The sequence below is a fragment of the Anaerococcus tetradius ATCC 35098 genome (assembly GCF_000159095.1).
Classification (GTDB): Bacteria; Bacillota; Clostridia; order Tissierellales; family Peptoniphilaceae; genus Anaerococcus; species Anaerococcus tetradius.
Map to the genome: position 1 here is coordinate 21,058 of NZ_GG666299.1, position 41,663 is coordinate 62,720.

Annotated in this window: 38 protein-coding genes; 31 read left to right on the forward strand and 7 right to left on the reverse strand. The window is 36.3% G+C overall.

Annotated elements, in window-relative coordinates:
* The 7 genes from HMPREF0077_RS10790 to HMPREF0077_RS07090 form a co-directional block, all read left to right on the forward strand.
* A partial coding sequence (locus HMPREF0077_RS10790; protein WP_004837326.1) for a hypothetical protein occupies nt 1-431 on the forward strand: 431 nt, incomplete at its 5' end.
* A gap of 1,134 nt (nt 432-1,565) precedes the next feature.
* Nucleotides 1,566-2,000: an Hsp20/alpha crystallin family protein gene (locus HMPREF0077_RS07065; protein ID WP_004837327.1), complete on the forward strand. Its 435-nt coding sequence runs from the start codon at nt 1,566-1,568 to the stop codon at nt 1,998-2,000.
* A 200-nt stretch (nt 2,001-2,200) separates the two neighbouring features.
* The gene (gene uppS, locus HMPREF0077_RS07070; RefSeq protein ID WP_004837328.1) at nt 2,201-2,899 is read left to right on the forward strand and encodes an undecaprenyl pyrophosphate synthase; all 699 of its coding nucleotides are present in this window, start codon (nt 2,201-2,203) and stop codon (nt 2,897-2,899) included.
* A complete protein-coding gene (locus HMPREF0077_RS07075; RefSeq protein ID WP_004837329.1) occupies nt 2,896-3,672 on the forward strand; it encodes a phosphatidate cytidylyltransferase in 777 nt (258 codons plus the stop codon). Before uppS ends, HMPREF0077_RS07075 begins: the two co-directional genes overlap by 4 nt.
* 9 nt (nt 3,673-3,681) lie before the next feature.
* On the forward strand, nt 3,682-4,701 hold the full coding sequence (locus HMPREF0077_RS07080; protein ID WP_004837330.1) for a M50 family metallopeptidase: 1,020 nt from the start codon (nt 3,682-3,684) through the stop codon (nt 4,699-4,701).
* Between the two features lie 9 nt (nt 4,702-4,710).
* A complete protein-coding gene (ispG, locus tag HMPREF0077_RS07085) occupies nt 4,711-5,772 on the forward strand; it encodes a flavodoxin-dependent (E)-4-hydroxy-3-methylbut-2-enyl-diphosphate synthase (protein WP_004837331.1) in 1,062 nt (353 codons plus the stop codon).
* Nucleotides 5,762-9,838, forward strand: coding sequence for a PolC-type DNA polymerase III (locus HMPREF0077_RS07090; protein WP_004837332.1), 4,077 nt, complete (start codon nt 5,762-5,764; stop codon nt 9,836-9,838). The genes ispG and HMPREF0077_RS07090 overlap by 11 nt, the downstream gene beginning before the upstream one ends.
* A 50-nt stretch (nt 9,839-9,888) precedes the next feature.
* Here the strand turns inward: HMPREF0077_RS07090 and HMPREF0077_RS07095 are convergent, their stop codons facing one another.
* From HMPREF0077_RS07095 to HMPREF0077_RS07120, 6 genes are all read right to left on the reverse strand, one after another.
* Nucleotides 9,889-12,126: an FtsX-like permease family protein gene (locus HMPREF0077_RS07095; protein WP_004837333.1), complete on the reverse strand. Its 2,238-nt coding sequence runs from the start codon at nt 12,124-12,126 to the stop codon at nt 9,889-9,891.
* A complete protein-coding gene (locus HMPREF0077_RS07100; RefSeq protein ID WP_004837334.1) occupies nt 12,126-12,821 on the reverse strand; it encodes an ABC transporter ATP-binding protein in 696 nt (231 codons plus the stop codon). The genes HMPREF0077_RS07095 and HMPREF0077_RS07100 overlap by 1 nt, the downstream gene beginning before the upstream one ends.
* A gap of 175 nt (nt 12,822-12,996) precedes the next feature.
* Complete coding sequence (locus HMPREF0077_RS07105; RefSeq protein ID WP_004837335.1) at nt 12,997-14,676, reverse strand: hypothetical protein; 1,680 nt, start codon at nt 14,674-14,676, stop codon at nt 12,997-12,999.
* Between the two features lie 3 nt (nt 14,677-14,679).
* Nucleotides 14,680-15,558 carry an ATP-binding protein gene (locus HMPREF0077_RS07110; protein WP_155811744.1) on the reverse strand — a complete coding sequence of 293 codons (879 nt, stop codon included), beginning with the start codon at nt 15,556-15,558 and terminating at the stop codon, nt 14,680-14,682.
* 1 nt (nt 15,559) lies between these two features.
* Nucleotides 15,560-15,871 carry a hypothetical protein gene (locus HMPREF0077_RS07115; protein ID WP_040349584.1) on the reverse strand — a complete coding sequence of 104 codons (312 nt, stop codon included), beginning with the start codon at nt 15,869-15,871 and terminating at the stop codon, nt 15,560-15,562.
* Between the two features lie 54 nt (nt 15,872-15,925).
* A complete protein-coding gene (locus tag HMPREF0077_RS07120; protein ID WP_004837338.1) occupies nt 15,926-17,380 on the reverse strand; it encodes a carbon starvation CstA family protein in 1,455 nt (484 codons plus the stop codon).
* A gap of 242 nt (nt 17,381-17,622) precedes the next feature.
* Between HMPREF0077_RS07120 and HMPREF0077_RS07125 the strand changes: the two genes are divergently transcribed.
* From HMPREF0077_RS07125 to recA, 13 genes are all read left to right on the forward strand, one after another.
* Nucleotides 17,623-18,066: a ribosome maturation factor RimP gene (locus HMPREF0077_RS07125; protein ID WP_004837339.1), complete on the forward strand. Its 444-nt coding sequence runs from the start codon at nt 17,623-17,625 to the stop codon at nt 18,064-18,066.
* Nucleotides 18,067-18,075: 9 nt separating this feature from the next.
* Nucleotides 18,076-19,299, forward strand: a complete 1,224-nt coding sequence (nusA, locus tag HMPREF0077_RS07130) for a transcription termination factor NusA (protein ID WP_004837340.1) — start codon at nt 18,076-18,078, stop codon at nt 19,297-19,299.
* 3 nt (nt 19,300-19,302) lie between these two features.
* Nucleotides 19,303-19,569, forward strand: coding sequence for an RNase P modulator RnpM (rnpM, locus tag HMPREF0077_RS07135; protein WP_004837341.1), 267 nt, complete (start codon nt 19,303-19,305; stop codon nt 19,567-19,569).
* A 10-nt stretch (nt 19,570-19,579) separates the two neighbouring features.
* Nucleotides 19,580-21,706 carry a translation initiation factor IF-2 gene (gene infB / locus HMPREF0077_RS07140; RefSeq protein ID WP_004837342.1) on the forward strand — a complete coding sequence of 709 codons (2,127 nt, stop codon included), beginning with the start codon at nt 19,580-19,582 and terminating at the stop codon, nt 21,704-21,706.
* Entirely contained in the window at nt 21,706-22,083 is a 378-nt protein-coding gene (gene rbfA / locus HMPREF0077_RS07145; protein ID WP_004837343.1) for a 30S ribosome-binding factor RbfA, read from the forward strand. The genes infB and rbfA overlap by 1 nt, the downstream gene beginning before the upstream one ends.
* A complete protein-coding gene (locus HMPREF0077_RS07150) occupies nt 22,070-23,044 on the forward strand; it encodes a DHH family phosphoesterase (RefSeq protein ID WP_004837344.1) in 975 nt (324 codons plus the stop codon). The genes rbfA and HMPREF0077_RS07150 overlap by 14 nt, the downstream gene beginning before the upstream one ends.
* Nucleotides 23,037-23,933, forward strand: a complete 897-nt coding sequence (gene truB / locus HMPREF0077_RS07155) for a tRNA pseudouridine(55) synthase TruB (protein ID WP_004837345.1) — start codon at nt 23,037-23,039, stop codon at nt 23,931-23,933. Before HMPREF0077_RS07150 ends, truB begins: the two co-directional genes overlap by 8 nt.
* Entirely contained in the window at nt 23,908-24,846 is a 939-nt protein-coding gene (locus HMPREF0077_RS07160; protein WP_004837346.1) for a bifunctional riboflavin kinase/FAD synthetase, read from the forward strand. Before truB ends, HMPREF0077_RS07160 begins: the two co-directional genes overlap by 26 nt.
* Nucleotides 24,847-24,958: 112 nt before the next feature.
* Nucleotides 24,959-25,225, forward strand: a complete 267-nt coding sequence (gene rpsO / locus HMPREF0077_RS07165; protein ID WP_004837347.1) for a 30S ribosomal protein S15 — start codon at nt 24,959-24,961, stop codon at nt 25,223-25,225.
* Nucleotides 25,226-25,283: 58 nt separating this feature from the next.
* Nucleotides 25,284-27,422 (forward strand): polyribonucleotide nucleotidyltransferase, encoded by a 2,139-nt coding sequence (locus tag HMPREF0077_RS07170; protein WP_004837348.1) that lies wholly within the window; start codon nt 25,284-25,286, stop codon nt 27,420-27,422.
* A gap of 170 nt (nt 27,423-27,592) precedes the next feature.
* Nucleotides 27,593-29,887, forward strand: a complete 2,295-nt coding sequence (locus HMPREF0077_RS07175; protein WP_004837349.1) for a DNA translocase FtsK — start codon at nt 27,593-27,595, stop codon at nt 29,885-29,887.
* Nucleotides 29,871-30,401: a CDP-diacylglycerol--glycerol-3-phosphate 3-phosphatidyltransferase gene (gene pgsA / locus HMPREF0077_RS07180; protein ID WP_004837350.1), complete on the forward strand. Its 531-nt coding sequence runs from the start codon at nt 29,871-29,873 to the stop codon at nt 30,399-30,401. Before HMPREF0077_RS07175 ends, pgsA begins: the two co-directional genes overlap by 17 nt.
* A 120-nt stretch (nt 30,402-30,521) precedes the next feature.
* The gene (gene recA / locus HMPREF0077_RS07185) at nt 30,522-31,559 is read left to right on the forward strand and encodes a recombinase RecA (protein ID WP_004837351.1); all 1,038 of its coding nucleotides are present in this window, start codon (nt 30,522-30,524) and stop codon (nt 31,557-31,559) included.
* A 58-nt stretch (nt 31,560-31,617) separates the two neighbouring features.
* Here recA and HMPREF0077_RS07190 read toward each other — a convergent pair whose 3' ends face one another.
* Nucleotides 31,618-32,652 carry a DNA polymerase IV gene (locus tag HMPREF0077_RS07190; protein ID WP_004837352.1) on the reverse strand — a complete coding sequence of 345 codons (1,035 nt, stop codon included), beginning with the start codon at nt 32,650-32,652 and terminating at the stop codon, nt 31,618-31,620.
* Nucleotides 32,653-32,739: 87 nt separating this feature from the next.
* Between HMPREF0077_RS07190 and HMPREF0077_RS07195 the strand changes: the two genes are divergently transcribed.
* The 11 genes from HMPREF0077_RS07195 (at nt 32,740) to HMPREF0077_RS07245 (ending at nt 41,663) form a co-directional block, all read left to right on the forward strand.
* Entirely contained in the window at nt 32,740-32,985 is a 246-nt protein-coding gene (locus HMPREF0077_RS07195) for an RNA-binding S4 domain-containing protein (RefSeq protein WP_004837353.1), read from the forward strand.
* Nucleotides 32,978-33,295 (forward strand): FtsB family cell division protein, encoded by a 318-nt coding sequence (locus tag HMPREF0077_RS07200; RefSeq protein ID WP_004837354.1) that lies wholly within the window; start codon nt 32,978-32,980, stop codon nt 33,293-33,295. The genes HMPREF0077_RS07195 and HMPREF0077_RS07200 overlap by 8 nt, the downstream gene beginning before the upstream one ends.
* Nucleotides 33,279-34,649, forward strand: a complete 1,371-nt coding sequence (tilS, locus tag HMPREF0077_RS07205; RefSeq protein ID WP_004837355.1) for a tRNA lysidine(34) synthetase TilS — start codon at nt 33,279-33,281, stop codon at nt 34,647-34,649. The genes HMPREF0077_RS07200 and tilS overlap by 17 nt, the downstream gene beginning before the upstream one ends.
* The gene (gene hpt, locus HMPREF0077_RS07210; RefSeq protein WP_004837356.1) at nt 34,639-35,208 is read left to right on the forward strand and encodes a hypoxanthine phosphoribosyltransferase; all 570 of its coding nucleotides are present in this window, start codon (nt 34,639-34,641) and stop codon (nt 35,206-35,208) included. The genes tilS and hpt overlap by 11 nt, the downstream gene beginning before the upstream one ends.
* Nucleotides 35,209-35,241: 33 nt before the next feature.
* Nucleotides 35,242-35,736, forward strand: a complete 495-nt coding sequence (locus HMPREF0077_RS07215; RefSeq protein WP_004837357.1) for a DUF5673 domain-containing protein — start codon at nt 35,242-35,244, stop codon at nt 35,734-35,736.
* Between the two features lie 64 nt (nt 35,737-35,800).
* Nucleotides 35,801-36,592: a type III pantothenate kinase gene (locus HMPREF0077_RS07220; protein WP_004837358.1), complete on the forward strand. Its 792-nt coding sequence runs from the start codon at nt 35,801-35,803 to the stop codon at nt 36,590-36,592.
* Nucleotides 36,570-37,550: a tRNA dihydrouridine synthase DusB gene (dusB, locus tag HMPREF0077_RS07225; protein ID WP_004837359.1), complete on the forward strand. Its 981-nt coding sequence runs from the start codon at nt 36,570-36,572 to the stop codon at nt 37,548-37,550. Before HMPREF0077_RS07220 ends, dusB begins: the two co-directional genes overlap by 23 nt.
* Nucleotides 37,537-38,010 carry a transcription elongation factor GreA gene (gene greA / locus HMPREF0077_RS07230; RefSeq protein WP_004837360.1) on the forward strand — a complete coding sequence of 158 codons (474 nt, stop codon included), beginning with the start codon at nt 37,537-37,539 and terminating at the stop codon, nt 38,008-38,010. Before dusB ends, greA begins: the two co-directional genes overlap by 14 nt.
* A gap of 9 nt (nt 38,011-38,019) precedes the next feature.
* Nucleotides 38,020-39,918 (forward strand): lysine--tRNA ligase, encoded by a 1,899-nt coding sequence (lysS, locus tag HMPREF0077_RS07235; protein WP_004837361.1) that lies wholly within the window; start codon nt 38,020-38,022, stop codon nt 39,916-39,918.
* Nucleotides 39,919-40,308: 390 nt separating this feature from the next.
* Nucleotides 40,309-40,446, forward strand: a complete 138-nt coding sequence (locus HMPREF0077_RS11175; protein WP_004837363.1) for a helix-turn-helix domain-containing protein — start codon at nt 40,309-40,311, stop codon at nt 40,444-40,446.
* Nucleotides 40,440-41,663 (forward strand): ABC transporter transmembrane domain-containing protein, encoded by a 1,224-nt coding sequence (locus tag HMPREF0077_RS07245; RefSeq protein ID WP_004837364.1) that lies wholly within the window; start codon nt 40,440-40,442, stop codon nt 41,661-41,663. Before HMPREF0077_RS11175 ends, HMPREF0077_RS07245 begins: the two co-directional genes overlap by 7 nt.

Genomic DNA, 41,663 nt, shown 5'->3' on the forward strand with positions numbered 1-41,663 from the left:
TCTGGAAAGACAAAAAACCAGACAACCCACCAGCTCCACAACCAAATCCAGAACAACCAGGAGGAAGTGGAACAAGTCCATGTCCAAGTCCAAGTCCACAAGCAGGAGAAGTTGGAACAAATCCAGGCACAGAGAATCCAGGAAAACCAGGTGAAAAGCCAGGTGAACCAGGAAAATCTTCAGAAGAAAAACCTTCTAAGGAAAATCCAAGTCCTGAAAAGAAAAAAGAAGGCAAGAAGCAAGAAGCTGAACCTAGCAAAAAGATTCCTGTTCCACAAGAAAAAGAAAACAAAGAACAAGCAGAAAATAAAGCTAAGAATACCAACCCTAATGTAAAGACAGGTGTTGAATCATTGAACTTAGTAACAGCAAGCTTAGTTTCAGCAGCAAGTGCTTTGTTTATGACATTCAAGAAAAAGAAAAATGATTAATCTATAAGATTTGTAGATGAGAAAGCTCGGGGAAGCCCGAGTTTTCTTTTGCAAAAAATCCTATAATAAAGTCCCTTATTCCTAATTATCTTCCTCGTAATGATGCATTATTCTGTCATTCCTAATGGTTCTGGCCACAATGAACGCAAGTGAATTGATGGAAGACCTTAATCAAGGTTTTCGAGATGATCCGCTAAGGAGAATCCGAAAACCACTGTCGACAGAGAAATCGTAGATTTCGACGAGGAATATCACTAGTAAAACTAAGAGCCGGGGAGAAAAAAGATGACAAAAAAAGAGATCCCTCCTCGAAAGCAAGCTTTCTCGTTCGGGATGACATTGGGTGACGCATTGCTCACTGTTACAACAGCATTAAGAATGACAGGGTTGTATGTCATTTCGACAGAGCTTCCACGGGGAAGCGACGAGAAATCCTATTAGTAAGTCTACAAGCCAAGCAAACATAAGACGACAAAAAAAGAGATCCCTCCTCGCAAGCTTGCTTTCTCGTTCGGGATGACATTGGGTGACGCATTGCTCATAGTGACAATTCAATTAGGATGACATGGGTTGCCGCATTGCTCGCTGTGACACTTCCATTAAGGATGACAGGGTTGTATGTCATTTCGACAGAGCTTCCACGGGGAAGCGACGAGAAATCCTATCAGTAAGTCTACAAGTCAAGCAAACATAAGACGACAAAAAAAGAGATTCCTCCTCGCAAGCTTGCTTGCTCGTTCGGGATGACATTGGGTGACGCATTGCTCATAGTGACAATTCAATTAGGATGACATGGGTTGCCGCATTGCTCACTGTGATACTTCCATTAAGGATGACAGTCCAGCCATCTGTCATTTCGAACGAACGAAGTGAGGAGAATCTAACTAGTAAGTCTAGGGACCAAGCAAACAAAAGATGTCAAAGGAAAAGATCCCTACGTCGCTTCGCTCCTCTGGATGACATGTGGAAGATCCTCACGTTGCGACTCTCCTCTTATAAAAGTTATAAAAATTTTCAAAAATAATTTGACTAACTCTGACCTTCCTAGTATATTATGAGTGTAAGAAGTTAGCAGTCGAGTGTAACGAGTGCTAAGACTTATAATAAACGTATCACTATGAAAGGAAGTATATTATGACAAATTTAATGAGAAGAAATAATGGATTAAGAAATTACGAAGATTTTTATGATATGGTAGATGCGTTTTTTGGAAATGATCTAGATAAACGCGATGTATTTAAGTCTACTTTTAAGGTAGATGTTTCAGAGGATGATGATAAGTATTTAGTAGAGGCAGAGCTTGCTGGTATCAAGAAGGAAGATGTTGATATTAATCTCGACAAGGGTCAACTTACTTTGACAGTTAATAAAACTAGCTCAAAGGACGATAGTAACAAGGAAAAAAATTATATCCACAAGGAAAGAACTAGTGAGAGAATGACAAGGTCAATGTATTTTCCAAATATTGATGAAGCAAATGTAGCTGCAAAATTAGAAGATGGTATTTTGGAAATCGAGATTCCAAAGTTAAAGGAAAAAGATACTCAAAAGAAGATAGAGATTAAATAGATTTATAGGCTCCTCAGCTTGCTGGGGAGTTTTTGTATGTGTTTTTTTCTAGAAGGTTTTTTATATTTAAGTTTTTGTCTTTGCTTTCTTATTTTTCTTGGCTCTTCTTTAAGGGAGAAGCTTTTTTGATCCTTATTATTAATAGAAAAAGCCAGTCATTTTGAGTATAATGAGTTAAGATTAAAGATAAAGGAAGTTTTATGGATAAGATTAATATTCCAACTCATGTTGCCATTGTTTTGGATGGCAATGGGAGATGGGCTAAGAAGAGATTTATGCCTAGGACTTATGGCCACAAGAATGGGGCTGATAGGGTCGTAGACATTTGCTTATATGCTAAGGAATGTGGGGTTAAGTATCTTAGTCTTTATGCTTTTTCTACTGAGAATTGGAAAAGGCCTGATGATGAAGTCAACTACCTCATGAAGCTTGTAATTAAGTTTATTAATAGCAAGCTTGATATTTTGATGAGAGAGAATTGTAAGCTTAATTTTATTGGTGATTTGGACAAGCTTCCACCTGAGACTAAGGCGATTTGCCTAAAGGCCATGGAGGATACTAGGGATAATGATGCTATTACTTTAAATATAGCCCTCAATTATGGGGGTCGTGATGAATTGGTTCACGCTTTTAGACAAATGCTTGATGAGGGAGTAGCTAGTAAAGATTTGACAGAAGAGATGATTTCTTCTCATCTTTATACAAAAGATCAGCCTGATCCAGATCTTTTGATTAGGCCAGGTGGCGAGCTAAGGCTTTCCAATTTCCTAATTTACCAGCTTGCCTATGCGGAGCTTTATTTTACGGATACCTTGTGGCCAGATTTTGATAGGGCTTGTTTTGATGAGGCCTTGGCAGATTTTGCTAAGAGGAATAGAAGATATGGGGCCTTGTCATGAATTTGTTTAATAGGGCAATAGGTGGGGCTGTTATCCTTTTTCTTTTGGTCCTTATTACTTATTTGGGTAGGATTCCCTTGGCTGTTGGGGTGATGGTTTTTTCTTTTGTGGGCCTTCACGAGATTAAGGAGGCTTTAGCAAGGATTGATATCAAGTTACCTATTAAGCTTTTGTATCTTATAAACACCCTAATTATGCTTGCAGCTTTTGTGAATAATTCTGATCTTTATATAATTAGTCTCGTGCTTTCAGTTTTGTGCATGATGATTTATATAATTTTTAGACCTAAATATAGCTTGTATGATGGTTTTGCGACTTCTTTTGTCCTTCTTTATGTGTCATTTTTGATGAGTCATATTTTGAGGATAAAGGATATTAATTATGTTTGGCTACTTTATATAACAGCTTGGGGGTCTGATACTTTTGCTTATCTAGTTGGTTCGACTATGGGAAGGCATAAGTTTGAATCTATCAAGCATATTAGCCCAAACAAGACTATCGAAGGCTCTTTGGGAGGGATTGTCGGGGCGATTTTTCTTAATGTGATTTTTGTTAGGGAGTTTGGTCTCGGTGTTAAGCTTTACGAGCTTATTATTTTTACTATTATTGCAGCTATTTTGTCGCAAATTGGCGATTTGATAGCTTCATATATTAAGAGAAAGACTGGAGTTAAAGATTTTGGCCATATTATTCCAGGCCATGGGGGAATCCTCGACAGGTTCGATTCTATGTTATTTATTGCTCCAGTTTTGTATTTATTTTCAGTTTTATAAGGAGATTTGATGACTAAAATTATTATAGCTATAATCATGTTCCTATTTTTGATTTTGATTCATGAATTTGGACATTTTATTATTGCAAAGGCCTCAGGCATTAAGGTAAACGAGTTTGCTGTTGGCATGGGCCCTGCTATTTTGAAGAAGGTAAAGGGGGAAACCCTATATACTTTAAGGCTTATTCCTATTGGTGGTTATTGTGCCATGGAAGGGGAAGATGAGGAAAGTAGCGACCCTAGAAGTTATGACATGGCAGATGCCAAGAGCAAGTTTTTTACAATTCTTGCAGGGCCTATGATGAACCTTATTCTTGCAGTCGTGATTTTTTTCATAGTGAGCCTTAATACAGGTGTGGCTACTAATGTTATAGGAAATTTTACGGATGATTCTAGTGCAAGGATGGCAGGTCTTGAAGTTGGTGATGAGATTTTAAGTCTGGGTGGGGAAAAGATTGAGAAATTCTCCGATATTTCCCAAGTTCTTAATGCTTATTACAAGGATAAGGACATTACAAAAACAATCGAGCTTGAAGTGTATAGGGAAAGCTCAAAGGAAAAGCTTAATTTCGACCTTTCTCCTAAGAAGGAAAAGGGTGGAGTTTATCTTGGTATTGAAGCTAAGCTAAGAGGGGTAGGTTTTTTTGAAGCGATCAAGCTTGGTTTTGTTGAGACCTACAAGAATATAGCCCTAATTTTTATTATCCTAGGCAAGCTTTTTACAGGAAAAATTGCCTTCTCAGCCCTTTCCGGCCCAGTTGGTGTTGTAAAGGAGCTTGGTAACCAAGCCCAAAATGGTCTTATGAGCCTATTGTATTTTCTAGGCTATATCAGTGTCAACCTCGGAGTTTTTAACCTTCTTCCTATACCAGCCCTAGATGGGTCAAAGATTGTAAGTGCTCTATATGAGTTATTTACAGGAAAGAAGGTCAACAAGAAGTTTGAAGAAAAAATTACCCTAGCAGGTTTTGTAGTTTTAATAAGTTTGATAATATTAATTTCTATTAAAGATATAATAAATTTATTCTAAGGAGAGAAAATGAGAAAATTAACTAGAAAGATTTATGTAGGAGATGTTGCAGTTGGAGGTGACTCTCCTATTTCTGTCCAATCAATGACGACAGCAAAGACAAGTGATGTGGATGCGGTAGTCGCACAAATCAACGCCCTAGAAAAGGCGGGCTGTGATATAGCGAGGTCTGCTATTAATTCTATCGAAGATGCCGAGGCTATTTCTGAAATCAAAAAGAGGACTAATCTTCCCCTAGTAGCAGACATCCAATTTGATTATAAGTTAGCCCTTGCCGCAGTTGAAAATGGATGTGATTGTCTAAGGTACAATCCAGGAAATATTGGTGGGTCTGATAAGGTGAAGCAACTTGTAGAAAAGTGCAAGGAAAAAAAGATTCCTATTAGAATAGGTGTTAATTCCGGATCAATATCAAGAAAAATTGTCGACAAATTCGGTGGGGTCAATGCTAATTCCCTTGTAGCTTCTGCTCTAGAAGAAGTTAAAATCCTAGAAGAGCTTGATTTTCACGATATCAAAATTTCTGTTAAATCGTCAGATGTTAATACAATGATAGATGCTTATAGGAAGTTATCAGCATCTTGCGATTATCCCCTCCACCTAGGGGTTACGGAAGCTGGTCCTCTCTATCAAGCCCTTGTTAAATCATCAATAGGTATTGGCTCTTTGCTAAAGGATGGGATTGGCGATACTATAAGAGTTTCAATTACTGGAGATATCCTAGAAGAAGTCAAGGCAGGAAAGGCAATCCTAAAGGCCCTTAATCTAAGACGTGAAGGAGTCGATATTGTGTCATGTCCAACTTGTTCAAGGACTACAGTCGATCTTCCTAACATAGTAAGGGAAGTTGAGGAGAAAACAGGTGGACTTGATATATCTTCTAAGGTTGCTATTATGGGTTGTCCTGTCAATGGCCCTGGCGAGAGCAAGGAGGCAGATTATGGAATTTCTGCTGCTAATGGTATGGGCTTTCTTTTCAAAAATGGAAAGACAATCAAGAAGGTAAAAGAAGAAGAAATTGTCGATACCTTGATAGAAGTTCTACAAGAAAGTAAAGAAAATGAAAATTGACCTTGCTGATTTCTTAGATGTAGAAAGTGGTTTGTTTTTTGTAATGGAGGCCATTTTCTATGAAAAAACTCAAATCCTAAGCCTTGATATAGAAGGGGAGGCTCTTAGCGAAGAGGATAGGAAAAAAATCTACGATTATTTTTCCTTTGTAAAGCTTGAACTTAATCTTAGGAAAAAAATTGAAGAGAAAGAGGGACTGGCCCTAGCTGAGGATATCGAAGATGAAGGGCAGGCTGATTTTTCTTCTGATAAGAAGGGGGAAGATAAGCTTACTGAAACAGAAATTCTCCTAAGGCAAAGGGAAGCCAAGGTCCAGTCTGCCATTGATACGACTATACAAAATAGGAATGAAGAAAAGGCAGTCGAAGTCCACGTCGAAGAGATTAATTTCGGCAAGAAGATTAAGTCCGATCCAATTGATATCAAGGACATCTACGAAAGAAAGGGCACTCTTTCAGCACTCGTTGGAAAAGTTTATGGCATAAGCGAAAAGGAAACGAAAAATGGCTATTATATATATACTTTCGACCTCGAAGATAAGACGGATGCCATTTCTTGTAAGCTTTTTGCTAATGATAAGAACAAATTTAAGCTTGAACCCCTTAGAGAAGGCTCTGAGGTAATGGTTGAAGGCCTACTGAATTACGACAATTTTTCTAGGGAAGATGTCTTTACTATAAGCTCTATGGTTGATCATATCTTGGCTAAGAGAACTGATACTGCTCTTGATAGGAGAATCGAGCTTGAAATTCATACCAAGATGACCAACCTTGATGGCTTTGTCGATAACAAGGATTTGCTAAGAACTTTAAAGGCATGGAAGATGGGAGCTGTTGGAATTACTGATACTGAAACTCTCCAAGCTCTGCCAGATCTTTATGATAGTCTTAGTAAGGAAGGCATAAGGATGCTTCCGGGAGCTGAGCTTCTCCTTGTAGATGACGAGCTAAGGGTCTTGACCAATCTTTCTGATGAGGAAGTCCCTCCTATAAAGAAAATCGAGGAAGGCTCCTTTGTAGTCTTCGACCTTGAGACAACGGGACTTTCTCGCTATAGGGATAGGATTACTGAAATAGGAGCTTGTAAGGTGATTGATGGCAAGATTTGCGAAATATACAACGAGCTTGTCAATCCAGAAATGCTTATTCCAGAAAAAATCACAGAGATAACTGGCATTACTAATCAAATGGTGGAGTCCTGTCCAAAAATCGAGGAAGTCTTGCCGGGATTTTTGGAATTTTGCCAAGGTTCTATCCTAGTTGGTCAAAATACCGACTTCGATGTGGGTTTTGTTAGGGAAAATTGCACAAGGCTCGGTCTTGATTTTAATCCTCTATATCTTGATACCTTGCCAATGGCAAGAGCCTTATTTGCCGATATGAAGAAATTCTCCCTAGATAAGATAGCAAGAAAGCTAGAAATTCCTGCCTTTAACCACCACAGGGCAAGCGATGATGCGAGAGCTACTGCCCAAATATTTATTAAGATGTTTAAAATGATAATGAAAGAAGATGGGATTGACCTAAGCTCAATAAATAAACTTAAAAGCTATTGGCCAAAGGCTAAGCATGAATATTTTTCTGCTACAGTTTTTGCCAAAAACAAGATAGGTCTAAAGAATTTATACAAGCTTATCTCAGAATCGAGGATGAAATATTTCAATGATGAGGCAAAAACCCCCCTATCAGTCCTTGAAAAGTACAGGGAAGGTCTTCTATTAGGGTCTGGTTCTGATGAGAGCATGCTCTTTTCCTACTTGCAAAATAAGAGAAATAAGAAGGATATAGACAAAATTCGTGGGCTTTTTGATTTTTATCAAATGGCACCCCTAGGAGTATTTAACGATAGGGTAAATAAGGGTAAGCTTCGTGATTTCAACCAAGTAAGGGAAATAAACGAAAAGATTTTAGCTTTTGCTAAAGAAGACAATAAGCTTGCTGTGGCGACAGGGGCTGTTAGGTATTTGCAAAAGGATGAGTATATCCTAAGAAATATTCTCCACAAGGGTCAATTTTTCAAATACCACGAGAATGAAGCCCTCTATTATCTAAGGACGACTAAGGAGATGATGGATGACTTCTCTTATCTAAGTCCTATAGATGCGGAAGATGTGGTTATAAGAAATCCTAAAAAGATAGTCGATTTTATAGAAGATATTAGACCGATTCCTAAGGGAACTTTCCCACCAAAAATAGAAGGCTCTGATACTGAGCTTAGGGAAACTTGCTTTGCCAAGGCCCACTCAATTTATGGAGATCCTCTACCAAAAATCGTAGAAGATAGGCTAAACCGTGAGCTTAATTCTATTATTTCTAATGGTTATGCCGTTCTTTATATCATAGCCAAAAAACTTGTAGGAAAGTCCAACCAAGATGGCTACTTGGTAGGATCCCGTGGGTCTGTTGGTTCATCCTTTGCTGCTACTATGGCTGATATTACAGAAGTAAACCCACTATCACCTCATTATGTTTGTCCAAAGTGTAAACATTCAGAGTTTTTTGAAGATGACCTCTTGGGAGCAGGAATCGACTATCCAGACAAGACCTGCCCAGAGTGTGGAACTATGATGAAAAAAGATGGTCATAACATACCATTCGAAGTTTTCCTTGGTTTTGAGGGTGATAAGGAGCCAGATATAGACCTTAACTTCGCCGGCGAATACCAGCCAACCATCCACAAGTACACAGAAGAGCTTTTCGGTGAGGGTAAGGTCTTTAGGGCAGGAACAATCGGAGCTATCCAAGACAATACCGCCTTTGGTTATATCAAAAAATATAGCGAAGACTATCAAATCCAATTTACCAACGCCCAAGTAAGAAAGATTCAAAGAGGACTAAAGGATGTTAAAAGAACAACTGGTCAGCATCCAGGAGGTCTTATTGTCGTTCCAGATGATATAGAAATCTTCGATATCTGTCCTATCCAATATCCAGCAGATGATGGGAGGGGAGATATCAAGACTACTCATTTTACCTACAATATGATGCACGAAACCCTCTTAAAGCTCGACCTTTTGGGCCACGATGTGCCTTCTATAATTAGGGCCCTTCAAGATTTGACAGGAACTAATCCTTTGGAAATTACTATGGGTGATCCTAGAGTTATGAAGATTTTCTCTTCGACAGAAACTCTTGATATCAAACACGATTTTTCTAATAATGAGATAGGTACTCTTGGTATTCCTGAATTTGGAACAAACTTCGTAAGGGGGATGCTCAAGGACGCCTATCCTACCAAGTTTTCTGAGATGACGAGAATTTCTGGTCTAAGTCATGGAACGGACGTTTGGCTAAATAATGCCCAAGACCTAGTTAGAAATAAGATAGCAAGTTTTGATGAGATAATCTCTACTCGTGATGATATCATGAATGCCCTTATCCAGCAGGGACTTGACAAGAAAAAGTCCTTCTCTATAATGGAGAAGGTTAGGAAGGGCAAGTCGCTTTCTGAGGAAACACTTGCTTATATGAGGGATAATGGTGTGCCGGAATGGTATATAGAATCTTGCCTAAAGATTCAATATCTCTTCCCTAAGGCCCATGCAGTCGCCTATTGTTTGATGAGCTATAGGATTGCCTACTACAAGGTTTATTATCCTGAAGCCTTCTATGCAACTTACTTTAATACAAAGATCAACGATTTTAAGTATTCAACAATTATTAAGGGACTTGGTGAAATCCAAAAAGCCCTCTCTGAGATTGGAGGGGATTACGATCTTACTCAAAGGGATAAGCAGATAAGGACAGTCCTCGAAGTTAGTGAGGAGATGGCAGCTAGGGATATAAGGCTTGAAAAGGCTGATATCTACAAGTCAGATGCTAAGAAGTTTCTACTAAGTGATAGGAAGGGATACATACTCCCACCCCTATCTGCAGTAGATGATGTAAGCGAGGCTATGGCCCTTGATATAGTAAGGGAAAGGGAAAAGGGAGAATTTATTTCCCTAGAAGACTTAAAAAATAGAACTTCAGTAAATAAAAACGCCATCACCAGCCTAAAAAATTTGGGCATAATTGATGGCATCCAAGAAGAAAATCAAATATCCTTGTTTGATGGTTTATTCTAATTATCCTTTAAAAAATCGCCCCGACCTAGGGCGATTTTTTGTGAGAGTTATTATCCATTTATAATTTTTAATTCCTTGACCATATCTATTCTTGATATCCTAAATTCTTCTAGGAGTTGAACGAAGATAAAGATGAGAAGACTTAGGAAAATGGCCTTGAAGTATATCATTGGGGGGATGTTTACATCTACATAAGCATCAAATTTTGTAAGGGCAAGTTGCATTAGCTTTTTGATAGAAAAGTCAATAAGGGGAATAATTAATAGCTCAAAAACTATCAAGATGGCAAAAATAGGACTCGTGTAGATGCTCGTACTCTCACGATTTTTCATGCCAAATATCTTTAGATAGGAGATATTAGTTTTTGATTTATCTACTATAAGGCTTGCAACAAGGAAGGATATTATGAGGTAGAAGATAATCGTAATAACTAAGAAAGTTTCGAAAATTCCACCAAATGAATCCATGAAGTGGGTCATAAACTTATCCATTTCTTCTCTATTTATTTCTGTCATTAGTAAATCCTTGTTAATATCAAGTTTTTTATCCGACCCATAGCAATTGAAATAGTCCTTATCCTTGGTTATGATTTTATTTAAGATATCCCTTCTTGTTATAAATTGAAATTGCTTGTTGCTTCTATCAATCGCAGAGACCCTTAGGATTATTTCTTTATCATTAAAGGCCTCGACAAGTTTTATCTTATCTCCTATTTTGTACTTATAATTTTTGGCAAGGCCAGAAGAAATTATAACTTCTTTATCCTTTAGCTTAGCTAGGGAGAGATTCTGATACTTGGATTTCTCATCAACTCCTAGGGTCTGGACTTTTTTCATATCATGATCTACTAGTTTTAAGGTGGATAGGGTAAGCTTATCAGCCTTGATATTTTCTTGGGAAGTCTTAACTATATAATTATGCTCATACTTCATCGAGTTTTTCATATTAGAAGCATAGTCATAAAAAATCGGCTTTAGGGATAGGGAATAAATCAACAAGATATTGGCAAGACCTATACCAAAGATAAGGCTAACAATATTTGCCTTGTTGGAAAGGATTACCCTTATCCTAAACTTATTTAGGAAGGAAAATTTATCAAGCCTTAGCCTAGTTTTTGCTTTAGGAGATTTGATTGTATTTCTCAAAAAGTCAATAGGCTCATGTTTTAGAGCCTTACTAATAACAAGGTAGTTTATTATTAGATATATTATAAGGGGGATAAGGGAAGTAAGGATGAAAGACCTTAAATCGAATGTAACCTTAAACTTAGGTAGATCGTAAGAATTGTAATAAAGGTCAGTATATTTCTTGTAGCCGTGACTATAGGCTATGATATTTCCTATTAGGGAAGATATCAGACTGAGGAAAATCGGCATAAGCATATAGGCTCTTTTTAGCTCCCTTTTCTTATAACCTGAAGCAAGAAGGCTACCTATAATAGGAGCTTCATCTTCAATCATAGTCTTTACTTGGATGGAGCTAATAAAGGCAATGGCAATGATTAAGACTATCATAGCTGATGTCATCATTGGCACATCTCCTCCCATATCATCAGTAAAATAAGTTATACACTTATTGTCATAGCGAGTTGACGCATCTAGGATTAGATTTTTCTTATTTACGATCTTAATTATATCCTTTAGCTTATCATTGGCCTTAGCCTTGGCTAGCTTTTCGGTGTCATGGTAGGAATATTGATATTTGATTTGACCATGAAGATTCTTTAGTCCGCCCTTGGCTATAAGAGCTGTACCGAAATAACCAGTATCCATAACCAAATCCTCGCTATTTTTTAGGAGGGTAGAATAGTCGGCTAGGGCTACTAAGCCTTTTAGCTTATAAGTTTTGCCTCCTATTACTATGTTATCACCGATTTTAATTTTGTTGGCCCTTGCGTAGTTAGCTGATAGGCAAATCTCATCGTTTTTTTCTGCAAGTCTTCCTTCTAAGATTGAAGGCAGATTTATAGAGTCCCTATTTTCAAATATCCTGAGGTCTTTTTTACCTGGAAGTTTTTCTTCGACATAAAAATTTTCGTAGACTTTGACCTTTTTATTTTCCAAATCCTTGATTGTTGCTTGGTCTAATTTTTCTAAGCTTGTAAAGTTAGCATCTTCTACTTTTCCCTTCTCAACAAGGTCCCAGTAAAGCTTTTTGGTAGAGTTTTGGGCTGTATAAAAGGAGGAGGAGAATATTACTATGAAGCAAAGGGCTACAAATATAGGAATAAAGCTTAGGGGTTTGAAGTATATTTGCCTATAAGCCCTCTTGTAGATTGGATTTTTCATTACCAGCTCACTTCCTTTGCTAAAATTTTCTCTTTATTTTCAATGAAGGATTTGACAAGGCCATTGTGGAGGCTAAGGACATAGTCGCACATCTTGCTAATTTGTATATTATGACTTGCTATGAGGATTGTTGAATTATAATCACGATTCATTTTCTCAAGAAGAACTAAGACTTCCTTTGCACTATCATAATCAAGAGCCCCTGTCGGTTCATCACAAATTAGTATATCCGGTCTTTTGATAAGGGCACGAGCAATAGAAGTTCTTTGGGCCTGACCGCCGGAGATTTCATTAGGAAACTTGTAGAGTTGGTCGTAAATTCCTAAATCTAGAACTAAATTTTCAAGGTCAAGGGGGTCTTTGGCTAGGTATTTTCCTACTTCTATATTTTCTAGGACGTTTAAATCGCTTATTAGATTGTAGAATTGAAAGACAAAACCGACTTTTTTTCTCCTGTAGTCTTCCAAGTTACCCTTAGTCATCTTGGCGAGATTTTCATTTGCCACTATGACTTCGCCCGATTCTGCCTTATCTATCCCTCCTATAATATTTAGGAGGGTGGACTTTCCAGAACCAGACGGACCTAGGATACATACAATTTTTCCTTTTTCTATTGTTAAAGATACATTTTTAAGGACATCAATTTTATTTTCCTTTTGTCCATAAGATTTGCACAAATTTTTTATTTCAATCATAAGCCCTCCATGAAAGTGATAATCTATATCATAATTTTATCATTAAATCAAAGATATATCAATATATTTATATAAATTACTAGGGTATTTTAGTGAAGATATTAATAAATATTTCCTAAATCAAGGTGAAAAAAGACCATGCTTTGCTAAGCTATGGTCTATATAAGGAGAAATTTTATTTTCTCATCTTGATTAGTTCTTTTTTGATAAGTCTAGCACAGACGCTAGATAGATTTTCCATGTCCTTGACTAAGGCGAAGTCTTGATAGAAGAGATAGGAGGCGTTTTTGGGATTGTCCTTGTGGATAAGGCCAGCTATGGAAAGATGTTTCATTCTTAACTTGTCGAGTTCTTCTTTGGCATCATTAAGACCGACTTCAGTCTCATAGGCTTTGTTTAGGGCAAAGCCCTTGCTAATAAGGGGCTTGATGTCTGAAGGGGATGCATCGCTTAGGATGATTAAGAGATGGTTCTTCTCTTTTTTTGAAAAGAGTGTCGATAAAGCCCTGTAGGCAAGGCCGTCCCTATTAAAACCCAGGGCCTTGTAGGAGAAAATCCTATCTTTCTTAGTTTCTTCACCAAAGTCTTTGAGAAAGGTTATTACCGTATAGTCGCCAAGACTTGAGTAGGTCATTATCCTGTGGCTAATCTTGTTTGCTTCAAGGGCCTTGGATAGGATATAGGCTTCGCTTGCGACTATTTCTTGCTTATAAAGGAGGGAGGCTGATCCATCAAGGAGGATGTCGACCTTAAAGTCCGCTACAATATCGTAGGATTTTTGGGAGAAAATCTTTTGGTAGTTGGGAATTTTACTCTTCCAAGCAAGACTTCCTAGGAGATTTCCTTCCTTTCTTAACTCAAAGCTTGCCTCATCGAAGGACTTTAGGGACAGCTTGATATTTTTAGAAAGATTTTTGATTATCCTTTGATAGAAATGCTCATTTTTCTTAAAGAAGCTTAAATTAGCATCAAGAGCCTTGGCGTTTAGGGAATTGATTTTATCTGATAAGTTAAGGCCTAGGCCCGAGCTAAAATAGACCTTGGATTTTTTGTGCTTATCAACAGCACAAAGCTTGTTGATAAAATCTTCCTTTTCGTAAGAAAAGAGAGGCTTACCGAAGCTACTTACTATCATAGCTCTTTTGGCAGTTTTTCTCCTAGCTATAAAGGCTCCTAGGGGATTGATTCCTCTATTATCCTTATTAGAGAAGATATCGGCCCTGTTGGATCTTTCTAGTTGATAGGTCCCTCTAAGGTCAAAGAAGGAAAAGTTAAGGGAAAAGGAGCAGGCTTTTCTAGCATTTTCCTTGTAGGATAAGAATTTCTCAAATAAGTTTAGGATTCTTACTTCCAGATTATCTTTATTAGTATCGGCTGGAAGCTTGAAATTTTCATAAAGATTTGTTTCATTTTTACTTAGCTTATAACTTGTAGCTAGGATATCTGAACACTTTTTCATCTCAAGACAATAATAAAGATTTTCTCTTATAGCAAGATTTTTCCTCTTTAAGTCGTACTTATCAGCAAGGAAGCTTGAAGCATAAGATTTTCTAAGGTTGAGAAGTTCTGGTCTTTGGTCTAGCTCTTTTTTATAGCAAATATCCTCAAGGAGATAGATGGCATAGAGGTCGTAGGAATCCCTGTTTTTATGATTTTGCCAAAGGGCAAAAAGTCCTTCGATTTTCTCCTTAGTAAAGTATTTTATAGCAAGACCAATTATTAGGTTTAGGTAGAAATCTGGCCTGCCATCGAGCTTTAGACCAATAAGAGGGGGCGTGAAATCATAAGAGCTAGCCCCGTTGTAGATTTGATTGAATATTCTTTTTTCTTGATTAAGTCCTAAAGATTCCTTCATTTTCTAGACTGGATCTCCCAAATATAAGTCCTTTTTGAAGCGACTTTTGATAACATCTTCTATAAGGCCTTTTTCGTAGGGGTCAAAGACCTTGTTTACTAGACACATACAAAGAGCTTCGTTATATTCAAGCCCCTCTTTGAATAGGTCGAGGGAGTCAAAAATCCCCCTCAAATCTATAGCTGTATCAGAAATTTCTCCTGCTTCAGCCTTCTTCTTGATATCGTAAAAAAGCTTAGCTACTTGGTCAAGCATCGAATCACTTAGACTTGGATAATTCTCTTTAAGGAGCTCTTTTAGGCTAGCTTCTTCGATTATAGGCATATCAATAATTACAAATCGTGAAAGGAGGGCCTCATTTAGCTCTCTAGTTCCTTCGTAATTGTAATTCATGGTAGCAATAAATCTTGTGGCGGGATTGATTTTAATAAGCTCATAGCCAGGAATATCAATTAGCCTTCTGTAGTCAAGGATAGAGTGGAGGGTTGCCAAGGCTTCATTCCTTGCCATATTAATTTCGTCAAGGATTAGAAAGCCACCAGCTTCTGCTGCCCTCGTTACAGGTCCCTTCCTAAAAACAACCTCTCCATTTTTTAGAGTATCTGTTCCAATAAGGATAGAAGAATCAATATTGACGTGGAAGGAAACATTCCACATTGGCCTATAAAAAAGCTTTGAGATATTTTCGGCTAGGACATTCTTGCCAGTAGATTTAGGACCTACTAGGAGGATGTTTTTTCCTGCAAGGATAGCCGCTATAACTTTTTTTATAATATTGTCACCCTTGTAGGTGAATTTTGGGTTGGGAATTCTTATATCCAAGCTCTCATCTAGGGGATTATCTCTGATAAATTTTTTGATTTGTTCATTTCTTACTAACATATTAACGCTCGATTGAATTAAATTCATTTACTATATATAATTTCTTGAAGGCTCCGAAACCGAAGGCTGAAATATCGACTTGGCTATCTTCGTCAATGTACATGGCAAGGGTTGGATTGTAAAAAATATCAACCCCATTAAAATTCGTATTAAGGTATTTTTCCTTATCTTCATTTTTAATTGAGATTATAAAATCTACTGTTCCTATGCCACAACATGCTGATTTTTGGTCGAGGTCAGGATTTATGAAGATTTGCCTTATATTTTTCTTTTCTAGATAGGCTAGGGCCTTGGCGTCTAAAATAAATTTCATAGTTTCTCCTATTAAAAAAGGGGATGGCAGCTGCCACCCCACTTAATTTTTCTCTTAGTCTAATTTTATAGCTTCAATTCTATTTTTATTTTTCTTAGAAATTTTAACAACGAATATTGCATAAGCTATAGCGATAATTCCTGCTATAGGATAAGCAATCTTGAAGTCTTGACCAAAGCCTAGACCCTTTACATTGATTATGAAAGAGAAAACTATAAAGGTATAGAAAATTCCAGGAATCAATGTGATTAGGTAGTTTTTGTTGTTATAAATTAGATAGCTTGTTGCTACTGCTAGAGCAAAGATAGCTACGAATTGGTTTGTAAATCCGAAATATCTCCAAAGAATGTTGAAGCCCTTAGGATTAGATTTAGCAAAGTAAAGAATAGCTGCTGCTGGAACGAATAGACAAGCTGCAAGACCTGCTCTCTTGCCAGGATTCTTTTGATCTAAGTTTAACTCTTCAGCAATGATAAGTCTTAGAGATCTAAAGGCTGTATCACCTGAAGTGATAGGAAGGGCGATTACACCCAAAACTGCAAGAAGTCCGCCGATCTTACCCATGAAGTATCTAGAAATTTCACCAACCATGAGAGTACCAGGAGTATCTAGGGCAGCTGTACCTGTTGAGAATATAACCATAGCACCTGCAGCCCAAATCATAGCTATGAAGCCTTCTGAAATCATTGTTGAGTAGAAAGTAGCCTTAGCTTCTCTTTCACTTTTAACTGTTCTTGAAACAAGGGTAACTTGTGAGCCATGGAAGCCTGAAAGGATACCACAAGCTACAGTTATAAAGAATGATGGGATAAACTTTTGACCTAATGGATGTTCGGCCAATAGACCTTGACCCTTGAATGATAAATCAGCATTTCCCTTAAAGATAATTCCAATAAGTACACCTATAGCTGAGATGATTAGAAAAGCACCAAAGATAGGGTAGATTCTACCGATAAGTTTATCAATAGGAAGAACTGTTGATAGTATGTAGTAAACAAAAATTACTGCATAGATAACCCAAATAATGTTTGAGTTAGGATCTGCACCTAAAATATCGTTTGCAATCAAGTCTCCAGGAGTATAAACAAATACTACACCAGTAAGGAGTAAAAGAATAGCTATAACTACGTTGTAGAATTTCCTACAACCTTCGCCTACATATTTACCTACAAGTTTTGGGACTTGGCTTCCGCCATTTCTCATTGAAATAAAACCAGTACAAAAATCGTGTACTGCACCAGCAAAAACACAACCGATTGGAATTGCTAGAAAGGCGATAGGTCCAAACAAGATACCTTGGATAGGTCCTAGGATTGGGCCAGTACCTGCTATATTTAGCAAGTTAATTAGCCAGTTTTTAGCCTTGCTCATTACAACGAAGTCAACTCCATCAGCTTTTCTGACAGCTGGAGTTTCACGATCGTCAGGTTCTAGTTGGCTTTCAACATATTTTGAATATACGAATCCGCCAACAAATAATATTATAAGACCGATAATAAATAATGTCATGATATTCCTCCTTTATTATTATCTGTAACCTTATTATAAACCTTTGTCAAAATAAATACAAGTGAATAAAAGCTTTGTTTTTGTAAAGTGTTAAAAGACTAATAGATTCTAAGAAATTAAATGGTAAATTACTTTTCTAATTGGCTAAGATTGAATTTCTACTAATAGAAGGTATAATAAAGCTAAGAAAAGAGTGGGGGATGGTTCCACTCTTTTAATCTGTTAAGACTAAGGAAGGTAGTATGAATTTAACGAATAGACTTAAAGAAATCTTTGAAAGAGATATCGAAAGTATGGGTTACGAATTAGTAGATATTGAATTTAAGGGTGGCAAAAACAATAAAGTCCTAACATTCTTTATTTATAATAAGGAAGGAATCACTATCGAAGATTGTGAAAAGGCAAGTGCTTTTCTTGATACTAAATTAGATGAGATTGATATAATTAAAGATTCATATTATCTTGAAGTGTCAAGTCAAGACTTATCTCGTCCCCTAAAGACAGATAGGGATCTTGAAAGAAATAAAGATGAGCTTTTGAAAGTGAAACTCAAAGATGGGGAAGTTTTCTTGGCCAAGCTTAAAGAGATTTTGGATGATTCCTATATCTTTGATATTGAAGATAAAGAAGCTAGAGAAGTTAGAAAAGACGAAATTAAAGAAATATATATAGAGATTGTTTTCTAAGGAGAGTTTATGAATAATGATTTTATGTTAGCTTTAGATGAGCTTTGTAAGGAAAAGAACTTAGATAAGCCTACAATTCTAGATGCTTTACAAAAGGCGCTCATTAAAAGTTATCAAAAAAATTATGACAATCAAGAAAATGTTGATGTCATAATTGATGAAGAAACTGGAAAGATCGAAGTCTACGCCCTAAAGGAAATAGTAGATGAAGTTAACGACAATATAGTAGAGATTTCTCTAAAGGATGCTAGAGTAATCAACCCTACTTATAGGCTTGGAGATATAGCAAGAATTAAGCTTACTCCAAAAAACTTCGGAAGAGTTGCAGCACAAACTGCAAGAAATATTGTAATTCAAAAGATTAGGGATGCTCAAAGAGATTCTTTGTATGGAGAATACATAGAAAGAGCAAATGAAATGATAACTGGAACTATCCAAAGGGAAGATAAGTATAATGTCTATGTCAATCTCGACAAGATAGAAGGAATTGTTCCAGCAAAAGAACAAGTTTCTACAGAAAAATACCTTCCTAACGCTAGGATGAAGTTTCTAATTAAGGAAGTGAGAAATTCTTCCAAAGAACCACAAATCATCCTATCAAGGGCAAGCCAAGACTTAATTACTAGACTTTTCGAGCTAGAAGTTCCTGAAATAACAGATGGTATAATAGAAATCTACTCCCTAGCAAGAGAAGCTGGTTCAAGGACTAAGATGGCTGTATTTTCCAATGATGAAAACATTGATGCCATCGGAGCTTGTATAGGCTTTAAGGGGGCAAGAGTTAATTCCATAGTAGAGGAGCTTCAAGGCGAGAAAATCGACATAATTAACTTCGATAAGGATATCAAAGTATTTATATCAAATGCCCTATCCCCAGCTGATATCATCAAGGTACTTGTTAATGAAAAAAACAAGCAATCCCTAGTTGTTGTAGCTAGCGATCAACTTTCCCTTGCTATAGGCAAGGAAGGACAAAATGCTAGACTAGCCGCAAGACTAACTGGTTGGAAGATTGATATTAAAAGCAGTGAAGAGTTCGAAAAGTTAAGCCAAGTAGATATTGACGAAATTTTAGGTCTTAATGAATTAGACGAAGAAAGTCAACTAAGTGAAGAAAGCTTATCTAAGGATGAAGAAGACTTAGAAGTAAGCGAAGATTATGATAATAAAGAGCCTGTGGAAGAAGACTATATAGGGGAAGATGAAATAGACGATGAATCTAATGAGGATTAACAGATGAAAAAAGCTAGAAAGATTCCACAAAGAAAATGCGTGGTATGTGGTGAGCTTAAAGACAAAAAAGACCTTCTAAGAATTGTTAAAAACAAAGAAGAAGGGATTTTGATAGATGAATCAGGAAAGAAAAATGGAAGAGGCGCCTATGTATGCAAGAGTAAAGCTTGTATTGAGGAAGCCCTAAGAACTAATAAGCTAAACCGAGTATTTAGAACAGAGGTACCGGAAGAACTTTATGAGGAGTTAAAAGCTTATGAAGTAAATTGAGGAGAGTTATATGGCAGAAAAAATTAGAGTATATGAATTAGCAAAAGAAAACAATATGGTAGCAAAAGATATGGTTAAACTCCTAAAAGATGAGTTTGGTCTTGATATAAAATCTCATATGTCTATGGTAGGTGGCTCTGATCTTGAACTTATTCAAGGATATTTTGACGAAATAAATGAAGAAAAGATGGATAAGAAAAATAATAAGCATAACAAGAATAAGGGCGAAAAGAAACATCCAAAAAATCTTGTGAAGGCAGAAGATATAATAGAGGATGAAGAATTAGAAGAAGAAAAGCCAAAGAAGAAGAGAAAGAAAAAGAATAAAAATAAAAAATCTATCAAGCCAAGCAAAAAACAAGTTGAAGAAAAGAAGACTGGTGGAATTATAGAAATTCCAGAAACTGTCAATGTAAAAACTTTTGCTGATAAAATAGGTGAATCTCCAAATGCGGTAATAGCTAAGCTTATTGGCCTAGGCGTTATGGCAGGACTAAATGATCAAATAGACTTTGAGCAAGCTGAGCTTGTAGCACTTGATTTTGGTAAGGAGATTAAACCAGAAGAAGAGTACGATGCCATTGAAGAACAACAAGTCGAACTTGACTTTGAGGATAGGGAAGAGGATTTAAAACAAAGACCACCAGTTGTCTCAGTAATGGGCCACGTTGATCATGGCAAGACTTCAATCCTTGATAAGATTAGATCTACTAGGGTAACAAGTGGAGAGGCTGGAGGAATCACTCAACATATAGGTGCTTCAGTTGTTGACATCAACGGAAAACACATCACTTTCCTAGATACACCAGGCCATGAAGCCTTCACAGAAATGAGGATGAGAGGGGCTCAATCAACTGATATAGCAATCCTTGTAGTTGCTGCAGATGATGGAGTTATGCCACAAACTATAGAAGCCATTAATCACGCAAGAGCTGCTGGTATTCCAATAGTTGTAGCTATTAATAAGATAGATAAGGAAGTAGCAAATCCAGATAGGGTTAAGCAAGAGCTAATGGAACAAGGACTAGTATCTGAACAATGGGGTGGAGATACAATTATGGTTCCAGTATCTGCCCATACAGGTCAAGGAATTGATGATCTCTTGGAGATGGTTCTCTTGGTTGCTGAGATGAGAGAACTAAAGGCAAACCCAAATAGAAATGCAGTAGGAATTATCATAGAAGCCCAACTAGACAAGGCAAGAGGAGCTGTTGCGACAGTCCTAGTACAAAAAGGAACCCTCCATGCAGGAGATTATGTTGTAACTGGATCTGCTTCAGGAAGAATCAGAGCTATGTTTAACTCAAGAGGAGAAGCCATTGAAGAAGCTGGCCCATCAATGCCAGCCCAAATCTTAGGTCTTTCAGATGTAGCAGAAGCTGGGGATATGATTTATGCAGTAGAAGATGAAAAGCTTGCTCGTGAATTTGCCCAAAGAGCAAAAGAATTTAAGCGTGAAGAACACCTAAAGGCTAAGGCTAACACTAACCTCGAAGATATGTACTCAGACATAGCTGATGGTGAGCTAAAAGAGCTTAATATCATTGTAAAAACTGATGTAAAGGGTACTGTTGATGCAGTAAGCCAATCACTTACTAAATTATCTAACGAGGAAGTAAAGGTTACTGTTATAGCAGGAGCTGTTGGAGGAATTACAGAGTCAGATATCCTCCTAGCCCAAGCATCAAATGCTGTAATTATAGGCTTTAATGTAAGACCTACCCAAGGAGCCTTGGAAAGAGCTAAGGATAATAATGTAGAAATTAGGACTTACTCAGTAATCTATGAAGCAATAGAAGATGTTGAAAAAGCCATAAAGGGTATGCTAGATCCAGAATTTAAGGAAGTTGTCCTAGGAAGAGCAGAAGTTCGTGACACCTTCAAGGTTCCAGGAGCAGGTACTATAGCAGGAGTTATGGTAACTAATGGTTCTGTACCAAAAAGGGCAAAAGTTAGACTTCTTCGAGACAATATAGTAATCTTTGATGGAGAAATCTCATCAATGAAGAGATTTAAGGATGACGCAAGGGAACTTGCTTCTGGCTATGAGGGCGGTATAGGTCTTAACAGATTTAACGATATCAAAGTAGGCGATGTTATGGAAGCCTATGAAATGGTTGAAAAGGAAAGAGATTAATGAATAAAAGAAGAACAGAAAGAATCTCATCTGAAGTCAAGAAAGAACTTTCTAAAATCCTAAGAGATGACCTAAGTGATCCTAGACTAAGTAATGAGGCCATGGTTTCTATTACAGATGTAGAAGTGACAAATGACCTTTCCTTTGCGGATTGTTATATTAGCGTCTTGGGTGATGAGCAAAAGAAGGAAGATGTCCTTGATGCCTTAGACCAAGCCAAGGGCTACATCAAAATCCTAATTGGTGAGAGGATGAGATTGAGATCAATGCCTGAATTTAGGTTCAAATTAGATAATTCCATAGAACATGGAGCATATATGGACAAGCTTATAGCTGAGACCATTGCAAAGGATAAAAAGGCTAATGAACAAAGGTAAAATCAGTAAAGAAAAAGTCGACAAATTCCTAGAACTTGTTGATCAAGCAGAAACTATAGCCATAGCAAGTCATGTAAATCCTGATGGTGATAATCTAGGATCAAGTCTTGGTCTAAGAAGGTCCTTAGAGCTTTATGGCAAAAATGTTGAAGTAATTGGTTTTGATACGATTGACGATTATCTACTCTTCTTGCCAGAAATAGACCACTACAAGAAACCTTCTATGGATTCTTATGATTTATTTATGTTTTTGGATTGCTCAGAGTTTGCTAGGATTGGAGAAAAACTTGGACCTGTCGCTAAAGCTTCAAGAAAGAGTCTAGTCCTAGACCATCATGTTGGAGGTAGCTTAAAGACAAATCTTGATATTGTACTAGACACAGCTCCAGCTACTTGCCAGATAGTCTTTGAGCTATTAGATAGATTAAAACTTCCTATTGATAGGGATGTTGCTAGCCTTCTTTATACAGGGCTATGTACAGATACTAATAGATTTCTTTACTCAAATGTAACAGAATATACTTTCTATATGGCTGGTAGACTATTAAGCCTTGGGGCAGAAAGCCAATATATCTATAGAAATCTCTACCAATCAAAACCTATGAAGGTTATGAAATTCGAAACTGAAATCATGCAAAATGCAATCTTTTTCGATAAGAAGGCCTACTCAGTTGTATCCAAAGAACTTGTAGAAAAACATGGGGTTCAAATGGGAGATGCAGAAAATGTCATAAGCTTACTTAGGGATATAGATGAAGTTGAAGTTGCCATGCTTCTTAAAGAATACGACAATGGTGAATACAAGGTATCCCTAAGAAGCAAGGACTATGATGTATCAAAAATCGCAAGAGCAAATGGTGGAGGTGGACATATCAAGGCAAGTGGCTTTACTATTTACGCTAAGTGTCTTGATGAAGCCAAAAATAAGGCTTTTGATATGTTAAAGGAAATTGATGTATAGCGGAATTCTAAATGTAGATAAAGAAAAAGGAATATCTTCTGCTAGGGTAGTATCCCTAGTAAGAAAGGCCCTTGGTCAAAAAAAAGTCGGCCATACAGGCACCTTAGATCTCGAAGCCAGTGGCGTCCTTCCTATAGTAGTAGGAAAGGCGACTAGGCTTTCTGATTATATGATGGGAAAAGATAAGACCTACGAGTGCCTTATGGTCTTTGGCAAAAAAACCGACACCCTGGATGGGGCAGGAAAGGTTATTAAAGAAAGTTCTACAACTTGCTCTAGGGAAGAATTAGAAAATATCTTATCCAAATACATGGGCGAAATTGTGCAAATCCCTCCCATGTATTCAGCCCTCAAGGTAGATGGCAAAAAACTCTATGATCTTGCAAGAAGTGGTATAGAAATCGAAAGAAAAAAAAGAAAGGTCAACATCTATGATATAGAAATTCTAGATTTTGCCTTTCCCCAAGCGAGGATACTTGTAAAATGCTCCAAGGGCACTTACATAAGGACTCTTATCGATGATATAGGAGAAGAGCTTGAGACTTTGGCATTCGTAAAAGAATTAAGAAGGATTAGGGTTGGAGAGTTTGACGTAGATAAGGCCATAAAATCGTCCGAGATTTTAGAAATTGATAAGGAAGAATTACTGGCTAGATTAGAAAATATGGATATAGCCTTAAACAAATATCCTAGCATAGATTTAGCTAGAAACTTATTCGATAAGCTTATTAATGGTATGATAATAAAGATAAATAAGCCTTTAGCAAATGAATTAAGGGTCTATGTCGCTGGCGAATTTATCGGTCTTGGCAAAAGTTTTGAAGAAAGTGGCGAATATTTTCTAAAGATGGAGAAAGTATTGTATGACAGAGAAAATAAAAATTTATGACCTAAATATAGACCTTCCTGACCTTCAAAGAAAGGCGGTTTCTTTGGGTAACTTCGATGGAGTCCATTTGGGTCATCAAAAGTTAATGAAAAACAATTTAGAAATAAGCAAGAAGTATGACCTAGAGCCTGCCGTTTTGCTATTTAAGCAAAACACCAAGCTAAGGCTTAAAGATGAGAAGGAATACATGACAAGTCTTGAAGATAAGATAGAAATTCTCAGCTCCATAGGAATCCATACTTTCTGCCTGATAGACTTTGATGAAAAGTTTATGAATCTTTCTCCAAGGGAATTTATTGCTGAAATTATCAACAAAAAGCTCAATGCTTCATATATTATATGTGGCAAGGACTACAGGTTTGGCAAGAAGGCCTCAGGCGATGTTGATACTCTTGAAAAATACGAAGAAAGATACAATTACAAGACTTCCGTAGTAGATTTTGAGAAGGAAGATGAATTTAATAAAATATCTTCTAATCACCTAAGAGATTTAATAAGAGAAGGTAATATAAAAAAGGTAAATAAGCTTTTGGCTAGACCTTACAAGATAAAGGGAACAATTGTTGATGGTATGAAGAGGGGAAGAACCCTGAATTTTCCAACTGCCAACCTAAAATTAAGCTTTAATTATGTCCTTCCTATTGACGGAGTCTATTTGACAAGAATTAATATAGATAATAAGTCCTACTATGCCCTTAGCAATGTAGGAAAAAATCCTACCTTTGGTGAAAATAGTAGGAAGGTTGAGACCTATATCCTAGATTTTGATCAAAATATCTATGGAGAAAATGTTTCGATAGAATTTCTAGAATTTTTCCGCTACGACATCAAGTTTACTTCAAGGGAAGAATTAATTGAACAGATGAATATAGATAAGAAAAGGGCCTACAAGTACCTAGAAAATTTGTCTTAGTTAGTTTACAAGATAATAAAGTTAAAGTATAGTAAATGAGGTTACCTTTGCTAAGTGACTGAAACCTCGACTCTCACTTGGTAAATGGCAAATTAAATATACGGAGGAAATTATGTTAAAATCAGAAGAAAAACAAGCAATAATCAAAGAATACCAACTAGAAGAGAAAGATACAGGTTCTCCAGAAGTACAAATCGCAATCCTATCTAAGAGAATTGCAGATCTTACAGAACACTTAAAAGCAAACAAGAAAGACCACTCTTCAAGAAGAGGTCTTTACAAGATGATTAGACGTAGAAAAGGTATGTTAAATTACCTAAGAGACAATGATATTGATAGATATAGATCAATCGTTGAAAGATTAGGTTTAAGAGGTTAATTATTGGGCGGGGTTTTACCCGCCTTATTTTATATAAAAAAAGTAATTAGGAGTGAAGATGGTAAAAACTTATAAATACGAATCAAAATTAGGAAAAGATTTTGAGATAACCATAGGCAAGTTCGCCGAACAAACCAATGGTGAATGCTACATAAGATGTGGCGATACATCATTACTTGTAACAGCGGTTGCAAGTGAAAAACCAAGAGAAGGAATAGACTTTTTCCCATTAATTTGTGACTTCCAAGAGAAATTATATGCAGTAGGAAAAATACCTGGAGGATTTCTAAAAAGAGAAGGCAAGGCAAGTGATGAAGCAACCCTAATCTCTCGTCAAATGGATAGGCCTCTTAGACCACTTTTCCCAGAAAATTATTACAATGATGTTCAAATTATAGCTACAGTTTTGTCTATGGATGAAGATAATCTTCCTGATCCTCTTACAACAATCGGTGCATCAATTGCCCTAGGCATATCCGATATACCTTTTTATGGCCCAGTTGGAGCTTGTATGGTAGGTAAGGTTGATGGAAAATTAATAATTAATCCTAGCAAGGAAGAAAGAGAAAAATCCACCCTTGAGCTTACTGTTGCAGGTAAGAAGGGGGCGATAAACATGGTTGAAGCTGGAGCTTGTGAGCTTTCTGAGGAAGAAATGCTTGAAGCTATGCTTCTTGCCCTAGAAGAAATTGGCAATATTTCTGACTTTATCCAAACTATAATCGATGATATAGGTAAGGAAAAAATCGAAGTAGCTCAAATCGAAGAAACAGAGCTTGATAGAAAAATCTCAGAAGACTTTGAGGAAGATATTAAAAATTCAATTAGGACTACCGATAAGACAGAAAGAGAAGCTAATATCTTTAGGATAGAAGAAGAAGCTAAGGAAAAATACCTAGAAGCTTATCCTGAAAGTGAAGATGAAATTCACAGAAGAATAGATAATATCATGAAAAAGGAAGTTCGTCGTATGATTTCTATTGATAAGATTAGACCAGATGGTCGTGATCTTACAGAAATTAGACCACTTTCTGCTGAGGCTGGACTTCTTCCTAGAGTTCATGGATCTGGACTTTTCCAAAGAGGACAAACTCAAGTTCTCTCAGTAGTAACCCTAGGTTCTCCTGCTGATGTTCAAATAATTGACGGATTAAATAGGGAAGAAATCCAAAAAAGATATATCCACCAATACAATTTCCCACCATTCTGTGTTGGCGATATAAGACCTCTAAGAGGTCCAGGTCGTCGTGAAATTGGTCATGGACGCTTGGCAGAAAGAGCTCTTATTCCAGTTCTTCCTGACGAAAAAGACTTCCCTTACACTATAAGAGTTGTATCAGAAGTTTTATCATCAAATGGATCAAGCTCTCAAGCTTCAATCTGTGGTTCAACCCTTTCTCTAATGGATGCAGGAGTTCCAATAAGAAAACCTGTTGCAGGTATTGCTATGGGTCTTATCAAAGAAGATTCTTCTATCTCAATCCTAACAGATATCCAAGGTCTAGAAGACCACCTTGGTGATATGGACTTTAAGGTAGCTGGTACTCGTGATGGAATCACAGCCCTACAAATGGATATGAAAATAGACGGTATCACAAGAGAGGTCCTAGAAGAATCTCTTAACGATGCTCACAGTGCTAGGATGAGAATCTTAGATGTAATAGAGGCTGCCATAGATAAGCCAAGAGATGACATCTCAGAGTATGCACCAAGACTTTTTACAATAGATATAGATCCAGAAAAGGTTCGTGATGTAATAGGTTCTGGTGGAAAGACCATCAACAAGATTATTGATGCTACTGGAGTTAAGATTGAAACAGAAGATGATGGACACATCACAGTTGCTTCAAATGATGGAGAAAGTGGCAAGAAAGCTATAGAGATGATCAAGGCTATAGTTACAGATCCAAAAGCTGGTGATGTTTATACAGGCAAGGTCGTAAGGATAATGAACTTCGGCGCCTTTGTAGAAATAGCTATTGGTAAGGAAGGCCTCCTTCATATTTCCCAAATCGACCATCACAGGGTAGAGAAAGTCGAAGACGAACTTAAAGTTGGAGATGAGGTTAAGGTAAAGGTTACTGAAATAGATAGACAAGGAAGAATCAATCTTTCAAGAAAGGCTCTTTTAGAAAAACCTGAAGCCTGGCCAGTAGATGAGTCACCATACAGGAAAAACGACAAAAAAGAAAAGTAATTAACTTAGTGGAGCTGTTGTAATTAATAAGATTAAGAAATCATTATAGAATCAAGCGAATTGTCTCGAATGTAGTTTTGGTCAATTTGCTTGAGATATCATGGTTTGATTTTATTTTACACAGCTTCATTTTTTGTATATTTTATCATATAATAAAAGTAGAGGTGAAAATGACTAATAGAAATAATAATAGAATTAGAAAAAAATCAAATAAAAAATCACCCAACAGGTCAGTAGTTAGAAAGATTAGGGAAAATAAGTTTGATTTAGGCAAGTTTTCCATGCTAATGATGATTCTCCAAGTTTTATTATTTGTCTTTATTTTATCATCAAATACAGGAATTTTGGGAGATGTTCTTTCAGACTTTTTTGCTAAAATTTTTGGGAAATTTTCCCTTGCCTTTCCAGTTATTGTCTTTATGACTTTTTTTGCCATTAGAAGGGGAAGTTATAGGAATAATCTTAGGAGATTTTTCCTCCTATACCTTATTTATCTAGTTACTCTTGCTATTTTTTCGAGAGCCTTTATTAGAAATGAATTAGCCTGGTCTATTCAATATTCTGCCAGTCAGAAGGCTTATGGAGGCGGGGCAGTAGGTGGAGCAGTTTGCTTTTTCCTAGTTGGCCTTATTGGAAACCTTGGCATGTATATAGTTTATGCTCTTTCTATCTTCGCCCTAATAATAGATTTAAGTCCCCTAAGCTATGGAGACTTCTTTACTAAAGTTAAAGAAGTCTTTGGAGCTTTTGGAAGATATCTTAGAAATTTTTATAGGGATCTTATGGATAGCTTTGATAAGGATGAGAAAGAAGACTTACCTAGAAAAGAAACTAAAAGAAAAGAAGAGGACTTAGGAAAAATCGAAGAAAGAGCAACAGAAGCTAATAAAGAAAATCTGGTCGAAGAAAAAAGAAAGCCTGTCAAAAACTTTGACCTCGATAGCCTGGGGGATGCTTTGGTAAATAATTATAAGTCAAGACAAGTTAAGCTTAGTGACTTTAATGAAAACTTTAGGAGAGAATTTGGCGATTATAACTACCCATCAATAGATTTGTTGGAAGATAGGAATGAAGATGGGGGAGTAGATGATAAGGAGATAAGGCAAAGGGCCATAGCCATAGAGGAAACTTTGGATTCCTTTGGTATAGATGGCAAGGTTGTCCAAATTGATGTCGGTCCTACTGTAACCTGCTATGAGCTTAAACCTCAAAGGGGAGTTAAGGTTAGTAAGATAGTAAACTTATCTGATGACCTAGCACTTGCCCTTGCTACAAGCGGGATAAGGATTCTTGCACCAATTCCTGGCAAAAGTCATGTGGGTATAGAAGTGCCAAATGACAAAAAGGAAGTAGTCGGACTAAAGGAGATTTTCTCATCAGAAAAATTTGTCAAGTCCAAATACAAGATTCCCTTCGCCATGGGCAAGTCCATCTCAGGTGATGTGGTTGTATCTGCCATAGAGAAGATGCCTCATCTTTTGGTATCGGGGGCAACAGGATCTGGTAAATCAGTTTGTATCAATACCATTATCATGTCCATCCTCTACAAACATTCGCCAAATGATGTAAAACTTCTTTTGGTAGACCCAAAGGTAGTAGAGCTTTCAATCTATAATGGAATCCCTCACCTAATCATGCCGGTTATAACAGATCCAAAGAAGGCTTCATCATCCCTCTTCTGGGCCATAAGTGAGATGGAGAAAAGATATAAACTCTTTGAAAAAAATCATGTCAGAGATATAGTTGGATATAAGAAAGCTCAAGAGTCTGATGATTCTATGGAAAATCTTCCATATATTGTAATAATCATTGACGAGCTTGCGGATTTGATGATGACAGTAGGAGCTGAGGTCGAAGATTATATAACAAGGCTTGCCCAAAAATCAAGGGCTTGTGGAATCCACTTGATAATCGCAACTCAAAGGCCAACCGTTGATGTCATAACTGGAACTATTAAGGCTAACATACCTTCAAGGATTTCCTTTGCAGTAACAAGTCAAATCGACTCTAGGACAATCTTGGATGCCCAAGGAGCAGAAAAACTCTTAGGTAAGGGGGATATGCTCTACGCTTCAAGTGATTCAATGAGACCTGTTAGAATCCAAGGAGCCTTCGTCTCAGATGATGAAGTAATAAGTGTAGTTAGGGCGATCAAAGAAGGAAATGACACCAACTACGATAAAGAAGCCATAGAAAAGGTCGAAGAAACGGCAGCTAATAATAGCGAAATGACTGAAGATGAAGATGAGCTAATCAACGAAGCTATCGAAGTAATAATAAATGAAAAGACTGCTTCAGTATCCATGCTTCAAAGGAAGTTAAAAATCGGCTATGCAAGGGCTGGAAGGCTAATTGATCAATTGGAGCAAAGGGGTGTAGTCGGTGGCTATGAAGGTTCTAAACCTAGGAAGGTCCTCGTTGATAGGTCGTATTTAGAAGGAGAAAAAAATGAATTTAGCAAATAAAATAACCCTAATGAGACTCTTTTTGATACCAGTCTTTGTTATAATATTTATGATTTCTGGAAGAGATATGAACTTGGCAGCTATAGTTTTTGTTATAGCAAGTCTTACAGATGCACTTGATGGTCATATAGCTAGAAGTAGAAATATGATTACGAATTTTGGTAAGTTTACCGATCCCTTGGTAGATAAGGTCCTAACCATGGCAGCCTTTTTGGTCTTGGTAGAAGATAATACAATCCCTGCTTGGCCAGTAATAATAATTATATCAAGAGAGCTAATCATAACAGGCTTTAGGACTCTAGCAGCTGATTCTGGAATTACAATTGCTGCAAGCATGTGGGGCAAGGCAAAGACTACTAGCCAGATGATAGCCCTAGTTATGCTTTTGTTAAATGTGGAAGTTATTAATAAGCTAGGCATCTATGTCTTCTACCTAGCCCTTATATTAACAGTTATATCAGGTCTAGACTATCTTGTAAAAAACAAAAAAGTTTTGGACTTAGAAAATATTTAAAGGTCAACTCTACACTAGCTTGTAGAGTTTTCTTATGCCCTTTTCTTTAAGAAAAGTAAAAAAATGATATAATAAGATTAATAGGTAATTATAGTTTATAGAAAAAATAGAGGAGAGTTTATGGATAAAGAGAAACAAAAGGCCCTAGACCAGGCTTTTAAGAATATAGAAAAGAAATATGGTAAGGGTGCTATTATGAAGATGGGTGATGCTCCAAGAGTTTCGGTATCTGCTATACCAACTGGGGCTGTCAACCTCGATATAGCCCTCGGTATCGGTGGAATCCCAAGAGGAAGGGTCATAGAAATTTTTGGTCCAGAATCTTCTGGTAAGACAACCCTCGCCCTCCACATAGTAGCCGAAGACCAAAAGCAAGACCAAACCTGTGCCTTCATAGATGCAGAGCATGCCCTAGATGCAGAATATGCAGAAAACTTGGGTGTCGATATAGATAATCTTATCTTATCACAACCAGATACAGGTGAGCAGGGTCTTGATATAGCAGAAAGTCTAGTAAGAAGTGGAGCGGTTGATCTAATTGTAATCGACTCAGTTGCAGCCCTAGTGCCAAGAGCTGAAATCGAAGGAGAAATGGGAGATAGCCATGTTGGTCTTCAAGCAAGACTTATGAGTCAAGCCCTAAGAAGACTTACTGGTGTTATAGCAAAGTCAAACACAACAGTAATCTTTATCAATCAATTAAGAGAAAAAGTAGGAGTAATGTTTGGATCTCCTGAAACCACACCAGGTGGTCGTGCCCTAAAGTTCTATTCATCAGTTAGACTTGATATAAGAAGAATTAAGACAATTACCCAAGGAGATGATTCAATAGGATCTAGAACTAGGGTTAAGGTAGTAAAAAACAAGGTAGCTCCTCCATTTAAGGTAGTAGAATTTGATATCATGTATGGTAAGGGAATATCAAAATCTGGAGTTCTCCTAGATACAGCAGTTGACCTTAACATAGTTGATAAGGCAGGCTCTTGGTTTTCTTATAAGGACGAAAAACTCGGCCAAGGTAGGGAGAATGTAAAAGATTATCTTGAAGCAAATCCAGAAATTATGGCTCAAATTGATAGTGATGTTCGTAATACTATACAAGTAGCTGATGATGGAGAAAAAACAGAAGAAGTTGAAAATATAGAAAATGAAGATTAAAAATAAGCTCTTGCAAGGATAAAAATGCTTGCAGGAGCTTTCTTTTTAGATATAAGTCTTAGAGGAAACTTAGTTGATTTAGGTCTCTTTTTGAAAGTTTTGATAGGGAAATACCAATCAGTCTTAAACTTTCACCCTCATATAGGTCGGCTAAGAGCTTTTTAGCTTCCTTGTAAATGTCTTTAGCCTTATAGATGGGTTCTTGGAGTGTGATGGCCTTACTACGAGTGTGGAAATTTTCATCCTTTATTTTGAGATTGACAGTTTTTGCCTGGATATCCTTTATTTGCATCTCATCTTCTATTAGTTCGGACAGATTTCTAAGATAAGAGTCGAGAATCTTTAGCTCTTTTGTGTTTTGGGTGAAAGTTCTTTCCTTGCCTATCGATTTTCTAAGTCTATTGGGATTGACAGCTCTCTTGTCGACACCCCTTATAACTTGATAGATATAGGCCCCTTGCTTGCCAAAATTATCAAGCAAATACTCCCTATCTAATTTCAATAAATCTTTCACCTTATATATGCCAATCTTATTTAGCCTTTCACTTGTCTTTTTTCCGATACCATGAACCTTATTTATAGAAATTTCTGGCAAAAACTTATCTAGGTCATCTTCCCCTATCATGGTTATACCATGGGGTTTTTTCCAGTCGCTAGCAAGTTTTGCGAGAAACTTATTGTAGGAGATACCGACTGAAATACTTATACCAGTATCTTTAAAAACCTTATTTTGGAGAATTTGTGCTCGAATTAGGGGATTTTTGCTTTCAACTACTATGTAGGCCTCATCAATTGAAACTTGCTCCATTAGCCTTGTAAATGACTTAATGATAGAGAATACTTCCTTAGATTTTTCCCTATAATATTTGTGGTCAACTGGCAAAAGAATTAGGTCTGGGCAAAGTTGTTTGGCCATAAATACCGGCATAGCTGAGTGAAGGCCATACTTTCTTGCCTGGTAGTTGGCAGTAGTAAGGATTGACTTATTGGAAAGTCCTCCCACAGCCAGGGGAAGATTTTTTAATTTTGGATTTCTTAACTCTTCGCAAGATGCATAGAAGGCATCACAATCTAGGTGGAAAATATATTTCATATAGCCATTATACTGCTTATAAAAAATTAAGCTTCCTATAGCCTAGAAAGCTTTGCCTAAAAAGCTTATATAAAGTATCATATACTTATGAGAATAGATAAATTTTTGAAAAATGCAAGAATCATTAAAAGAAGGCAAGTTGCTAAAGAGGCTTGCGAAAATGGAAAAGTAAGTATTAATGAAAAGCTTGCTAAGCCAGGCAGCCTAGTTGAAGAAGGGGACCTTGTAGAAGTAGTTTTTGGTAAATCAAAGCTCAAATTTAGGGTGACTTCTTTGATAGATGGGGCAAAAAAGAACAATGCTATAAGCATGTATGAGGTGATTGATGACTAAGAAGAATTCATATTTTAAAAAACGCAGGAAGAAAAACCAGAAATTTTTAATCACTATTGTATCAATTATGGTTTTGGCGGCAGGCTCTTTTAACTTATATAATAGGGCCTTAGATAGGGAATTTGCCAAAGTTAATAAGGATATAAAATCCCTAACAAAGAAAAAAGAAGAACTTCAAATATCCATTAATGGCCTTAAAGAAGATTATGAAAATAGAAACACTGACGAATTTAAGGAAAAAATCGCTAGAGATAGGCTAGATATGGTCAAAAAATCTGAAGTGGTTTACCAAGATGACAATAATAAATAAGCTAAGAGAATGCATTATAGAAAATAAGCTTATAGATGAAGGCGACCATATAATAATAGGCGCTAGTGGGGGACCAGATAGTCAGTTTTTGATTTATGGGCTAAAGGATTTGATGAAAGAGATGAATTTTACCATTACCCTTGCTCATCTTAACCACCTACATAGGAAGGAAGCTATTTTAGATGAACAATTGGTAGAGGCTACTGCCAAAAAACTTGGCCTTGACTTTAAGAAGAAGGCTTGTAGTATGGATTCCTATGCCAAACAAGAGGGTCTTTCTAGTGAGGATGCTGGAAGAAGACTTCGATATGAGTTTTTTAGACAGCTAAAGGGAGATAATCCCAAGGCAAAAATTGCCGTAGCCCACAATTTAGACGATCAAGCAGAAACCGTTCTCATGAGAATAATAAGGGGAACGGGTATTGAGGGACTAAGGGCTATGGATTACAAAAATGATGACATAATTAGGCCAATCCTTGATATAAGAAAATCTGAGATTCTAGCTTACCTCAATGAAAATAACATTGCCTATGCCATAGACAAGACAAATCTCGAAACTGATTATACTAGAAATAAAATAAGGCTTGAGCTTATTCCAAGTATTGAGAAAATCAACCCGAATTTTAAAAGTAGCCTCGTGAATTTATCAAAGCTCTCTAGGCAAGAGATTGAGATAAGCGAGGCTTATCTAGCAAATATTTATGAAGAATGTCTAAGTCTTAGACAAAAAGATGCTATTAGCTTTAAGAAAGATAAGTTCGAAGCCCTAAGTAGGGCTTTAAGGGCAAGAATCATCAGATATGCTATTTTTGATTTAAAGAAAAAAATCAGGGATATATCCAAGGAAAATATAGACTCATTTTTGGCACTTACATCCTTGGCTAATGGCAAAGCTATTATTAAGGATGATTTAGTTTTCTATAAGTCTTATAATTTCTATAGGCTAAGTATAAATGAGGGAAAAAATCTAATGCCAAGCGATGAGGCCTACCTAGATATAGGAGAAAGCCTATCTTTTGGAGCTAAGATTATTAGCCTAAGTGAAGTTACAAATTATGATAAAAAATCCTCCCGCAATATCGAATATTTTGATAGGGATAAGTTGACTTTTCCCTTGAAAATAAGATATAGGAAGGCTGGCGATAGATTCAAACCACTTGGCATGGACCATAATAAAAAACTCAAGGACTTTTTTATTGACTTAAAGGTTGATAAGTTCAAGAGGGATAAAATTCCCCTAATTTTATCAGAAAATGATATAATATGGGTGACATCTTTTAGGAGTTCGGAGGATTATAAGATTGATCCTTCTACAAAAAATATAGTAAAGATTGAGGTAAAGGATGATAACTGATTACAGCGATATAATTGAGAGAGTTTTGATTGATGAAGATAGCTTGCACAAGAAGATAAAACAATTGGCACAGACTATCAATACTTATTATGCTGATAAGGGAACTCTAATACTTGTGGGAATCCTCAAGGGATCAGTGATGTTTATGTCAGAGCTAGCTAAGGAGCTAAAGGTAGATCTTATGATGGACTTTATGATTGTTTCATCATATGCTGAGAATACTTATTCTAGTGGCAATGTCAAAATTTTAAAAGACCTTGATATAGATATCAAGGATAAGGAAGTGCTAATTGTCGAAGATATAATCGACACTGGCTACACCTTAAAAAAGACTAAGGAAAATTTAATTAATAGGCAAGCAAAGGATGTAAAAATCGTAACCTTGCTCGATAAACCTGAAAGAAGAGAAGTAGAAATCAAGTCAGACTGGTCAGGCTTTAAGATTCCTAACGAGTTTGTAGTTGGCTTTGGTCTAGACTACAATCAGATGTATAGGAACCTACCATACATAGGTGTAGTAAAAAGATCAGTTTATGAAAATATAGAAGATGCTAAATAGGTCTTATGGCCTATTTTGTTTTGAGGAGGAAAAATGGGAAAGAGTTTAGATTCAATGATAGTAATTTTGTATGGGGCAATAGTTGTATTTTTCTTATATAGGATATACAAATTACTGGGATACAGAAAGAGCCTTAGTGGAGAGATTAAAAGCTTTGATAGACCATCATCAAGTTTTGAGATAATTTTATTTTCAGTCCTAATTATTACCGGTGCTGTAAACTTATATGCAGGTTTCCAACAAGGAAATAACAAAAATATGTTAACCTCAGTAATTATGATAATTCTTGCTTTTGTATTTATGATATCAACAAAGGCTAAGTTAATGATAGGAGAGAATGCTATTATAGCAAATTCAAATCTAAGAAGCTACAAAGAGATTAGAAAATGGGGCTTTGATACCAAAAATTCTGAATTAATTCTCCTTGTTAAAGACCAAAAAGGAGAGCTTAGGGAAACCACCAAGGTCAAGAAAGAAGATATTGAAGAAATAAATAGCTTAATTAGAAGATATAAGTTAGGCAAGTAAGCTTGAAATTTCGTCCGATAACCGTATCATATAAGAGTTAATTTGAATGTAATTTGGAGAATTTATGTTATTAGTAATTGATATTGGAAATACGAATACGGTTATTGGTGTTTATGAAAATGAAGAATTAAAATCTAGATTTAGAGTGGCGACTGATTTAAAAAAAACTAGTGATGAATTGGTAGCTACTTTATTTAATATGTTGGCAATTAAGCAAATTGCAGTAGAAAACATCGAGGATACTATAATGAGCTGCGTTGTGCCAGATGTTATGTATAACTGGCAATCAGCTAATAGGAAGCTTTTTGATAGGGAAGCTATTGTAGTAGATTCAGATACTCCTACTTTTTTGACTATCGATTATGAAAACCCAAGAGAAGTTGGAGCAGACAGGATTGTCGATGCTGTAGCAGCCTATAGCAAGTATGGTGGGCCTGCCATAGTTGTCGATATGGGTACTGCTATAACCTTTGATGTTGTTACAGAGGATAAGAAATACTTGGGTGGATCTATAGCACCTGGTATAAGAATTGCTCAAGATGGGCTTTTTGGGGCAACTGCAAAACTTCCAAAAATTGAACTAATGGTTCCTACTAGTGCCATAGGTAAGAACACATCAGAAGCTATCAACGCTGGTATAGTTTATGGTTATATAGGCATGATTGACAGCCTAATAGAAATTCTAGAAAGAGAAATGAAAGAAAAATATGGAATTGACGAGAGCGATATTACCGTTGTTGCAACAGGAGGCTTCTCAGAGCTAATTTCTCAATCTAGTAAATTTATAGAAATTATTGAGCCAGACTTGATGCTTGAAGGACTTAGAATTATTTATGAGAGAAATAAAAATCTCTAATTCTCTGATTCTTGCACCTATGGCTGGAGTAACTGATTCAGCCTTTAGGCAAATTTGCGAAGAAAATGGCTGTGATAAGACCTTTACAGAGATGGTTTCAGTAAATGCCCTTGATTTTGATAATAGGGCAACAGAAGAGATTATGTATAGGTCCAAGGCAGAAAAAAATGTCAACATTCAAATATTTGGCAAAGACACCGATATTATAGAAAGGGTAGTAAAGGAAAAGATTAATCCCATAGAAGAGTTCAAAGAGATAAGCTTTAATATGGGATGTCCTGCGCCTAAAATATTCAAAAATGGTCAGGGCTCAGCCCTTATGGCCGACCTAAAGAAAGTCTATGCTATTGGCAAATGCCTAGTTGATTCGACAAATAAAATTGTCAATGTAAAGTTTAGACTAGGTATAGATGATTCTTCAAAAAACTATATAGAAGTCGCAAAGGCCCTAGAAGATGCCGGAGTCGACTATGTTATTCTTCATGCCAGAACCAGAAACCAACAATATTCAGGAAAGGCTGATTGGACTGCTATAAGGAAGTTAAAAGATTCCCTTGGAATTCCAGTAATAGCCAATGGTGATTGTTTTAGCGTAGAAGATTATAAAAATATCCTAGAAGTAACGGGAGCTGATGGAGTTATGCTTGCAAGAGGAGTTATGGGTAATCCCTTCCTCTTTAGGCAAATCAAGGATTATATCCAGGGAAAAGAAATTACAAGGATAGGCTTTGATGATATATTAAAGACTATCAAAAGACAATATGAACTTTCCCTCGCCTACAAGGATGAAAAACTTGTGATAAATCAAATGAGAAAACATGTCGGCTGGTATATCAAAGGCCTTCCATCCGCTGCGACTTACAGGGCTAGGGTGAACAAATTAAAAACTACAAGAGAAATTTTTGACTTGTTAGAAGAATATAGAAAAAATTTAGAGGATAATTATGACAGAAAATAAAGAAGTAATATTAAGTAAAGAGTATTTAGAAAAGTTAGAAGACGAATTAGAATATCTAAAAACTAAAAAGCGTCCAGAAATTGCAGAAAAGATAAAAATAGCAAGAAGCTTTGGAGACCTTTCAGAAAATGCCGACTATGATGAAGCAAAAAATGAGCAAGGTGAAATAGAATCAAGAATCGCCAAAGTAGAAGATATGATTAGAAATGCCAAGACTATCGAGGTTAAGGAAAACTCTGATGAAGTCGGTGTTGGTAATACTGTAACTGTTTATGACGAGGAATTTGACGAAGAGTTCGACTACAAGATAGTAGGAACTGCCGAATCAAACCCCCTAGAAGGATTTATTTCTAACGAATCTCCAGTAGGAGCTGCCCTTATAGGCAAAAAAGTGAATGAAAGAGTCGAAGTAAGTACACCTAATGGAAAAATGTACTTTGTAATTAAAAATATTAAGTAAGGAGAGAACATGGCTGATAACAAAGATTTAAATGAGATGCTACAGATTAAAAGGGAGAAGTTGGAAGAGCTAAAGGCTCAAGGACTTGATCCTCACAAGGTTGTAAATTTTAAGGGAAGAATACCATCAAAAAATATCAAGGATGACTTTGAAGCCTATGATGGAAAAAATGTTAGAATTGCCGGAAGAATTATGGCCAAACGTGGACATGGTAACATGAGCTTTATGGATATCCAAGATGAGTCAGGCCAAATTCAAATTGTTAACCGCAAAAATGTTATCGGCGATTTATTCTCACAAGTTAAAAAATACGATATTGGAGATATAGTAGGAATAGATGGAAAGGTATTTAAGACCAACCAAGGAGAAATCTCTATTGAAACTGAAACTCCACTACTAATGACCAAATCCCTACAAATGCTTCCAGAAAAATGGCATGGCCTAAAAGACCAAGACCTAAGATATAGACAAAGATACTTAGACCTTATAGTAAATCCAGAAGTAAAGGATGTTTTTGTACAAAGAAGTTTAATAATCTCAGAAATCAGAAGATTTCTTGATGGCAAGGGCTTCTTGGAAGTAGAAACACCAATCCTAAACACCATAGCTGGAGGAGCTACTGCAAGACCTTTCATCACCCACCACAACAGTCTTGATATAGGTATGTATCTAAGAATTGCATCAGAGCTTTACCTAAAAAGATTAATAGTAGGTGGTTTCGATAAGGTATATGAAATAGGTAGGATGTTTAGAAATGAAGGAATGGATGCAACCCACAATCCTGAATTTACAACTATGGAATTATACCAAGCCTATGCTGACTTCGAAGATATGATGGAAATAACAGAAACAATGGTTGAAGCAGTTGCCCAAAAAGTAAAGGGCAAGACCCTAGTAGAACTTGATGGAAATGAAATTGAACTAAAGGCTCCATGGAAGAGAATATCAATGATTGAAGCCGTAAAAGAATATTCTGGAGTTGACTTTAACGAAATTACAGACTATGAAGCAGCTGTTGAAATAGCTAAGGAAAAGAATGTAGAAGTTAAGGGAAGTAGGGGAGAAATCATCGCAGAATTCTTCGATGAATTTGTAGAAGATAAGCTCATCCAACCAACCTTCATTATTGACTACCCTGTAGAAATATCTCCACTAGCTAAAAGAAAGAACGATGATCCAAGCCTAACTTACAGGTTTGAAGCCTTCATCAATGGAGCAGAAATTGCCAACGCCTTCTCAGAACTAAATGACGCCCTTGATCAAAAACAAAGATTCCTTGACCAAGTAGCCAAGAGAGAAGCTGGTGATGACGAAGCTCAAATGATGGACTACGACTTTGTAAACGCCCTAGAAATAGGTATGCCTCCAACAGGCGGTCTCGGTATAGGAATTGATAGATTAATCATGATTCTAACCGGTCAACACTCAATTAGAGACGTCTTGCTCTTCCCAACAATGAAGCCAATAGGCAAGGAAAAAGCAGAGGCTGATAAGCAAATAGCTAAGGATATAAGTGCTAAGGAAATTAAAATCGACCTATCAAAAGTAAAGGTAGAACCACTATTTGAAGACATGGTAGACTTTGAAACATTCTCAAAATCTGACTTTAGAGTTGTAAAAGTTAAAGCTTGCGAAGAAGTTCCAAAATCTAAAAAACTTTTGAAATTCACCCTAGATGATGGATCTGGAAAAGAAAGAACAATTCTTTCAGGTATTAAAGAATACTATGACGCAGAATGCCTAATAGGAAAAACCCTACTTGCGATTTGTAACCTTCCTCCTCGTAAGATGATGGGAATCGACTCAGAAGGTATGATTATATCTGCAATTTGCGAGTACGATGGAGAAGAAAAACTTAACTTAATAATGCTTGATGGAAATATTCCAGCAGGATCAAAATTATATTAAAGAACACGCTGATCATAAAACTGGGGTTTGTAATGAATCCCAGTTTAATTTTTTTAATTGGAGTAATAGAATTATTAAGCTATACAATAAAATCAATTTAAAGAATAATAAATATTAGATAATCACTGGCGATAGAAATTATAAACTCTATCGTCTTTTTTTACTCAAAATAAGGACGGAATAACACAAAAAATTCTCTAAAAACGCCTAATCAATGTAAGATAGAATGAAATCAATATTTATGCTATAATTAAATAAATCTAATACAGGAAAAATATGGATATTATGGCACTTAACTATAAAGCATTATGGATACAGTTAGCAAAAAAAGAATTAAAGAAAACAGATGTAATAGCTATGGCAGGACTTACTACAAATGTTATGGCTTAAATGGGCAAGGATAAACCAATAACATTTAAGAATTTAGAAAGAATATGTAAGGCTCTATCTTGCACTCATAATGATATTATTAGTTTTGAAGATTATTTAAAAAATGAAGGGGTAATAGAGGTAGGAAGTTCATGTTAGATAAGTATAAAAAATTAATGTCCTACATAGGGCCTTTTAAGAAAACCAGATTATTTATTTTATTTATATGTTCGCTCGATATTTTATTAGCATCCCTAACACCTTTTTTGATAGGAGAATTGATAAACATTATAAATAACGGAGAAGCGGTAGCTTTGATTATAAAGCAAGGCCTAATTACAATTCTTGTCGCTCTATGTTCTGGCATTTTAAATACATACCAAAATTATAAATGGCATTTGTTTTCTGTTGAATACCTAAATTACTTCAGGACTATCTTATTAAAAGCGGGACTTAACAAAGATACTAGCTTTTACAAAAATAAGAATGAAGACTATGCCACAAGAATCCTTCAAGATTCTCTGAATATTGCTGAGGATATAAGTATCGGACTTCCTATGCTTATATTAAATGTTTTAAGATTAGCTATTGTAATATTCTTTATGGTCAGGATGAATGCGAAGCTTAGTCTAATTCCTCTGACTGTGATTCCTATATACATTGTAGTATTTCATTTTATAAACAAGGACATTAGGAAAAGGTCAAAAGAAGAAAGGGAGGGATATTCCCTTATATCAAAAACTGTAAATGAATACTTATCTGGCATATTTGAGATTAAAATAAATAATAAGGAAGAGTTTTTTCTTGATAAATTTAAAGCCAAGATAAAAGAATATACCAATATTTTGAAGAGGATGAGGCTCTTGAGAGCTATATCCTATGGCTTTTCTACAATTATCACAGGAGCCTTGCCAGTAATTACCTTAGTAGTGGGCGGAATAATGGTATATAAAGGTAATCTTGAGATAGGATTTTTATTTTCTTTTTATGCCTATCTTGACTTTTTATACGAGCCTATGAACAACCTAATCGACTGGTACACAAATATCAATGTGAGCCTAGGAATGGCAGATAGGATTCTTGACTTCTTAGAATATGAAATAAGAAGCGAAGAAGGAATCAAGGTAAATTCTATAGAAAAAATACAAGTAAAAGACCTAGATTTTTCCTATGGGGATAAAGAAGTATTGAAAAACATCTCTTTTGACTTAAATAAGGGCGACATACTTGCTATTGTTGGGGAAAGTGGTTCAGGGGACAGTGATATAATGATGACAGATACAATAAATCCATTAAAATCAAAGTTTAAAGGCTTCCACAAAACTTTTAAACAAGACGATTTAGGATTAAGTCTGTCATCTTTTTTATTAAATTAA

What these genes read in the sequence shown, in the direction of transcription:
- HMPREF0077_RS07065 (WP_004837327.1), top strand. Translation starts at nt 1,566, where the DNA reads ATGACAAATTTAATGAGAAGAAATAATGGATTAAGAAATTACGAAGAT.
- uppS (WP_004837328.1), top strand. Translation starts at nt 2,201, where the DNA reads ATGGATAAGATTAATATTCCAACTCATGTTGCCATTGTTTTGGATGGC.
- HMPREF0077_RS07075 (WP_004837329.1), top strand. Translation starts at nt 2,896, where the DNA reads ATGAATTTGTTTAATAGGGCAATAGGTGGGGCTGTTATCCTTTTTCTT.
- HMPREF0077_RS07080 (WP_004837330.1), top strand. Translation starts at nt 3,682, where the DNA reads ATGACTAAAATTATTATAGCTATAATCATGTTCCTATTTTTGATTTTG.
- ispG (WP_004837331.1), top strand. Translation starts at nt 4,711, where the DNA reads ATGAGAAAATTAACTAGAAAGATTTATGTAGGAGATGTTGCAGTTGGA.
- HMPREF0077_RS07090 (WP_004837332.1), top strand. Translation starts at nt 5,762, where the DNA reads ATGAAAATTGACCTTGCTGATTTCTTAGATGTAGAAAGTGGTTTGTTT.
- HMPREF0077_RS07095 (WP_004837333.1), bottom strand. Translation starts at nt 12,126, where the DNA reads ATGAAAAATCCAATCTACAAGAGGGCTTATAGGCAAATATACTTCAAA.
- HMPREF0077_RS07100 (WP_004837334.1), bottom strand. Translation starts at nt 12,821, where the DNA reads ATGATTGAAATAAAAAATTTGTGCAAATCTTATGGACAAAAGGAAAAT.
- HMPREF0077_RS07105 (WP_004837335.1), bottom strand. Translation starts at nt 14,676, where the DNA reads ATGAAGGAATCTTTAGGACTTAATCAAGAAAAAAGAATATTCAATCAA.
- HMPREF0077_RS07110 (WP_155811744.1), bottom strand. Translation starts at nt 15,558, where the DNA reads ATGTTAGTAAGAAATGAACAAATCAAAAAATTTATCAGAGATAATCCC.
- HMPREF0077_RS07115 (WP_040349584.1), bottom strand. Translation starts at nt 15,871, where the DNA reads ATGAAATTTATTTTAGACGCCAAGGCCCTAGCCTATCTAGAAAAGAAA.
- HMPREF0077_RS07120 (WP_004837338.1), bottom strand. Translation starts at nt 17,380, where the DNA reads ATGACATTATTTATTATCGGTCTTATAATATTATTTGTTGGCGGATTC.
- HMPREF0077_RS07125 (WP_004837339.1), top strand. Translation starts at nt 17,623, where the DNA reads ATGAATTTAACGAATAGACTTAAAGAAATCTTTGAAAGAGATATCGAA.
- nusA (WP_004837340.1), top strand. Translation starts at nt 18,076, where the DNA reads ATGAATAATGATTTTATGTTAGCTTTAGATGAGCTTTGTAAGGAAAAG.
- rnpM (WP_004837341.1), top strand. Translation starts at nt 19,303, where the DNA reads ATGAAAAAAGCTAGAAAGATTCCACAAAGAAAATGCGTGGTATGTGGT.
- infB (WP_004837342.1), top strand. Translation starts at nt 19,580, where the DNA reads ATGGCAGAAAAAATTAGAGTATATGAATTAGCAAAAGAAAACAATATG.
- rbfA (WP_004837343.1), top strand. Translation starts at nt 21,706, where the DNA reads ATGAATAAAAGAAGAACAGAAAGAATCTCATCTGAAGTCAAGAAAGAA.
- HMPREF0077_RS07150 (WP_004837344.1), top strand. Translation starts at nt 22,070, where the DNA reads ATGAACAAAGGTAAAATCAGTAAAGAAAAAGTCGACAAATTCCTAGAA.
- truB (WP_004837345.1), top strand. Translation starts at nt 23,037, where the DNA reads ATGTATAGCGGAATTCTAAATGTAGATAAAGAAAAAGGAATATCTTCT.
- HMPREF0077_RS07160 (WP_004837346.1), top strand. Translation starts at nt 23,908, where the DNA reads ATGACAGAGAAAATAAAAATTTATGACCTAAATATAGACCTTCCTGAC.
- rpsO (WP_004837347.1), top strand. Translation starts at nt 24,959, where the DNA reads ATGTTAAAATCAGAAGAAAAACAAGCAATAATCAAAGAATACCAACTA.
- HMPREF0077_RS07170 (WP_004837348.1), top strand. Translation starts at nt 25,284, where the DNA reads ATGGTAAAAACTTATAAATACGAATCAAAATTAGGAAAAGATTTTGAG.
- HMPREF0077_RS07175 (WP_004837349.1), top strand. Translation starts at nt 27,593, where the DNA reads ATGACTAATAGAAATAATAATAGAATTAGAAAAAAATCAAATAAAAAA.
- pgsA (WP_004837350.1), top strand. Translation starts at nt 29,871, where the DNA reads ATGAATTTAGCAAATAAAATAACCCTAATGAGACTCTTTTTGATACCA.
- recA (WP_004837351.1), top strand. Translation starts at nt 30,522, where the DNA reads ATGGATAAAGAGAAACAAAAGGCCCTAGACCAGGCTTTTAAGAATATA.
- HMPREF0077_RS07190 (WP_004837352.1), bottom strand. Translation starts at nt 32,652, where the DNA reads ATGAAATATATTTTCCACCTAGATTGTGATGCCTTCTATGCATCTTGC.
- HMPREF0077_RS07195 (WP_004837353.1), top strand. Translation starts at nt 32,740, where the DNA reads ATGAGAATAGATAAATTTTTGAAAAATGCAAGAATCATTAAAAGAAGG.
- HMPREF0077_RS07200 (WP_004837354.1), top strand. Translation starts at nt 32,978, where the DNA reads ATGACTAAGAAGAATTCATATTTTAAAAAACGCAGGAAGAAAAACCAG.
- tilS (WP_004837355.1), top strand. Translation starts at nt 33,279, where the DNA reads ATGACAATAATAAATAAGCTAAGAGAATGCATTATAGAAAATAAGCTT.
- hpt (WP_004837356.1), top strand. Translation starts at nt 34,639, where the DNA reads ATGATAACTGATTACAGCGATATAATTGAGAGAGTTTTGATTGATGAA.
- HMPREF0077_RS07215 (WP_004837357.1), top strand. Translation starts at nt 35,242, where the DNA reads ATGGGAAAGAGTTTAGATTCAATGATAGTAATTTTGTATGGGGCAATA.
- HMPREF0077_RS07220 (WP_004837358.1), top strand. Translation starts at nt 35,801, where the DNA reads ATGTTATTAGTAATTGATATTGGAAATACGAATACGGTTATTGGTGTT.
- dusB (WP_004837359.1), top strand. Translation starts at nt 36,570, where the DNA reads ATGAGAGAAATAAAAATCTCTAATTCTCTGATTCTTGCACCTATGGCT.
- greA (WP_004837360.1), top strand. Translation starts at nt 37,537, where the DNA reads ATGACAGAAAATAAAGAAGTAATATTAAGTAAAGAGTATTTAGAAAAG.
- lysS (WP_004837361.1), top strand. Translation starts at nt 38,020, where the DNA reads ATGGCTGATAACAAAGATTTAAATGAGATGCTACAGATTAAAAGGGAG.
- HMPREF0077_RS11175 (WP_004837363.1), top strand. Translation starts at nt 40,309, where the DNA reads ATGGGCAAGGATAAACCAATAACATTTAAGAATTTAGAAAGAATATGT.
- HMPREF0077_RS07245 (WP_004837364.1), top strand. Translation starts at nt 40,440, where the DNA reads ATGTTAGATAAGTATAAAAAATTAATGTCCTACATAGGGCCTTTTAAG.